This window comes from Bacteroides propionicigenes, from assembly GCF_018390535.1.
GTDB classification, from domain to species: Bacteria; Bacteroidota; Bacteroidia; order Bacteroidales; family Bacteroidaceae; genus Bacteroides; species Bacteroides propionicigenes.
The window spans coordinates 288,358-346,028 of record NZ_JAHBBW010000004.1 but is presented as its reverse complement, the minus strand read 5'-3'; the positions used below and the strand labels follow the sequence as shown (position 1 = coordinate 346,028).

Sequence of the window (57,671 nt, the reverse complement as noted above, 5' to 3'; positions counted from 1 at the left end):
TATCGTTTTTTCCGAACAGCAGTTGTGGAGTTAAACAAAATAAAGACACTAAAATAACAGTGTAATATTTCTTTGTTATGTGAATAGAACTTTTATAACTATATTTCATCATAGTAACTTTATGTCTAATTTAATAAAAATATAAAGTATTTATTAATTTGATTAATATTATCTTATTGGACTAATACTATTTAAAATTCTGTCACAAATTGGCTAACATCCTTAATCTTACAGAATTTATTTTCATAGCCAAATCTCTTATATAGTTGTTTTGCCCACTCATAACTGGAAGGATATTCGCCGACAAATTGCATGCCTATAGGATAGAGGGCTCCTGCTAATTGTGGTAAATCAATTATCTGCAAACTATTTAGTATCTCGAATGATTCTCCTAAGTTTTCCGATACTGTATCTTGAGATCTAGGCGGATTCATCATTAATAAATTTTGCACATTTCCATCCATTAGAGCGGTATACATGGCCACTACACACATTTCATTAGATGCTCCAATACTGATATTTGTATAAGCATTATTGAAATAATTGCGTATGAATGATAAACATCTCAATGTATCATATATGCGCATTGAAGCCACTGTTCTTCCTGTCCAAGCAGCCGCTCTTCTAACAAATCTGTCAAGAGATGAATTCCATCCCGTATCTCCTACTCCTCTTGTTTCAAAAATAGCTATATCATATTTCCCTTTTAATGGAGAAACACGTTTTAGAGCTTCTTTGGTTGTTTCTGTTGGATGCTTAAGTAAAACTAGCAGGTCTCTTTTAGTTTTTTGGGGGTTACGATATAAAGTAATTTTGAGTCTCCAATCTTTCTCAGTACAAAATGTATACTCATCTAACGATACATAAATTCTCCATGGTTTATCAGCATTTTCTGCTGAATAAGTATGTTTAACATTAAATGGAATTGTGTCTTCAGGAAATGCTAAAAAAGATTTTTCAAGGAGTTTCTCTTTCACATTATCTCTATATTTAGTCAATTCGGTTATGCTATTCAATGTAGGAATTGATGCTTTTTTAGTGAAAACATCTTGAATAACTCCATGAATATCATTTTTAGGAATATTGTTACCAAAAACAGATAACTCTTCTTCAGATAGAACGGGCAACTCTTCTTTATCGATATCAGCTAATTTATCATAATTCGATGCACCATTATTAAAGTGTTTATTGAAAAAATTAATGATATTTACTAATGATAGTTCATGATACGCATGTGCACCAGGAGTGACCAATAAAGATAGTTGATCAAGATTGTTATATATGTCATAGATCGTCTTGATTTTGCCATACATTTTTTTTACAGCATCAAGAGAAAAATACCAATCTTTATCTGCCTGTGCAATCAACATAGGGCGGGGAGCTATAAGTGCGCCTATATCTGAATAGTCCCATAAATAAGTATTTGTGGGAGTCATGCAATCACATGCCTGGTCTATTGTTCGTTGCCCAATATGTGACTCTAACGTTGAACCGCCGCAAACTGGTGCAACAGCTTTTATTCTATTGTCCACAGCTGCTAGATAAAAAGAGTAAGCTCCACCACCGGATATCCCAGTAGCACCAATGCGATTGGTATCAACCTGAGGCATCTGACATAAAATATCTACAGCACATATTGAGTTTATTAATTCTATGCTACCAGAAGAATATCCTCTACTATACCAATTAAAATTATTATGGAACTGCTCTCCACGATGTATTCCTTGAGTTTCACCTAATTCTAATGTCTCAAAAATGATGCAAATGTAACCACACTTTGCAAATCGATGCGCATGGCTTTGATATCCTACTTTTTGTAGGCTATTATGCCCATTCAAATAAACAATAGCAGGTGCTTTTCCAACAATATTATTTGGAATGTATACATTTGCAGGCACATGTAAGCCGGGAAAAGATTCAAACCATAATTTTTGAATATGATATCCATCCATTTGAATTTTACCTACTAATTTATAATTCACCTTTCTATTAGTCAACTTGTCGTTAAGGAACTCTTCAATTCCCATCATTTCTACAAAATTTCTATAGTATTGACTACGGACTTGTTCCCAATCATCACGAGTTTTTATTTTAGAAAGAGAATTGTTCGTAATTTCAGCTGATACACGATTCAAATGGGTAACAATATCATTTGATTGGTCACACAAATTATATTCATAAGTCTGGCCCCAGCTAGAGTTAGCAAAGCCTATAAAAAATAATAATAGGATATATCGAATATTTTTAGTTTTATTCATTGTAACTTTACTATTAATAGGATTATACATGTCCTGGATTTTGATCTGATATAGAGATGGATTCATTATTACTAATCTCATCGGCAGGGATTGGAAATAATAAATTTCTTTCGTAGAATGGCATTTCAATATCTTTAGCAGTGTTCTGAGGATGTGCATTATACGCGTCTAAATATATTTTATACTGACCTGTACGTATTAAATCATACCATAAGTGACACTCTGAATTTAGCTCTAATCGTCTTTCTTTCCATACTAACTGCCTAAATTCATCTTGTGAAGATATATTTTCATAATCGGCAGGGATTGCATTTACTGTTGACCCGGCAAGTCTAGCACGTGCTCTAACTTTATTGATGGCATCATAAGCAACATCTGATAGTGGATTAATTTCATTTTCTGCCTCTGCCAATATCAATAAAATATCTGCATATCTAAGATATATAAAATTACATTCATGATTATTAGCAGTATCAGCAAACGGATCCTGGTATTTTCCCAACAAAGGCCACTGGGTGGTACCTGTTTTACTAGCTGGATAACATTTACCAGTTTTACCATTTGGAATACCATTAGTCAATTTTTCCCAAATGCCATCAGCACCTCCAAGAAAGGTAGATTCTATGCGATAATCTCCTTTATCAAATTCATCATAAGCATACTTTGTGCTACGGTATGAAGACCAGCCATTTCCTTTTAGCCCACAACGACCTGAAGCAGATGGCATAATCAGTTGAGGGATATTCATACCATTTCCTGTTGATTGACGTATAAATTGTACTTCAAACAATGATTCTTTAGAATTCTCATGCTTTAAATCCCAAAGATAGCTATAATCCTCTAATAGGCTATATTGTTCAGACTCTACTATAGTTAAAGCGTAATCACGAGCGTAAGTATAATACTTTTGAATAGAATTTGACGCAAAAGCATAGCGCTTATTTATATTTTCTTCATATTTAGAAGTCGATGCTAATGTAAGATAGACTTTTGCTAACAAACCTGTTGCAGCACCTTTGGTAGCTCTACCTGCATCAGGACTTTTATCAGGAAGAACACTCATGGCAAATTTTAAATCATCAATAATCAAGTCATAAACCTCTTCCTCTGATGTACGCTCCATAAATGCATTGGCGAAGCCTTGAGATGGTTCTTGTCTTAAAGGTAATGCACCATAAATTCTGACCAAATTGAAATAATCCATAGCACGCAAGAATTTAGCTTCTCCAATATAAGCATTCTTAATATCATCAGAAACCTCAGTATTGTTGCTAATACCTAAAATTATATCATTGCATATATTAATATTAGCATATACGCATTTCCAAAGATTTTGTACATCTCCATAAGTGGAGGTGTAGGTTTTTGTATATCTTTCCTTACTACCGGCATTATTAGTAGTTTGTCCTGTACAGCCTTCTAAAAGACTAAAGTATACATTTCGAAAATAATTATGTTCTTGAAGCCCAGCATATGCTCCAGTTATAGCAGTAAAAAAATCTGCTTCCGTTTTATAGAAGTTAGATTCTGTACGAAAATCATATATTTTTTCATCAAGTAGACCTTCACAAGATACTAAGCAGAAGGAAACTACTAACAAGCAAACTTTATATAAATTAGTTTTCATATTATTCAAGATTAAAAATTAATATTAATACCAAATCGCCAACTCTTAGTACTAGGATATGAATTATTATCGATACCCATTCTAGAAGAATCGCCAGCAAAGCTGTCAACCTCAGGATCGAATCCACTATAATCAGTAAATGTCAGCAGGTTATTTCCAGAAATGAAGAGCTTCAAATCTTGTATATATTTGCATGTCTTAAATTTCCAGGTATATCCTAAGGTTATATTTGACAGACGAATATAGCTGCCGTCTTCAACCCAACGATCAACGACTTGATTTCTGTAGGGTATTGACATATATGCCCTTGGATAATAATTGCTTGTCCCAGGTCCAGTCCAACGTCCTTCCCAAGCACTCGAACGAATATTATAATAATCCCCACTTAAAGTGGTTTCACGATTCAGATTAGCATTTAAAATATCGCGTCCTTGTACACCATTAAATAAGAAAGACAAATTAAAATTCTTAAAACTAATATCTCCATTAATTCCCCATACAAAATCCGGGTTAGGGTTACCAATAATTTGCTTATCTAATTGGTTAATTTCACCGTCATTATTGTGATCTACAAAAATAATATCGCCAGGTTTGGGTTTAACGCCAAAAAGAAAATTCTCATTTCTAGAACCTTGTGCTTTCTCCATTTGATCAATCCAGGCATTGATTTCATCTTCACTTTGATATACGCCGGCAGTTTTATATCCCCAGAACAGACCTATAGGTTTGCCTTCAATAAAGGTATTAGCCGGAGACTGTATATCACCATCATTGTGAATATTTGTTCCAAAATACTGGACGTAACCATAAGGTGATTCAGGGAGACCTAATTTTGAAATTTTATTTCTATTTAAAGAGAAACTTCCACCCAAATTAACATTCCATGATTTGGTATTCACTAAAGCGGCATCAACAGATAATTCAAATCCTTTATTTGATACCTCACCAAAGTTCACCCAAGTTTTAGTGAAACCTGTTGAGGGAGGTAGATTTTTATATATGAGCATATCTTTGCTTCTTTTTTTATATATGTCAGCTACAATGTTTAATCGGTTATTAAAGAAGCCTACATCTATACCTAGATTTGTCTGTTGAGAATTCTCCCATTTGAGCTGTAAATTTTTCAAGTTAGATATATATAACCCGCTAGAAATCGTGCTACCATAAGTATATTGAGTACTTGAATAAACAGGTAAAGTTGCGTACGGATTAATACCTTGATTACCAGTTTGTCCCCATCCTAAGCGTAATTTTAAGTTTGATATCATCGTGAAATCTTTCATAAATTCTTCTTCATTGATACGCCAAGCGAATGCTGCAGAAGGGAAGTAACTAAACTTATTACCTGGAGCAAATTTTGAAGATCCATCAGCTCTGAAAGATAAGGTTAAGCTATAACGTGAATTATATTGATAATTAACTCTAGCTAAATAGGATAGTAAACGTGACTGATATCTGTCGTTATGCGATGGACTATACACTTCTGCCAAAGATAGATCATTTGCTCTTAATATATCATCTGGAAATTTAGAAGCTTTTACAGAATACGTTTTATTATCAGTCTGACTAAAAGTTGCTCCTAAAATTCCATCTAATGAGTGCTTTCCCCAATTTAGGTTCTTAAAATGAATAAGATTTTCTACTACAATACCTACATTTTTGATATTCGAATACCCGGCCAAACCATCATTACTTTTTCCTGGATATATGGTACGTCCATAGTAACGACTGCGTTCTTTTTGTCGATAATTATATCCAGTACGAATTTGATAATCAAGCCATTTTGTGATTTCATATTGTAAATCCAGCTTCATATTCAAGGTGTTTTCATTACCTTCATCAGTATAATCAGTAACCCAATTCTTAGGATTGTTTTCCAACATATCTTCTTCGTCATAATCAGAAATTACATCTGTTATGGGACTTTTACTGATCATTGATCTTATGGCACTACGGTTCATACTTCCTCCATTACCATTAGTTTCACTCATATTAGCGTCAATATTAGCAAAAGATATAGCTGTAGTGACTTTAAGCCTATCATTGAACTTCTTGTTATAGTTTATACGGAAATCAGCCTTTTTGTACTCTGTATTATCAATTATACCTTGATTATCAGAGAATCCTCCTGAAATAAAAATAGATGAATTTTTATCTCCGCTACTTATAGAAATACGATGGTCTTGTGAGATAGCTTGGCGCAATACCTCATCTTGCCAATTTATCCAATTCACTTCATCTGGTGAAGGGTTGTTAACGCCATCGTAGATAATGTCAGACCCACTATTTGTCAGAGCTTCATTGCGATACCGAGCGAATTCTGGTCCAGTAAGAACATCAATTTTGTTTATTACATTGCTAATTGATAAAGATGAAGATATATTAATGTTTAGCTTTCCTTCTTTACCATTCTTAGTTGTAATAAGAACAACACCATTTGCTCCTCTCGAGCCATATATTGCTGTAGCTGAAGCATCTTTCAATACTTCCATACTTTCAATGTCCTGAGGATTAAGCATAGATAATGCATTTGTAGGAGCTTGATAATTATCACCAAATGGATTGGGTACATCAGTTACGGCGTCAACAGGAATTCCGTCAATTACATAAAGCGGCTGATTATTCCCGCTTAAAGAACTAGCACCGCGTATAACAACATTAGTAGTTCCACCAGGTTCTGAACTCATAGTACTAGCATAGACGCCTGCACTACGACCTTTCAATAATTGATCAACGCTAGCTACTGGATTGTCTGATACATTTCCGATATCAACAGAAGATATAGACCCTGTTACATCACTTTTTTTCATTGTACCATATCCAACAACTACTACTTCTTCTAATAACTTGGCATCTTCAAATAAGGTAATATAATAAGTTCCTTCTTTATTAGCAGATAATTCTTTGGTGTTATATCCAAGATATGAGAATGTTAATTTAGCTGGTTTATCTAGTTCTAAGGTATAATTGCCATCAATATCAGTGATTGTTCCGTTAGAAGTTCCTTTCTCGATAACATTCACTCCAATAATTGGTTCATCATTTTGATCAACAACTTTACCCTTAATGATTAGTCTTTTATTTGAGCCATTGCCAGAGGGCCTACCTTTTACTTGAAGGATTATATTTTTACCTACTATTTGATAGCCAATATTTGTTCCATCAAATATTTTATTTAATGTTACAGTAACACTTTCATCTTTTACCGATAAAGAAATCTTGCGTTTGGTATCAATCTCATTTTTATCATACACAAATAGTAACTCTGTCTGTCTCTCTATTTCTTCTATGGCTTTAGCAACTGTTATATTTTTATCATTGATTGTGACTTTTAACTTATGCGATTCCGATTCAAAGGCGTAAGCAGAAGATATACTGGTTAAAAATAAAATAAAAAAGATTTTTATTACCGGTAAATGGTATTTTTGTCTACATATAAACTGATTAAACAAATTATTATTCATATTTTTGCATTGATTAGATTTTAGTACTTCAATTAAATTATAAGCTTCTTTGGGGTGCTAAGTCCCGAATCAGTAAGTGTTGCAGCACTTACTGATTTTTTTATTTACTCATTTCTTCATAGGCATTATTTTTTATTTATTATTTGATGAATATTGTATTACTTTCGTCGTCTAATTCATACGCAAATGAATACATCACTTGCAATACACTAAGTATATGTTGAAGTCCGTCGCGCATTCTAAACTTACCGACGAAGCGTTGTGGTGTAGTTATAACAGATGATTCCTTAGCTACTTCTATTGTTACATCAAAATAAGTTTCTAATTTATTGAAAACTGACATTAATGGTTCATCAAAATATAGAATACCGTTGCACCATAAGAAATAATTCTTATTTTGAATGGGACATACTTTTAGTTGGTTATCAGATAAGACTACTCGTTGATCAGGCTTTAGATAAATAGCTTCTTCCAAATTACAATTCTCAACTTTAATACTACCGGATAAAAGTGAAGCCTCAAATTGTTTACTGTTAGGATATGCATAAACATTGAAAGTTGTACCTAAGGCTGTTATATTGTATTGTGAAGTAGATACAACAAACGGTTTGTCTTTGTCAGATTTAACTTCAAAATAGGCTTCACCACTCAAATGAACCTTGCGCTCGCTAGTATTAAAATTATTAGGGAAACTCAGTGTACTACCTGCATTGATAAAAACGCGTGTACCATCCGCCAACGTCAATTGAGCATTTTGTCCAATGGGGACATAAAGTTCTTGCAAGATTTCTTCTTTATCAGTATAATAATCAATTAAATTATTCAGAAAAAAACCAATTAAAAATATGGCAGCAATACGTGCAATATTTTTAATAATATATAATTTATTGGTAGTTGCAGCCTTTTCAATATTTTGTTCAGACCTCTCTTCAGACCAAAATGAGATGGTAAATATTTGGCATAGCTTCTGATAATATTTTAGATTTTCTTTATCAGAAGCTAACCACTCTGTAATTAAACGAGACTGTTCATTAGTTGTTTTTCCTTGAAAAAACAAGAGTAAAAGTTCATCCTTCATAGTTTAATTGCCATTTATTGTCAACTATATAATAGACGACTATAAATGACAATACCCTAATATATAAGTCAGATTGGTGTGTTAATAAATCATAAAGCATATAATTGGCAGGTAGTCAGCCAAAGATATACGGAGCTTTTTTAATGCATTAGTTATGTGATATTCAACAGATTTTACGCTTATTCCTAGTGTTTCTGCTATCTGTCTATTTAACATACACTCATATCGACTCATTTCAAAAATTTGTTTGCAAATAGGAGAAAGCTCAGACAATGTCTTTGAAACTATTGCTTGAATTTCACATGAGAAGATATTATCAATGTTGCATGATTCAATTGTAGAAATACGTATAGACAATTCTTGTTGCTGCCAATCCATTAGCTCTTTTACACTTTCATCGTAACGTTGTTTTGCTTTCAGATAATCCAGTGCTTTATTCTTGATAATTGTCATTAATAAGCATGGTATATTTTCAACAGATTCTTTTGTCATTACTTGCCATAATTTAACAAGCGAATCTGAAGCTATATCTTCAGCAATACAATTGTCACGTACATAATAAAAAGCAAACATAATAGATTTATTATAGTATTTATCATATATTTCTTTAAAATCACTCATGTTTAATAATAATATTTCTACCCGTTGGCGGAGGTGATTTATTGCGTATTTAACTCTGTTAATGGGTACGTTATTTTGTTTGTTAATTTATTGAAGAATGGTAATAACCCATTCCGTAGTTTTCGCTGACTAAGTTTCCCGCAAGATGTTTGCATATGTCGAAAAAATTTGCGAATATGTATATGTTGATTCAATATTAATAGTTTGAGTACTACTAATGTGTTAATAGTCGGTGATATGTGTAACTTTTTAAGCATCAGATATTTAATTTCGCCAACGGGTTATTTTTATTTAAGGCAACTGTTATGTCGATTTTACTGGAGTATGCATAAATTAGTATGTCTATTCAGAGAATAGTGAAGTAACATATAGCAATTATCAACATCAAGACAAATGTAGTAATTATAATCTATAAATCATTATTTTTAGTTTTTTTTCAGATAGATGTCTAATGGTGTCGATATGATTATCGGCATTTTACTTTGGTATCTTAGTGCTATGTAGATTGAAGTTACTAACTTTTCTTGTAGTAATTGAAAGTAAACGAGTTAGATAGTCTCTTTGTGAGTTACAAACCTTAAAAGGTTACGATTTAGTTAGATACAGAATGCTTCGGTATTCCATGTTTTGCAAGACTTCAATCAACTCTACTGATTACAAAAATAATACTTTTCTGCAGATATTCGAGTGATTTCTTTGCGTTTTTTTGGAATTGTTTTGGCAGAATACTGTCCTTGCTTATGATGTATGGACTTCCTTATCAATCGGTTCATCCGTTTCTCTCTGTTTATCCTCCACGGAATACGTTTTCTGCCCATCGCATCAGACAGTCATTTCCGTTTGGGGTGCAAAGGTAATTCCGGGATTTTACGAAGAAGCAAGGTCAAGCCTTCTGTTTTCGGAAGAAATCTCCACGCCTCAATCCTTTCGGGTAGTATTTCTTCCGAAAAACCTTGCATCTTCTAATCCCGACCTTTTTAGAGCACCCGAAACGAAAACGACCGATGCGAAAAGAAAACGCATAAAAAAATGTCGGATAAACAAGAAACGGAAGTTTGGAAACTCGACTCCCTCCGCTCTTAGAGCCGCATTAAGAATCCTACTACGACCATCGGGGCATTTTAAGCTGACTGCACTTTTGGTTGATATTGTCTATCATAATGATGCTGTCCTACTATGTAATCAGTATATGGATATGTTGGCTATATTTTCAATTTCTTGATAGGAACAACAATCGTGCGGTTGGTCACTTGGTAACATTTTCAATAGAATGGTAATTTTTGCAATTCACAATACGATATACTTATCAATCAGTAAATTAATAAAGTAGGCAATGTTATATATCTATCACATTTTCCATCAATTACAAAAGCAATATGTCAATTACAGTTGTTACAGATTACACTGTCTGAAATGACGGCTACTCTCAATCCGTTTCAGACGGATTTTTATGTTCGTCAAAGAACACAGCAAGGTATGTTTTGAGTTACCCGAAACGATTCGGGTAACTCAAAACGCCTTGCCCTTGCAGGGAACTGAATTATCCTCCGAAGTTGGATAATTCCAAAGCCAACGATATCTTGTGTTGAATGGATTTGAAGAGTTCACCAATCGCTTCCCTTACTAAACTTATTTCCTAAAGAGCAAGGGAAAACCGATAAGAATCGCTACCTTTGCACTCATTATCGGACTGCTAATGACCTGAGAAAACAATTGAAACAACATACGAATCTCCTTCGCTCATCTCATAGGCTTTGGTCAGCCTCGCAGGGATAGCGAAGGAGTTTTTGCTTTATTCCATAAATATGGCAACAAAAAATATAGAACCCAAGCTACGGCTCATCAGCGAATACACCCTATTGGAGCGTGATGACATTTTCGAGATTCCTCAATACCAACGTGCCTACTCATGGACTACGTTGCATTGTGCAAAACTTTGGCAAGACATCGAAACATTCATTGATTCAGACGCTGAAGACCCTTATTTCTTCGGTACTGTAATCATTGATTGTTCTACACCCAATCATTTAAGCCTTATTGACGGACAACAGAGAACCACTACTTTTCTCCTGCTTCTTAAGGCTTTGCAACTTTGTCTGAAAGACCTTTTAGACAATTTCAATTTCAGTCCTGACACAGCGGCTTTGTTTATGGGTTTGAATAGAAGCTATGACACCATTTGCCGAATACTTTATAAGGCTGATGATGACAAGCAGGTGGATATGAAAGCCAATTGGGATAACGCACGCGGCATTACCATTCTTGAAAACAATTCTATCAACGAATTGTACAAAGATGATTTTCGCCTAATCATTGAAGCGGAAAATTTCAAAGAAGCAGAGCGATCTGTTCACAAGTTTCCTCGCAAACAGAAAGATAATAAATATACCAACTTCTTCCGCAACTTCAAGTACTTCTTCGATTGCCTCTCGAAGTATAAAGAATCCAATCTAAACAATTTTGCCAAGATATTCTTGTCAAAGTGCCAGATTATCGAAATCAAGAGTTGGCAGATAGAACAAGCGATAACGATGTTCAACTCGTTGAACTCTACAGGTATGCCGCTTTCAGATGCCGACATTATCTCGGCACAACTTTACTCTCGTGCCGGTGATGACGGCAAAGATGCTTTCATTGCCGAGTGGCAGAAAATCAATGCCGCAGCCAACCAACTTGCGCAGAAGAAGATTGTGGATATTGACGGTGTGCTCCAACAATTCATGTACATAAACCGTGCGGCAAAAGCCCACTACAAGCAAAACGAGGTTACAACACCCGGTTTGCGCAAATATTATCTGACCGAACACCCCGAGTTGTTGACTGAACCACTTCCTCTTTGCGCCTCATTCAAGAAAATCCTTGATATTTGGGAAGCAATAAAAGATTTCCCTGTAATCAAGTTGCTATTGAAATTCAATGAAAACTTCAAACTGTTCCTTGTTTCCTATCTATTTAGATATGACGTGTCAATGCTGACAAAAGAAACAGTTACTCCATTTGCAGAGTGCTTGCTCCGTCTATTCGCTATTATTGAAGTAGGCGATGCAGGTTATTCCGCATCCAAATTCAAGACTTTCCTCTTTAACGAGAACTTTAATTTGGTGAAGCCTTCATATTCATTGGCTGAAATTATCGAAAATTTCAACCGACATATCAATAACACATGGAAGCCCAAAGACGTAGAAGATGATTTGCGCGAGTACCAAAAGAACATACTTGTCTATCTGAATGAATATCTCTATGCCAAGGAACAACACAGATATTACGACATAGATGAGAGAACCAATGTAGAACACATTATGCCCGCAAGCGGTCATAACATCGAGATTATCCGCATTGATGCAGGTATAGAAGACCCCGAAGAATTTGCAGTCCTCGTCAATCAACTTGGCAACAAAATTCTTTTGGAGGAAATAATCAACAAGACTATCGGCAATGATTGGTTCAAGACAAAGAAAGGAAGCACATTGTCGAGCAAGTCGGGTTATGTAGGTAGCAGCTTCGGCTTTGCCCTTGACCTTGCCAAATACCCAAAAGACCGATGGGAGAAAGATGATATAGAAAAGGCAACCGAAGAAGCGGTAAAACGTATCAGTAAGTTTATCTTTGACGCTTAATCTTATGGAATATATACAGATTAACCCCAACGACCATATCGTATGTGTCAATATCAGCAAGACCTACGATAATAGTGAACGTGCCGACAACTATGACCGCGCACGTCATTACTGGGTGCTTAGTAAAGAACGGGCGGAAAAATCCAACCTCGTTTTTGCCATTGTGCATGGAATAGTGGTGGCTGTTTTCCAACCAATACGTTGGTATAAATCAGAAAATCCTAAATGGTCAAATCGGTATGAATTTGAGGGTACTGAATTATCCGAATCACCATACATTGGTAAATGCGTATGGAACGTAATCAACCCCAAAAGTCAAAACCCGGTCGCTTACATAAATTGCTAACAAATTATGTGTTTGAATCAGAAAAATAATCTTGCCTTAATTTCTCGATAATATGAACCACGTTGATTTTCTTCTCCAAGAAGTTAATATTTTGCGATTGAAACTACTCGAACGACAAAGCAAAGAGGAAACATTTAATCTGTTTCCCATTTTGCTGAATGAGCGAGATGAGAAGAACCTACACTCCCGGTTTATCTCTGTTCTGCTTGACCCGAGAGCACCACACAAAATGGGAAACACATTTCTTTCCTTATTTCTTGGAGTGGTAGAAAGTAATATGCAAGTGGACGATGCCGAAATATCTATATCGCCCAACTACTTAAATCCCTCAGAATTTAAGCATATAGACATCTTTATTCGCAAGGGAAATGAGTCTGCGGTGATTATTGAAAACAAGATAGACGCAACGGATAGCAACCACGAAGGAGAAGGGCAACTTGAAAAATATTATCGGGAAGCTTTGGAAGAAGGGTATTCAAAGGATAATATCGACATCTATTATCTTACGCTCGACCAACACGAACCGACAGAAGAAAGTGTTTCCACAAGCGGAAAATATCCCGAATTGGTGGAAAAAGTACAGTGTATTTCTTACGGTTCTGAAATCATTGAGTGGCTGAAGGAGTGTGCCAAAGAAAGCTATGCTAAACCGATACTTCGGGAGTCTATAAACCAATATATAAACCTACTGCAAAAAATGACAAATAACGAATCTTCCGTTTCTGAAAGAATAGAACTTATGAACATTGTCGGTAAAAATGCCGACAACTTGGAAAGCGCGATGTTCTTGATAAAGAATTTCAAACATATTCAGTGGCATACCATTCACGACTTTTGGAAAGAGTTGTCTGATGCATTGGTTCTGGCAGGGTACACTATAACTGAAGAAATTGAAAACGAGTTGATAGATGATGCAGTTCATGGTGGACCACGGAAAAGGCAAGTTTATTTCAACTTGTATTTTACTTCACAGTCTGGTATTCCATTAGGGATAAATTGTGATTATGATGACTTTATTTGTTATGGGATAAGCAATTCTAATGGCAAATTCTCTAAAGTCATAAAAGATAAAGTCAAAGCATTAAATTCGGTAGAGCAATCTGATGGCGATTCAAATGAATATTGGCTTTATTACAAATATTTTAATTCAGAATCTGGTGAACTTGCATTTTGCTTCAGTGATTTAGATGGAACAACGCCAACATACAAGTTAATTTCTCCTCAAAAGCGTAAAGAATATATTCAACATATGGTATCCATCGTTAATGGGTTCGTTCAAAAGTTTGATGAATTGTAAGTAATCATACACCCCTCACACTAGCAAGTTCCGACATAATAGAGACCTGCAGTGTGTTTTGTCGGGCATCCTCATTACGAGTTACAAAAGGGAACTCGTAATGAGGATGATATTGTTGTATTAGAATCATTGACATATTTTCTTCAACAGAATTCCTCTCTGTCCGATTGTGCGGAGGATAGGAACATGGGGATGATTTCTTTCCTTGACTCAAACATACGTTTCATCATCCATTTGCGGAAAAGGTTGGTGTAAAACGTGTTCCATTTGTAGGACAACACGATGATGAGTTCCAGCGAATAGAACTCCATCAGCAATCCGTTATCCAAACGGACGAACTTCACCACCTCGTAATCGTTCAATACGTCCGCTTTCAACACCTGCTTCACGGCACGGTTCACACTTGCCGCCGTAATGTTGAAAAGGTCGGCTATCTCCCCGGCATTCATCCACCCATTGCCACCCGTGGCGACAATACGGTTATCTTCTTCTACCATTATCGTGTCGCGCCACATACATTGTCCTCCTTTCCGTTTTTGAGTGAATCCGGCAGGAAGCTTTCAATATTCCCCAATCGTTTTTCCAGATTCTCCATGTCTTGGTTGAGCTTTTCCTTGGTGATTTTCGCGTAAATTTGAGTCGTGGAAATATTCTTGTGACCGAGTATGGAACTGACCGTTTCAATCGGTACTCCGTTGGATAACAGCACGGTGGTCGCGGCGGTATGTCTCGAGACATGCCAGCCGAATGACTTCGTGATACCGCATCTTTTGGCTACGGAACGAATGCCGTGAAGACACGTCATATAATGCGGAACGGGAAATATTCTGCCGTCTTCGCTTAATCCCCTGTACTTTTCCAAAATGCGGAGGGGAACATCAAGCAGACGGATATTTGATTCCACTCCCGTCTTTTGGCGGTTGATTTTTATCCATTGGTGCTCATCGAAATAAGTCACGATGTTCTCCTCTCTCAGATTGCGCATATCCGAAAAGCTTAATCCCGTGAAGATGCAGAACAGGAACATATCGCGGTAGAGTTCCTGCTTGGCGTTTTTCAGCTTTCCGTCCATCAAGAGTTGGATTTCCTCTTTAGTGAGAAATGTGCGAACCGTATCCTCCTTCTTGATTTCGTAATCGTGGAAAGGATCACGCACTAACCACTCGTTGCTGATGGCTACCGAAACCATCGTGCGGAGCGGACAGACGTAAATCCACACGGTATTGTTGCAACAATGCTTTTCCGTGCGCAGGAACATGTCGAAGTCCATGATGAACGACTGGGTCAGTTCCTTCAAGGCGATGTCCTGCACATGGTAGCGTTGCATCAGAAACTTTTTCAAGTGTTTGTACACCACAAGGTATTTCTCGTATGACTTCTTGGACTTCATCCCGGCTTCCACCATCTTGGCATAGTCGGCGGTGAATTGCTCATAGACTTTCATCAACGTGTGGCATCGGTGCTCCAACCCCAAGAAAGCGTTCTTTACCTTTTCAGCCGTGACAAAGTTGTCCCTGTCCATGATTTCCTGATAGTGGGTGTTTATCTTCACCCGGATTTTGTCCAGCATACGGTTGGTTTCTAACGCAACGGTGCTCCTGCCCGTTGCCCGTCCCGTCTTGGTTTCCCAAATCTTAGGGTCGATAGTCAGCTTGCAACTGAATTGCGTCTGTGTCCCGTCCACCGTGATACGCCCCATGATGGGCACCGTACCGTCCTTTTTCACTACCTGTCGTTTGAGGTAGAAGATTGTCGAAAATGTACTTCTCATTACTCTACTCGTTTTTTTTGATTACAAAATTAATTCGGGTAGAGCTGATGGAATGTATGCAAAACGCGGCAGACCGGAGAGGATAAATCCAAAGGCGAAAATTCTTCGACAATTATTAGGTATTCAGCCACTTATTACCTGATATTGTGCCATAAAGCGCCTGAATTCCGTTGGTCACGAATAGGTAACGCAGTTCAGGCTTCAATTGGCGTTTTCATGGTTTCTCGTGGCGTTTACACATCATTTAAAAATCCTTTAATCATCTGTATCTCAAATCATCTTCCCCGTTCTTCCGTATATCAAGAAAAAATAGTACTTTTGTTTAATCAATTTATTACTATACTTGAGAACAGGATTCAAGTATAAAACCTGAATCCTGAAGCTTTTCTATCTACGCAAAATGCAGGACAATATCAGTAACAAAAAATAGGGTGATATTGTGGTTCCCCACTTTATCACCCTATTGCTTTTATCATGTTTTTATTTATTCCAGTCTACGTGCACCGTCACTGATTACAACATCATAAATCTTCGGGCTTCTGTTGAATTTAGCCTTAAATTCTTCTTTGGCCTTTTCAATGAATGTACTGTATAATTCTTCTTTTACAAGGTTGATTGTACAACCGCCGAATCCGCCACCCATTACGCGTGAACCGGTTACACCGCAATCAAAGGCAAGGTCATTCAGGAAGTCAAGCTCTTCGCAGCTTACTTCATACAGCTTGCTCATGCCATGATGTGTTTCGTACATCTTCTGGCCTACTGTTTCATAGTCGCCTTTTTCCAATGCATCACAAACATCAAGCACGCGTTGGATTTCTTCGATTACATATTCTGCACGCATAAAGTCTTCCGCACTGATTTCAGCCTTAACTTCCTCGAGCATTTCCATATTGCAGTCGCGCAGGAATTCTACGTGCGGGTGTTTCTTCTGGATGGCTGCAACAGCGGCTTCGCAACTTTGGCGACGCTTGTTGTATGCAGAAGAAGCGAGCTCGTGTTTTACAACGGAGTCTACCAACACCAAGCGGTAACCTTTCGGTTCGAACGGGAAGTATTGGTATTCCAGTGAACGGCAATCCAAACGGATGAGGCTGCCCTTTTTACCGAATACGGAAGCAAACTGGTCCATGATACCGCAATTTACACCACAGTAATTGTGTTCTGTTGCCTGTCCTACCTTAGCCAGCTCAAACTTATCGATTTTATTGTCGCCGAACAGGTCGTTCAGTGCATATGCATAAGTACTTTCCAATGCGGCGGAAGAGGACATACCTGCACCCAGGGGTACATCACCTGCAAAGGCGGTATTGAATCCTTTCACTTCTACGCCACGCTTAATCATTTCACGGCATACACCGAAAATATATCTTGCCCAGCTGGCGCGGGGAGCATCTTCTTCGTTCAGACCAAATTCCACGTAATCCTTCAAGTCGATGGAATAAGCTTTCACTGTATTTGTGCCATTCGGTTTTATTTCTGCAATCATACCTTTGTCGATTGCTCCGGGGAATACAAAACCACCGTTATAGTCGGTATGTTCACCGATTAGGTTGATGCGACCCGGAGAAGCATATACAGCTCCTGTTGTTCCGTCAAAATGCTTGATGAAACGGTTTCTTACGTATTCTATATCCATGATATTGTTTTTTAAGGTGAATAAATCTATTACCTGTATTATCTATCAATCAACTTTAATGTCTTTGTTTACGTTCTTGCAACCTATCAGTCCGTAGAACAACAGATATGCAAGGGCTGCGATGATTACCCAGTAGCTTGCCATGAAGCCTGCCATGTCGGCAACTAAACCTTGGATAACGGGAAGAATACCGCCACCGCATACCAAAACCATGAACAAGCCGGAAGCGGCTGCCAGATATTTACCCAAACCTTCTACTGCAAGGTTGAAGATACCGCCCCACATGATGGAAGTACACAGTCCGACTAATACCAGATACATGGCATTGATGGGTACTTCTGCAAGTCCGAATGACAAGCCGCCGGTAGCGCTCTGTTGGAGTACCGGTAGGTTTACGAGAGAATCAGTAGATGAGAAGATGGCGAGGAATACCAAAACCAGACCCAAAGCCGAGGTGAACGTAAGCATTGCTTTACTGGAAATCTTAGCGCCCAATGATGCACCTGCCAGACGGCCTATCAGCATCAGGAACCAGTAAGTACCTACTACGAATCCGGAGATGGTAGATGCGATGCCTGCGCCGCCCTTTTCTACAGGGTCGGTCAAGAAGAGGTTCAGTGTACCCGGCACACCCACTTCAATACCTACATATACGAAGATTGCGATAGCTCCCAAGATGAAGTGACGGAACTTTAAAGCGCCGGACATCAACTTGCCGATAGGCTCTGTGGTTGTAGCGGCGTTGGGCTCCGGTATCGGAACGAACAACAGTACAAGGAATGCCAGTGCAAATACCGCCATTGCCGTGTACATCACAGGGAATATCTGAGAAATGGTGGCTTTCTCAATAGAACCTGCAATGAGGATACCCACGAACATCGGAGTGATAGTTGCCATTACAGAGTTGAAAGAGCCGCCGATTTGGATGAGCTGGTTACCTTTATTACCTTCACCGCCTAATTTGTTCAGCATCGGGTTTACAACCGTATTCAGCAAGCACATGGAGAAACCTGCGATGAATGCGCCAATCAAATATACGGCGAATGCCATTTCCGGGCTGGAGTGTCCGGACAAAAACTGGATGCCCACACCTATAAAGCCGATGGCTACCGCGATGAGCGCTGTCTTTTTATATCCTACTTTCTGCAATAAGATACCGCTTGGTATTCCCATTACTGCGTATGCGATGAAGTTACCGAAGTTACCCAGCATACCCAATGCGTTGGATACGGAGAATTGGTTTTTAAGTACAATTCCCATCGGTGCAGCAAGATTAGTAACAAATGAGATCATACCAAAAAGGAAAATCATCGTTATGATTGCGATGAGTTTACCATTCTGTTTTTGTTGTGTCATGGTTTTGAAAAATTTATAAGTTTATAATTAGGTTAGTTAGTTCATTTATTTACTCTTGTACACCGAACTTGTAAATCGTGATTTGTTGGTATTCATCTCCGGGGAGTAATACGGCTGACGGGAAATGAGCTTTGTTGGGGGTATCCGGGAAGCATTGCGCTTCAAAGCATACCGCACTTCTTGCCGGGAAAGTGGCACCATGAGCACCTGCGAATCCGTTCAGCCAGTTTCCTGTATAAAGTTGTACGCCATTTTCAGTAGTATATACTTCCATTGTACGTCCGCTGACGGGATCGGTACAGGTTGCGGCAAGGCTTAACTCTCCGCTTTCCGTCTTGTTCAATACGTAGCAATGGTCATATCCGGAACCGTTTATCAATTGTTGGAATTTGTCATTAATGCGTTCACCGATGCTGTGAGGGGTACGGAAATCCATTGGAGTACCTTCTACTTTCTGAACTTCTCCGGTGGGAATGGACACTTCATCAATAGGAGTATAGAAATCGGCATTGATGGTGATGATGTTATTCAGAACATCGGGGGTAGGATTGGCAATACCCGCAAGATTAAAGAAACCATGATTGGTTAAATTGACGACGGTCGCTTTATCGGTTGTTGCCCTGTATTCTATAACCAGAGCGTTTGTCTCGTCTTCCAGACGATAAGTCATTTCCACTTCCAGAGTACCGGGGAATCCTTCTTCGCCGTCGGCAGATGTGTAGTTGAAAATAACAGTTGATTCGTTGGGCTGAACCGCATCCCATATACGGGTATGGAAACCGGTTGGCCCGCCATGCAATGAGTTAGGCCCGTTGTTAATGGTTAATTGGTGTTCCTCTCCATATAGAGTGAATTTTCCATTGGCAATCCGGTTGCCGTAACGTCCTATCGTTGTACTTAAGAAAGGTTCGGGACTGTTGATTACATGATCTATGCTGTCGTGTCCTAAAACTACATTGGCATATTTCCCGTTTTTATCGGGAACCATAATCGAAAGAAGCGCGCAGCCGTAATTGGTTACGGCAACTTCCATGCCCTGAGCATTTTTGAGGATAAATAGATCTGTTTTTTGATTGTTGATATTCTTCTGAAAGTCTTTTTTGTCCAGACCGGACAAATTACTTTCTGTTGGGGTAGTGTCTATCATAATTCAATGGTATTATTTAATTTTCTTGCAAATAAAGAGAAATTCTTTTGTTCCCCCAAGTAATTGAGAAGAAATGTGGAGAACATTTTATGAAAGTTTAGCGTTTAACAATTGGAATACAAATTGATATTTTTTGTATGTTTGTCGCGTTAATCTAAAAAAGAATTGTAACAATATTGAATTGTACTAATTAGAAACAACGAATGTATCCTCTAAAATTTGAGCCTATCCTGAAACAAACACTTTGGGGTGGCGACAAGATTATCCCATTCAAGCACTTGAATGAAACTCTGCCGAATGTAGGTGAGAGTTGGGAAGTTTCAGCAGTAGAAGATAGTGAATCGGTAGTTGCCAATGGTGTGGACAAAGGGTATACCTTGCCCGAAATGGTTCGTAAATACAAAGACGAATTGGTGGGCGAAGCGAATTACGCACGATTTGGAAACAAATTTCCATTGCTGATAAAGTTTATTGATGCCAAGTTGGATTTGTCTATTCAGGTACATCCGGGTGATGAACTTGCCAAGAAGCGTCATAACAGTTTTGGTAAAAACGAAATGTGGTATGTTATTGCTGCGGACAAAGGCGCGAAATTAATTTCCGGTTTTTCCGAAGAAATAACTCCGAAAGAATATAAAGACAGAGTACATAACGGAACATTTGCCGAAGTCCTCCAGACTTGTGCCATCGAGCCGGGAGATGTATTTTATGTTCCTGCCGGTCGTGTGCATGGCATCGGTGCCGGAGCGTTTGTTGCCGAAATTCAGCAAACATCCGATATAACTTATCGTATCTTCGATTATAATCGTAAGGATAAAGACGGCAAATCCCGCGAACTGCATACCGGCCAAGCCATGGATGCCATTAACTTTGCCGATGTGCAGGATGATTTCCGTACAGAATACGATCGCATACAGAATGAGCCGGTTGAAATGGTAGCAAGCCCTTACTTCACTACGTCCGTGTACGACATGACGGAGGAAATAACTTGCGACTATTCGGAACTGGATTCTTTCGTAATCTTTATTTGTGTGGAAGGTACTTGCCGTCTGACAGATGACAATCGGAACGAAATAACTCTGTGCGCCGGTGAGACTGTGCTGTTGCCTGCAGCTATTCAGGAAGTGACAATCGTTCCGGAAGGTGGCAGCGTGAAGTTGCTTGAGACTTACGTATAAGTTAATATCATCGCAGCAATCAAGTAAACTGAATAGAGCGCATTTAGTTAATATCGTTATATCAATGCAGTTAACATCATGTATCCAATGATGTTAACTGCATATTTTTCTTTTTCTCTTTCACCAGCGCCGCAATGAGATATTTTCCTTTGGCGACAATATCGCTCCATCGTGTGCTGTGTATCACTTGCCATACATACCCCTTCAGCCTTCCGTAGTCTGACAGGCGCAGAATCGCGTTGACTTCCTCCGGATTTATGATTCTCATCTGTTGCAGGGTGAACATCAGCCCGTCGTAATTGTGCGTTTGCTTGTTGTAGGCATACCCCGGTACAGGCAGAAGAAAATCCTCTCCGGGACTTCCTTCTTCTGTTTTTGCTTTTATTTGCTTTACTTTACTTTGTTCTGAATTGCTTGCATTTTCGGGTAAAATGTCTGCAAGTTGCGTGCAATTCTCATTGTTCTGCGTACAAACCTCTTCATTTCCCATACAGCTATCCAATAGATAGGGCAGTGCTTTCAAGTCCCTTTTTCTTCGTTTGGTGGCTTCCAGCCATACCTTCTGAAAGGAGGCGGAAGTGAGTACACGCTGTTCTTCATAGGATTTCTTGTCGAAGAATCCCTTATCCAGTAGGATTTGTATAATCTTCTCCATAGATTCCTCTTCAATCCCTGTCTTGTGGGCAAACAGCGTGCATTGCTCTTTGTCCCACAACAGATAATATCCTTTCTCTTTGTACATCTTGCAGAGTAGTTTCATTACTGCGGTAATTCCCGCCAGCCCGCATTTGGCTTCCACGAGTTCTATCGGTGCGTCATCAAAGAAATTCACGTTTAGCGGGAAATACATGATTCCCCCATAATTCATTGCCATAACCTTTTTCTCTTAACTTTCATCTTTCAATTATCAATTTTCAACCGACCACCGCTCTCCATTCCAGGAAATTTTCCATCCGGAAGGTTCTCCACGCTTGCAGTTCTATGTCCCAGTATGCAACGGCGCCTGTAATTTTAGCCATGTCGTATTCTTTCTTGAACGCGTTTTTGTAGGGTAACAGTGTTGCCCTGACAAGTTTGAATGTTCCGTCCTGTTTGTGGTAGGCGATGAGTGCGCATCCGTATTGCATATGGTCTATGAGGCTCTCGATACGTTCTACCATCCATCCGGCGCAGTTTTCCGTGTAGTCTTTTTCCTGCATGATATGGATTTTCCATCGTTTTCTTACCGCTTCCTGTTGTGAAGTGTGCTTTCTTTTTTTCATAATCTTGTTTGATTAATGGATTGATAAATAAGTTATAATACTCTTTAGCTGTCGTTTAAGTTGCATAAAAAAAGATGCCGTCTTTTTCAGAAAAGCGGCATCTTTATTATTAGTGTGGCTCAATCTTTGCTAAAGCGGTTGCAAAGATATGGCCTTTTCATGACAGATTGTCCATTGTTATTTATCGGCTGTGTTTTGTTATTTTATATTACTGTTTTTCTTTTGCTTTTTATCAGTTGTTTGGTATAGTTTTTCTTTCTTTATTTCACTGATGTCTCCTTTTATTGTATTGATTGATAATGGCTTCCCATTCCTTGAATACAGTATGTCCAAATCGGCTATAAATCGGCATAGCGTCGCTGTTCCATACTGTGGGTCGACTCCCATATCCCCTTCAAGAAACATTTCCAATAATACTGTTTCAAGCTTTCTGCGCTCCTTGAAAATCATTATGATTTTCTCTCCTGTTTTTGGCCCTTGATTTCCTTTAACTTTTTGTTTAATAGTTGTTTCACTCTTGTTATAACTGTTGCAGGCAGTTTTTTTTATCTGTCTTTTTACTTGTTTTTTTACTCATATCTAATGTCTTTTTGCCAATACCTAATGAGTGGACACCATGTCATGAAATACGAAGTTAGTGCTAATGATGGAAATATACAAATATCGGAATGTTGTTTTGAGAATTGTCGTTGTAAGTTTCAGAAAATTAAAGGCTTATGGAGTAGGGGGAAAGTGTTTTTTAAACGTTCGTTTAATGTGCACAAAGATACGTGTTGTTTTTGATATGTGCAAAATGTTTGATAAAAATATATTTCATCGCTATTTTATTTCACCTATAAGTACTTGTATAATAGATGTTTAATTCTATCTAATAGGGCTGATTATTTTCTTTGTTTCATTTAAAATCTTCCGGTTTATGTATTGAACAATTTTGACGTTTTTTAAACGAACGTCTAAAAAACACTTTTTGTTTTTAGCCCTTTCGTTTTCAGCTTTTTATAAGCGAATGACTAACATAACTGTTTTTCTACTTCTTTTTCCGTGATGGTAGGAAGTTTTAAAACAAGATGTATGCTAACTAAACTATTGAAAATAACTGCATTACATAAATTGACCGGTAGGTGCTTCGCTACTCCGGTGTCCCTAAAGAATACCCTTTTCACAAGGTTTTAATCACTTTACACTCTACAATTATTATTATAATGTCTCGTTCCTCAGTAAAGACATCTTCTGCTGTACAGTGCAATTCTGGTACTCAACCGTCGACTGTTAATCCTCAATCGGACATGAATTGGTTTGCAATTCGGGTTTCTTACAGTCGTGAGTTGGCTTTGAAAGCGATCCTGGATGCTGAGAAAATTGAGAATTTCATTCCGATGCGTTATGAATATGTCATAAAGTCTGGTAAGCGTGTTCGTAGATTACTTCCGGCTATTCATAACCTTGTTTTTGTTCACTCTACTCGTAAACGTATAGATGCTTTGAAAGATGAATTGGAATCTTCTATGCCTATACGTTTTATCATGAATCGTGAGTTTTGCCGACCTGTAGTTATCCCCGATGCGCAGATGCGTAGTTTTATTCTTGTGGCAGGTAGCCACGAGGAAGCTATTCTTTATGTGGAACCTGCCGAATTACATTTGGCAAAAGGGCAAAAAGTACGTATTACGGGTGGTGTATTCGAGGGGGTAATAGGTGAATTTGTCCGTATTCGCCACGATCGTCGTGTAGTGGTCAATATTGAAGGTGTCATGGCTGTTGCTACTACTTTTATTTCGCCATCACTCGTTGAACCTATTGAATAATTTTCTATTTGTAATTCATAATTTATCAATCATAAACCATACTTAGTCAATGGATTCATTATTTTCCTTAGCCCATAATCTTCTTGTTTATGGGTTGGACGGAAGTCCCATCTACGTTGACCAGTTCACACGTTTGAATCGTGATGTTTACGAGCAGGCTCTTGATCTTTACGGTACTCGAGGCAAGACTGTAGAAGCGGAAGCCGAACTCTGTCTTGGTCTTTTAGTGGCTTTTGCCACTACAATTTACGATAACGGTCATAAGCAAGAATACATTCAGAATGTATTGGACCGTAGTTGGGAAGTTCTTCCTAAACTACCGACATCATTGCTCAAAGTTCGACTTTTGACTTATTGTTATAGCGAAGTTTATGATAAGGAATTAGCTCAAGAAGCACATGCTATTATCAATACGTGGGATCAGTCACAGTTGACGTTGGAGCAGGTGGAGATTATTGAGGAATTAGGGAGGTTTGAGGAGAATGAGTGTCCTTGGGAAGTGGTAGAATAGAGTAAGAATTATACTGCTATTTACTGTGAAATTTGAGACGATGAAAGAGGGAATTAATGGCAAGGAATTAATAAACAAGCGCAGGGAATTTTGGGATGAGATGGAAAGACGCTTTTAGGGAAGCAAAACTCCTGAAGACGATGTTTTTTATTGCCATCCCAATGAAGACTGTACTACCCATCTTTGTCTTGGGTGATGAGTAAATCATTGGAACAAGCATTATGCGTAACTGTCAGATTAAGCCTTGACTAATTCACATTATGTCATAATAAGAGTTTTCTTCTACTGCGGCAATAATTAAGCCGAAATTCTTACCGCTTATCTGACTGAATATGAAATATATTCCGAATGATTGCACTATTGCAATCTTATATTTAATGTCTTGCCCTATGTGTTGAATTCATCTGGTAAGCGCTCAAATTAGGGCTCAAAAATGCTATCTATATCTTTGTTGGAAATTAAATCCAACAATTATGTATAGTAGCGAAGATGTTGAAAAAAAATATTTTTAGTGCTAAACAGGGGGCGTTCTTCATGGAGTATCTCTTCAGTCATTTTGTTCAAAGAATAACGTTCCTTACAACATTTTTTCATAAATGGTACAAGGATACCCGCAGAAAGAGCGGAGATTGCCGCTGTATATCATAGCATAATCAGCATGGTGAAGCTGCAAGCCAGGTCCGCATGGGATTATTATGGCAAATTTTTTACTGGAATTTTTGACAGTTGCAGGGATTTTTTGAGCCTGGCACCGCAAAATATAGACTTGGCTGTATGCCAATAGTTGAAAATTAATCGAATTTAATAACATTTTTTTGTGAGGCACCCCATTCTGGAAAGTCAACTTAAAGTTGATAAGGCTCGAATCCTTGCTGAGTGACAAATAAACCCAAAAGAAACTATTTCTTCACTATTGCAACTTTTTCGAGAAAACAAGTCTGGAGGGTATTTATGTAGTGATAAATTTAATAATATAAACAAATACATTATGAGCATTTTCGCAGGTAAAACGCTGATGATTACCGGTGGTACCGGATCATTTGGCAACGCAGCTCTCAATCGTTTTCTTCGTACTGATATTGGCGAAATCCGTATTTTTTCCCGTGATGAGAAGAAGCAGGATGATATGCGTCACGAGTATCAAGTGAAGTATCCTGATGTGGCCCACAAGATTAAATTCTTCATTGGAGATGTTCGCAATCTTCAGTCTTGCAAGAACGCAATGCCTGGTGTAGATTACATCTTCCATGCTGCAGCCCTCAAGCAGGTTCCTTCTTGTGAATTCTTCCCAATGGAAGCTGTCAAGACAAATGTCATTGGTACAGATAACGTGCTTACTGCTGCTATCGAGGCAGGTGTAGGTGCTGTTATCTGTTTGAGTACAGACAAGGCTGCTTACCCCATTAACGCAATGGGGATTACCAAAGCTATCGAGGAGAAGATCGCTGTTGCCAAGAGTCGTTATTCGGGCAATACAAAAATCTGTTGCACTCGTTACGGAAATGTTATGTGTTCACGTGGCTCCGTTATTCCTCTTTGGATTGACCAGATTCGTAACGGTAATCCTATCACGCTTACTGAACCTAATATGACTCGCTTCATTATGTCTCTCGAGGAGGCTGTTAATCTGGTACTCTTCGCCTTTGAGCATGGCCAAAATGGTGATATTCTTGTCCAGAAAGCACCTGCTTGTACCATTCAGACTCAAGCTGAAGCTGTTTGTGAACTCTTCGGTGGCAAAAAGGAAAACATCAAAGTTATTGGTATTCGACATGGTGAGAAGATGTATGAGACGCTCCTGACCAACGAGGAATGTGCTAAGGCTGAAGATATGGGAGATTTCTATCGAGTGCCTGCTGACAATCGTTCTCTCAATTATGATAAATACTTTACAGAGGGTAACGAAAAACGGGATGTTTTTACAGAGTTCAACTCAGATAATACTCGTCGGTTGAACCTCGAAGAAACTAAGTTAAAGATTTCGGCTCTTGAGTATATTCAAAAAGAACTCTCTGGTGAAGGAAACTCCGTACAATAAGCATTTAAGGAAAGAGATTATGAAGTTTTTTATATGTGGATGTAATGGTATGGCAGGTCATACCGTATCCCTCTATCTCAAAGAACAAGGTCATGATGTCTATGGCTTCGACCTTCGCGAATCGCAATACGTTCCATCCTTTGCTTGTAATGCATTTGATACCGAAACCCTTCGAAAGGTAATCACCGAGGGCAATTATGATACAGTCATTAACTGTATTGGCGTGCTCAATCAGTTTGCAGAACAGAATCACGCATTTGCTTCGTTCCTCAACTCATATTTCCCTCACTTCCTTGCTGACGTAACCAAGGACACAAACACTCAGGTTATCCACATGTCTACCGACTGTGTGTTCTCTGGCCGCAGAGGCTCCTATACAGAAAGCGATTTTCAGGATGGCGAGACTTTCTACGATCGATCAAAGGCTCTTGGCGAACTAAATGACGACAAGAATATCACTCTTCGTAACTCTATCGTAGGTCCTGACATAAATCCTATGGGTATCGGTCTTCTCAACTGGTTCCTCCATCAGGAAGGTGAGATTAACGGTTTCACAAAGGCTATGTGGACAGGTCAGACTACCCTACAGCTAGCTAAGACTATGGAGCAGGCAGCACTCACTCGTGCTCACGGACTTGTCAATACCGTACCGAATCACTCCATCAGCAAGTACGAGCTTTGCGGACTCTTCAACAAATACTTCCGCAACAGTAGCATCAAGATTAATCCTATTGAAGGCGTAAATGCCGATAAGTCTCTCAAGCGCACCAATTTCGAGTTTCCTTACCTCATCCCTGATTATGAGACTATGGTTCGAGAACTTGCAGAATGGGTTTACGCACACAAAGACATATATCCACATTATAATCTTTAATTCTAGATGAAAAAACTGAAGTTAATGACAATAGTAGGTACTCGTCCTGAAATCATCAAGATGAGCGCCATTATTAAGAAAGCAGATAAGTATTTCGACCATGTTTTAGTACATACTGGTCAGAACTACGACTACAACCTCAACGAGGTGTTTTTCAAGGACCTCGGACTTCGTGAGCCTGATCACTACTTGGGTGCGGTAGGCAAAAATATAGGTGAGACCATGGGTAATGTAATTTCTAAGGCCTACGACCTCATGGTAGAGGTGAAGCCAGATGCTATCATTGTTCTTGGTGATACAAACTCATGCCTCTCTATCATTGCAGCTAAACGTCTCAAGATACCTATCTTCCATATGGAGGCTGGCAATCGTTGTAAGGATGAGAACCTGCCTGAGGAGGTTATTCGCCGAATTGTAGATGTTACATCAGATGTCAACATGTGCTATTCTGAACATGCTCGTCGCTACATCCTTCAGAGTGGCGTCAAGCCTGAATATACCTATGTTGTAGGTTCACCTATGGCAGAGGTGCTTCGTGAGATGCTCCCTCAGATTGAGGCATCTACTATTCTTGATGAACTCCACCTTGAATCTAAGAAGTATATCCTTCTTTCTGCACATCGTGAGGAGAATATTGATATTGAGGAAAATTTCATGTCGCTAATGAATGCTGTCAACGAGATGGCTTGTGCTTACGATATGCCAGTTCTATATAGCTGCCACCCACGTTCAGAGAAGATGATCGCGAAGCGTGGATTCAAGTTTGATAATCGTGTCATCCAGCACAAACCTCTTGGATTCTTCGACTATAACAAACTCCAGCAGAATGCGTTTTGTGTTGTATCTGATTCTGGTACTATGCCAGAGGAGGGGGCATTCTTTCACTTCCCAGCTGTATCTGTTCGTACCTCTACAGAGCGTCCTGAGGCAATGGATAAAGGTGTCTTCACAATTGGTTCTATCACTTCTGAGGCTGTATGCCAGGCGGTTGAACTTGCAACCTCTATGCACGAGAATGGTGATGATCCATATCCCGTTCCAGCATATACTGATGAAAACGTATCAACAAAAGTTGTTAAGCTCATTCAAAGCTATGTAGGTGTCATCAATAAAATGATTTGGAGAAAGTCTTTTTAAGACATATTTTTTACCCAAGAGGGGATATTCAATTTGTTGGAGAATCAAAGTGACGAGAAAAGTGCGAATTGACGCTAAGGACATACGTGCAGCTCTAAGGAGAAAAAATAAAAAAAGTGCAACTCTGTGCTTGGTGTCTTTCTGATTTTAGATATGTTGATGGAAAGACTGCTGACATGAAACCTTTGGGACATCAGCTGAATGTTGTTGCAGAAACTATTATGATAGCTCCTGCAGCAGGTTTCTACTCCAATCCTGCACTTGGTAAAAAACAAGTGCGTCTCGCGTATGTGCTTTGCAAGGAGGACTTGCAGCGGGCGCTTTTGATTCTGCAAAAGGCTATTGAAGATTATAATCATGCGAATTGAAACAATACATAATTCGTTAATGCAATCGTGTACATATATTATAGAAGATGAAGGTAATAATTGTGTATATTTAGTAGATTGTGGGGATATTCAGCAAATTTTGTCATATATTCGAAAAAGGAACATTGCGGGTGTGTTTTTAACACACTGCCATTACGATCATGTATATGGGCTAATTGAACTGATTGATAAATTTCCCAATGCGAGAGTATATTGTCATGAGGAAACATTTAAAGGGCTGAAAGATAGTCGAGCAAATGTGTCTTACATGTATGTGGATGATTTTAGCGTGCAAAATGACAAAATGTTTCAATTCATAAATAATAGAGAAAACGTCTATGTTTTTAATCAGAAGTTAACAGCAATCCACACACCATGTCATGATATAGACTGCATATGTTATCTCATAAATGATTCAATTTTTATTGGCGATAGTTTTAATCCGGATTTCCCGGTTTTTACTGAATGGTATCGTAGCAATAAAGACTTGGCAGAGAAAAACGAATTAGTGATTAGACATATCATTAGTCAGTTTAACTTAAAGGTATTTTCTGGGCATTATAAAAAATAATATAAAACTATGTTTAAAGAACAAATAATTGACCCTATTATGCGAAACCTCTTTGAGGGTAAAGACCGCAATGCTTTTTGTATCAAAGATGAGTTCTTCACTTATGGACAATTGGCTAATAAAATCACAAATATCCGCTCATTACTTCAGGCAAGGAAACCACAAAACAAAAATGTAGGTCTTGTAACAAATAACGACATAGAAACTTATGCATCAATAATTGCGCTTTGGTTGGATGGTTATTGTTACGTCCCTTTACATATTAAGCAACCAATAGACCGATGTCTTGATATTGTAAAGCAAGTAGGTATAGATACGATCTTGGATTCTAGTAGCAAGAGTAGATACGATTTGTCACTTGTTGTCACTTCAACAGAAAGAGCTGAATTAACAGCAAACTTAGAGCCGAAAAAGGATATTAGTGACAACGATTTGGCTTATATCCTCTTTACTTCAGGAAGTACTGGAAAGCCAAAAGGCGTTTCTCTTTCACGTCTCAATATCGGTTCATTCATGGATTCATTTTGGGCAACAGGAATAAAACTAAGTTCAGAAGATAAATGCCTTCAGACATTTGACCTAACATTTGATGTGTCAGTACAATGTTACTTGGCTGGATTGATTAGTGGAGCTTGTATTTATACAGTGCCATATGGGGAGGGAAAGTATCTTCATGTTGCAGGTTTGGTGGATGAATACCATCTTACTTTTGCTGTTATGGCACCGTCTATGTTACGTTTTATGCAACCTTTTTTTGAGCAAGTGGATATGAGTTCACTAAAAACTTGTATTCTTACTGCTGAGGCTTGTCCAAAGGTATTACTTGAGACTGTTTATAAGTATTGTCCAGATGTAGAACTATATGATTTTTATGGCCCAACCGAAGCAACAATTTACTGCACATATTACAAACTGTCTAGAGAAAGTGAAAATAAAGAATTAAACGGAATAATTTCTATAGGGAAGCCTCTTAAACATTGTGTTAGTATAATATTAGATGAAAATGGTAATGAAGTCCCTATTGGAGAGAAAGGTGAACTTTGTATTGCCGGTCCACAGGTAACTCCAGGTTATTGGAACAATCCGGAGAAAAATGAATCATCTTTTTTTATCCGTAAATACAAAGATGAGGATCTTCGTTTCTATCATACTGGAGATTTGACCTTCCAAGATAGAGATGGTGATATAATGTATTCTTGCCGAATGGATAATCAAGTAAAAATCCAAGGATTTCGCATCGAATTGGGGGAAATAGAGTATCATGCACGTGTTGCAATAGGAAAAAACTTAGTTTGTATTGCTTGTGAATCAAATGGAATAAATGAACTATACCTTGTAATTGAAGGCGAGCAATTTGACACAAAAGAGATGGTTAATTATATGAAAAGTAAAATGCCTTCATATATGATACCTACTCATATCAAGTTTATGGAAAAATTTCCACTCAATAATAGCGATAAAATTGATCGTCCAAAAATCAAAATTGAAATTTGTAGATAATGATAGATAAATTAGCTAAAAATGAATGCTGCGGTTGTAATGCTTGCGGCGATATTTGTCCAAATGAATCTATATCTTTTAACAAGGATGAGGAGGGTTTTCTTTATCCTCATATTAATTATGAAACATGCATTCAATGTAATTTATGTGAGAAGGTATGCCCCATAATAAACATAGACGACTTAAAAAAGAATGATTTTGAAAAGCCAAAGTGTTATGCAGCTGTCCATAAGAATCTTCACGTTAGATTTGATAGCACTTCAGGTGGGGTCTTCTCCGCGTTTGCAAAAAAAGCTTATCAAGAAAAGGCTTTTGTAGGAGGTGCTGTATGGAATGAGGATTGGAGTGTATCACAGTATATCTCCAATAATAAAAAGGACATTGAAAGATTACGTAGTTCAAAATATATACAAAGTAATGCTATCGGTTTTTACGCGAAGGTAAAAAAACTTCTTAAGTCCGGTGAAAAAGTTGTGGTATGTGGAACTCCGTGTCAAATGGCAGCATTACGAAGTTTTCTGGAAAAACCTTATGAAAAACTTTTAATTATTGATTTAGTATGTATGTATGTAAATTCACCTAAGATATGGGATGCATATATCAAACATCTTGAAAACAAGCATCATTCAAAGGTTATTTATATTAAGGACAAGAATAAAGAAATAGGCTGGAGAACATTATGTACAAAGATCGTATTTGAGAATGGAGATGTAATCTATGAAACTAAAGAAAAAAATGCATTTCGTAGATGTTACATGGGGATGGGAATAGCTGCACGTCCATCATGTCACAACTGTAAATTTAAAGGTTTTCCTAGAATTGCAGATATTACACTTGCAGATTTCTGGGGAGTAGAAAAGTACTTGTCTAAAGATTATGATAATAATCTAGGCACATCTATGGTCTTACTTAATTCGGAAAAAGGAAGAGTATTTTATGAAGAGAAAGTCGCTTCTCAACTATTGACAGAGGAAATTGCTTTTGATTCAATATTGGGCGGAAATTTAGGATTATTACAATCTCATAAACCTAATGCATCTATAGATAGACCTGCATTTTATAAAGAGCTGAATTATTCTGATTTTGGGAATCTGGTAGATAAATATCTATCTCAGAAGCTACAAACTAAGACAAAGCTAAAGAACATTGCAAGATTTCTAAAGCAGGCGATATGTGCTTCCGAAGGGAATTGGTTTACATTCTTTAAAACTATTAATTACAATTTGTTTAACAAGCATATTGATGCTAGTATTGTAAATAGACATTATCTTATACTTCATCCGCATACATTGTTCAGATTAGGCAAAGGTAGTAAAATAAAGATAAATGGTGTATTTTGCATTGGGCGTAGTAATTGTACAAAGGATGTGTTATACTCCAAAATTATTTTAAGGGAAAATGCATCGCTTATTGTTGGTGGTAATTATACATTTAGTGCTGGATGCGATATTCAAGTTTTTAAAAATGCGGTTTTTGAAATAAAGGGTGGAGGGGACTCAAATGTAAATATAGAAATTGTATGTGCAAAATCTATTACTTTTGAACCATACGTTTATTTAGGTAGAAATGTAATAATACGTGACACAAATGGAGATCATTATATGTCACGTCAAGGATATAAAACATCAAAGCCAGTAACGATCGGAACACATGCTTGGATTTGTGATCGCGCTTCAATTATGTCTGGAGTACATGTGTGGCCAGGTGGGATAGTTGGTGCTAGCGCATGTGTAACCTTTGATGTTCCTGCATTTAGTATGGTAAGTGGAAATCCTGCTCAAATAGTTGATGAGGAGGTTTATTGGAAAGCATAAAATATTTATATTCAAAGTTATATAATTATGGAAAGTAAAATTTTAGAGATTTTTAGAAGTGTTTTCAACGAAGAAGATCCTTCATCTATTACTCTTGAAACAGAGTTTCGCGACTTGGCGCAGTTTACATCTCTTACTCAAGTCGTATTAATTGATGCTATTCAAAATCAACTCAACATTAAACTTAAACTGTTACCACTAATTAAAGCAGAAACAATTGGAGATGTACTTGAGTTAGTTGAGAACAATGGATAAACTATTATATGTATGGTAGAATCGACAGGTTCTACCATCTCAACCGACTATGGATACGTCAGGTAAAACAATCGCAAAAAATACAGCATTCCTTTATATAAGGATGCTCGTTGTGATGGGTGTAACTATTTTTACATCTAGAATAATATTACAGAGACTTGGTGCTACTGACTATGGAATTTATAATGTGGTCGGTGGTGTAGTATCAATGATGGTTTTCTTAAATAGTGCTCTTAACGCATCTACAAGTCGTTTCCTAACTTATGAACTTGGACTCGGAAATACTAATCAATTAAAAAGGGTGTTTTCTGCATCTCTGAACCTACATATTGGTATTTCATTTATTGTTTTTCTCATATTGGAAACAGCTGGTTTATTCTTTTTTTATGATAAATTAGTTATTCCTCAGAATCGTATAACTGCAGCATTTTGGGTGTATCAGTTTGCCATTGTAACAATGGCTATAAATTACACTCAAGTTCCCTATAATGCGAGTTTAGTTAGTCATGAAAATATGGCTGTGTATGCTTTCGTGGGACTTTACGAAGCTTTTTCAAAATTATTAATTGCATATTTCATTCAAATTTCTCCTATTGACAAATTGGTATTCTACGGACTGTTACTCATGCTTAACACTATAGTAATTCAGCTATTTTATAGGTTTTATACAAAAAGTAAATATGAAGAATGCCGTTTTAGGCTAATAAAGGATAAGTCCTTATATAAAAAACTGTTGTCCTACTCCGTTTGGGATTTGTTCGGGGGGATGGCTGGTGTTAGTCAAAATCAAGGTGTAAATGTACTATTGAATGTATTCTTCGGACCAATTGTTAATGCAGCAAGTGGTATATCATTTCAAATACAATCAGCAGTTAAATTGTTTATTAACAATTTCCTCACAGCTGTACGTCCACAGGTTGTGAAAAGCTTTGCTGAGGAAAACTTTGATCGAATGTATGGCTTAACTTTTAAGGCTATAAAATATTCGCTCCTTTTAATGATGGCTTTGGTTGTCCCTCTAATTTTCGAATCAGAATTTATCCTAAAAATTTGGCTAGGTGATACATATCCACCAGAGACAGTATTATTTACAAGGATAATTCTAGTATCAGCATTGTTTGATGTGATAGAAGGTGGGCAGAATATGGCATTTCATGCAATTGGAAGAATTAAAACTGGAAACATTGTATGTGGTTCAATTATGATATCATCATTGCCTATAAGTTATGTTTTATTAAAATTCGGATGTCCTTCATACATACCATTTATAATTGTAATCATAACGAATGTAATTAATCAAATATTGACTTTACTAATTATGAAGTCTTATGTTGATTTTTCACTTCAAAAATTGATTGTTCATACATATCTACCGGTGATGGCTGTTGTTGTATTTGTGTTTGCTGCCCCATTTTTGATTATTAATATGATAGAAGGTAGTTTGTTACGTTTTATCGTTAATTTTCTTACGATAGAACTGATTATATTATTTATGGGATGGGTCTTTGTCCTAAAAAAAGAAGATAAGACACAAATATTTAATTTAATTAACCAAAAGATCGATAGAGTTTGAATTAACCAGGAATAGCAAGCAAATAGTTGTTTAGGTTCTTTGGTATGCTTACAGTGCTATAGTTAATTTAGACAATAGAAATAAATATTGTTTATATGAACACTTCAAAATCTCTTATTAATGTCCAAGAATGCAAGAAATAAGTTTAAACTAATTATGAAAGAACTAAAAACATTATCCGGTTTGCCTGTACCTCCTATTGGACTAGGTACTTTCCCATTGCAAGGTAGAGAGATGGCAGACACAGTTTTGGCCGCAGCTCAAATTGGATATAGATTAATTGATACATCAGATGATTATCGAGGCGAAACAGGAATTGGTATCGCATGTTCTGAACTTTATCAAAAAACAGGATTAGAAAGAGAAGATTTATTCTTTCAAACAAAAATATCTCAGGATAACTCTTATTGGGATGATCCACTAGATGGCGTTTGGTTTAACCCGAATTCTATTCATCAGAAACTTCATACTGTAAGGGATGTCGTAAGAGAAAAAATCTCTATATCATTGAGAGAGATGAAAACACAATATATTGACTCGGTACTTATTCATTATCCATTTCCTGGCTATTATTATGAAATTTGGGAAGAACTAATTAGTCTAAAAAATGAAGGTATTATCAGATATATAGGAGTCTCCAACTTTTTTCAAAAGCATATTGAAGTCATCAAAAAGTCAGGTGAGATTCCTGCTATTAATGAAGTCTTTTTCAGCCCCCTTTGCACTAGAGAAAACTTGCTTTCCTTCTTAAATAATAATAACATTATGCCATTGTGCTATTCTCCATTACTTGGTGTAAAAGGTAAAATTGCAGAAGAAGCTTTATCGCAAATTATGAATAAATATAATAAATCATTGAGCCAGATAATTTTGAGATGGCATGTTGACAGAGGCTGTATACCTATACCCAAAAGTAAGAATAAAAATAGATTAAAAGAGAATTTTTCTATTTTAGATTTCTCCCTTACTAAAGAAGAAGTTCAATATATAAATTCGTTTAACCAAGATTTTGTAGTCGCTGCAGAATCATTATATTGTCCTGGTATATGAACATGTCAACAAAAGTAAAAAGAAGGATCAATGCACTAATTAAACGTACTTTTTGGTATAGAGAAGTAGTATTTGCAGATTGTGAAAAGTTTTGGAAACAAAAAAACTTAAATCTTGAAATTGTAAATTTGGGTAGCAGTGTATCCAAATATGCATTTGATTATTCTAATTGTAATAATAAGGCCGCTAACTGGGCTATGGCTCCTCAGACTTTTGTTGGAGATTATGCTATCCTTTCTAATTATTTAAGTTTTTTAAGTGACAATGCAATAGTTATTATTACACTATGTCCTTTTTCTTGCTTGGATGATGGAAAACAATATCTCCCAGACAAAATGTATTCTATTGTTGATGCTATGAGCATCCCTAACTTTTCTATGGAGCGGAAGAGCTTAGTATACGACATAAAAGAGAATCCATATAAATATTTTCCACTTGTTTCTTTATTTAGTGAATTAGGTATAAGAATAAAACAAACTAACCATATTCTTACCAAGGAGGAAATAGACAAGGATGCTATTGTTTGGATAGATAGTTGGAAAAAACAGTTCTCTCTTTACAGCTTGAATGATAGATTTAGTCTAGTAAACCAAGATCGATTTAAGATGGCAGTTATTGCATTGGAGAAGCTTATTGAATTATGTATATCTCATAACTTTAAGCCAGTTATAGTTCTACCTCCTACATCCAACTCACTGCTTGAATATTTTGATAGTGCTTTTATTAAACAATACATCGAGGATTATGTGCAGGCTTCAACAAATAATAAAGTTCTGTTTCTAAATTATTTCTCAGATAAAGAATTTCGAGATATAACTCTTTATAAGAATGCAGGAATCCTAAATAAGACTGGTGCAAAGAGGTTTACAAATAGAGTACTATCCGATTTAAAGATATTGAAATAGATTGTTATGAAAATAGGAATCTTAACATTCCACTGGGCAGTAAACTACGGAGCTATTTTACAGGCTTATGCTCTTCAAGAATATTTGAAATTAGAAGGACATGACGTCTGTATTGTTAATTATAAACCAAAGAATTATGATGATACAATCTTGAATTTTATAAGAAAATATAAATTCTTGAAAATTTCCGAATATTTGTTAGAACGAAAAAAAGAACTAAGATTAAGTAATTTCCGGAAAAAATATTTAAATCAGACAGAACGTGTTTGTTCCTGTAAAAAAATATCAAATTTGGTTACTGGATTTGATGTTCTAATTTCAGGTAGTGACCAAGTTCTGAATCCATATTTTCTTGCTACTGGTGAAGGAAATAAGAATGGGTCTTCGGCATATTATCTTGGTTTCAATTTTGATGGAACCAAGATTGCTTATGCAGTTAGTTTTGGATGTATCACTTATCCAGAAGAGCAGTTTTCGATTGCAGCAAAGTATCTGAAATCTTTTTCAATGATTAGTGTTAGAGAGAATACAGGAAAAAATATTGTTTCATCTATGGGAATAAAAAATGTAAGTGTTGCTCCAGACCCTACACTTTTGATGCCCTATTCTTTCTTTGATAATTTGGCTGATCAGTATGAGGGCAAAGTTTCTAGGGATTATACTTATTGTTTTTTTATTAGAAATATGAAAGAAAGAAAATCTTTGATAAAGGATAGAACTCGAGATCTTATTTGGAATAATGATTTAGGTGATTCTTCTGTTGAATCTTGGCTATATTTAATAAAACACGCGAATTCAGTCATTACAGACTCATTTCATTGTGTAGTTATGTGCCTAAAATTCCATATTCCTTTTGTTGTTATTACTGAATTGAATGGTAATGTCGGAATGAACGATCGTTTTTACACTCTCTTAACACCAATTAAAATGGTTAATAGGATACTCTATAAAAATAGCCTTAATGAAATAGAGATTATTTTGTCTACAAAAATTGATTGGAATTCTGTTGATATGTACCTCAATGCACTAAGAAATATTGGAAAGAAATTCTTGAATTTTTAATTTTCATGCAGAGAATATTATTTTTACATCAATCTTCAAGTGTCGGTGGTGGAAGTTATTGCCTATTAAATATTATAAAGACGTTAGATACAAATTGTTATAAACCTATTGTTGCACTAAAGTCATATGGTCCGTTAGTTGAAGAATTATCGAATTTAGGTGTGGAGGTAGTTTTATTTACAAAAATGTCATTCTTTCCATATAATCGTCCAATTTATAAGGTGGGTAGTATTTTGGCATATATTAGACTATTGTCTTCTCAACGGGCATTCAATACTATTTTGAACACATCTAAACCAGATATCGTATATTTTAACAATATGATGCTTGCAGGTTATTTGAAGGTCGCAAAAAAATTTGGAGCAAAAACAATTTGTCATGTTCGAGAGCACTGGCCATCTAATGAACATATTCTTCAACTTGGTTTTATTCGGAAATTTGTAAATATATATTCTGATAGAATAATTGCAATTAATGGTTATAGTAGTTCCATATTTCCTAAGAAAAAGGCTACTATTGTATACGATTGGATTAATATGGAGAAACGCTTTGAATATATGCCACTTGAACAAATTTTTAATGAAAATATGACCGGGAAACGAGTGTTTTTGTTTACTGGTGGCACTCAGATTATCAAAGGAGCGTTAGAAGTAATTAAGGCTTTTTCTACTTATCGTACTTCTGCAGAAGATAGGCTTCTTCTAGTTGGTGTACCTCCATTATCCTCTCAAAATAAACTAATTAATTATTTAAATCGTGGGAAGCACTATATAGATGATATTTATTTGGCAATATCAAAAGATGATAGAATTAAGTGTATGCCCTCCGTTTTTAATCTCAGTCATATTATTAAGCAGTCTTATTGCAATCTTAGTTACTTTACAATTCCTCATGCGAATTTAGCAATGGCTGAATGTATAACTTTGGGAATTCCTTCTATTGCAGCTCAAACTGATGAATCATTGGAGTATTCATGCAATGGAAAGCTTGCTATGCTATATCCAATAAATAATTTCTCTGCATTTTGTGAAAAGTTAGTGCATTTAGACAATGAATATTCTGAATTAAAAGCTTGTATTGATAAAGAATCAAATAAAGTAACAGAATTGTTCGATGAAAACGCTAATATTCTGCGATTACAATCTGTTATTAAATCCTTTCCCTAATCTATTTTTATATGTATGTAGCTTTAGCTGTTTGTTGCTTAGCTGTTTTCTTTTCGTGGCTTGCTTCTATTAGAAGGTTTCGATATGGGTTGTTTGTGTCTTTTTTTATATTGGGTATTTTTTCCGCGCTACGTTATGATTTTGGTACTGATTATTTGACTTATGTTGCTGATTTTAAATATAATGAATCTATAACGTTTAGTACGATTATTTTTGACTTAGAATTTACAAAAGAACAAGGCTGGGCATTTTTTATGAAGTGCTTTTCCCCTTTAGGATATATCGTTTTTTTTGGTTTATTATCTGTTTTTATTTGTAATACATATTATCGCTTAATTAAGCGATATGTTCCAAGAGAATATTATTGGTTTGCCACGTCAATCTATGTCTTTAATTTTAATTTATTTATATTACAGCAGTCAATGATTGGCCAATCATTTGTTATGGCAATTTGTGTAAACATATTTATGAAAATAGATAAACTCTGCACCAAAAATGAGTCTGTAAGTACATGTAGTATTTCAAAACAATCTCAAATTGTTGTTTATGGTCAGAGTAAAAAACTACAGAATACCCTCCCACAACGAAATATAAATCTTGATCAAATTTTACCCATTATTGGTTTATTGTTTGTTATTACAACTTTGCATATGAGTTCTGTTGTGATGATACCTTTTTTACTTTTGTGTTTTTTGCCAATGCAAAATGATAAATTGTTAGGTATTACAATGGGCATATTGGTAATTATAGCATGGGTTTCTAGTTCATTTACTCAATCATTATTCCAACAGTTTATGGTAATAAATGTCGTATCAGAATATAGTGATAAATATTTGATGGAAGATGGCATGAAATTTGGTATCAGGCGTGTTTTTGAATATTTTCCTTTTATTCTTTCTATTTTTTATTTATGTAATGATAAGATTATAGAAAAAAGAAGACAGTTAGTATTTATGTCTATGGTCAGTTTCGTTATCCTTCCTTTTGCCTCAATAATGTTGCTTATTGCTAGATTGGCTTATTATTTCGATATTTTTTCAATAGCGGCATTTCCTTTAGTATATCAAAATATAAAAATAGGATTTATTAGAAAATGCCTCATCGGATTAATGTTAGCCATTAATATTTATATGTGGTTTTATTTGATTACAAATGACGAATGGGATGGTAAATTTCTGGAATATCGAACATTTTTTTCAATACTATGAAGCAAAAGAAAAATGTGGTGGTAATGAGTACTATGTACTATCCTGATATGGGTGCACCATCTGCGGTTATTGATAAGTATATCAAAGCTTTGAGTTGTGTGTGTAATTTTTACTATATAACAAAGACGTATAAAGAACATACTGAATTTGTTAATAAAGAAAACATTTTATATATTTCTAGTATATGGCATAAGTTATTAATGTTTTGTAATAAGAATCAAAACAAGGTTGTTGTTACAATTATTCTAGCATTTATTAATGCTCATAAATTATTAATGACACAAATATGCAATCCAAATGCAAATTCATGGGAGAGTAGTTCGTATTACAATGTGCTTGAGAATCTTCATTCTAAAAAGAAAATTGATTGTGTAATCAGCGTTTCTAATACAGTATTCACACAGTTTGCAGCAATGAGATTTAAGAAGAAGCATCCTAATATTAGGTGGGTGAATTTTGTGACTGATCCATATACTACAAACTATGTATATTACAGGTATAAATTATTTAAGGGATTATGGAATAAATTATTCAAAAAAACGGAAAAGAGTTTCTATCTTCATGCAGATGTTAATCTAATGTGCCCCGAGATGTATGAATATGCAAAGAGTGCACTTTCAATTCCTCTTTCAAAATTAGTATGCATGAATTTCACCTTGAATGAAGAGTATAAAGATTTTTCATCAAATGTACATATTAATGAAAAGGTAAAATTTGTATATGCTGGGGCTGTATACAGGGATATCCGTAACCCTCAATTCATGTTGAATACTATATCACAAATTACAAACAGCGTTACAGATTTATTTATTAAAAAAGGAGAGTGTGAAGATATGCTCATTAATCTGCCTAAAAATATCAATAGATATGAATTCGTTTCGTCTGAGGAGTATGGTCGAATGATATGCGAAAAGTACGATATTCTTTTGAGTATTGGAAATAGAAATACAATACAATTTCCAAGTAAAACACTTGATTTGATTTCCACAGGAAAACCAATTATTAATTTTTATTTTGAAAAAAATTCTCAATACGAGATGATTGAGCAATATCCACTTGGGATAAATATTGCTGAAGGGGATTTGAATGCAAAATCAGTTATAACTAATTTCTGTCAAAAATTTAAAGGAAAACGTCTGAGTTTTGAAACAATCAAGTGTATATTTCCTCAAAATATCTTTGAAAATCAATTGAAAACTTTCAAAAATAATATTGATATAATATGATTGCAATTCTATTATCTACATATAATGGAGAGAAATTTGTTGGTGAACAGATAGAGTCAATTATATCTCAAACTAATAAGGATTGGCATTTGTATATTCGCGACGATGGCTCAAAAGATAGTACTATAAAAGTTTTAGATGAATATGCCTCAAAGTTCCCCAAACAAATTTCAATAGACATCTCATGTCCATCAAACATGGGAGCTGGAGAATCCTTTATGTATCTTCTTTCTGTTGTAGATGCAGATTATTACATGTTTTGTGATCAGGATGACGTTTGGAATAACGATAAAGTGGAAAAGACTTTTCAACGTATAAGAGAGATAGAATCTGTCCATGATGAAACTATCGGAATTGGTGTCTTTACTGACCTGACCCTTGTTGATTCGAATTTAAATATTTTGTCTGCATCTCTTTGGAAAGCAGATAATCGTCATCCTGAATACACAAAAAGTTTCTATAAACAATGGACCAATAGACATGCTTCTTATGGTTGCACACAAATGTTTAATAAGGCAGCGAAGGAATTAGTACTTCCTTATAGACAATTTAAAAATATTATGGGTGGTCATGATAATTGGGTTGAGTATATCCTTATTAAAAAGGGAGTTTATGAGTACATTGATGAACCAACTATTCTCTATAGGCAACATGGAGCAAATGTTGTAGGAGCAAATTTTGGACATGGATATCGTCAGGAATTGAAAAAGATAATTCATAATCCTTCAATATTGTTAAAGAATTTAAGAAAGGACTATGATAGAATGAAATTAATGCCATTCCATGTTTCTTTATTCCTTGTTTTATGGTATAGATTTAAACAGAGTATAACTTCATTTTTTAACATTAATGGATAATATTGATAAATATCGCAATTATGTTTTGGCAAACGATGTCACAATACGTCAGTTACAAGATAAACTTCTTGAAATTTTCATGTACTTTAAGAAGATATGTGAAGATAATGGCTTAAATTATTGGTGTGGTGGCGGAACAATGCTGGGGGCTGTAAGGCATGGCGGTTTCATTCCATGGGATGATGATTTAGATGTTTTCATGCCCCGAAAGGATTATGAGAGTTTGTATAAAATTTGGAACACGATAGCTGATACGGATCATTATGCACTTGTGAGAACTGATCGTTCTCATAATTATCATCATACAGCTATGAACCTTGTTGATTTAAAAACAACTTTTATACAGTTTCATTCCGAAAATGAGGATATATACCATGGTTGTTATATTGATGTTATTCCTTTTGAAGGGTGTCCTGACGGAAGATTGTCAAGGGCATTTCAGATTTATCATTCTATTATGTATTCTGTATTCAACTGCCAGAGGTTACCGAATAATCAAGGAAGAATGCTTAGGTATCCAGTTATGTTACTCTTGGGAATGATAAAGTCTCAAAAATTACGATATAAACTCTGGACTTATCATCAGAAGCAAATGACCAGATATGATTTTTATACTGCTAATATTGTCAAGGAAACAGTATCATCTTTCAAGGGGTTATTTCGTGAATATGACAGGCATGTGTTTGATACCACAGAGATTCTGTTTGAAGGGGTGTCTGTGAAAATCCCTGTAGGATATGATCATTACATGAAAAAAATATACGGAGATTATATGAAGGTTCCTGATGATGTCTATGAAAATATGTCTGGAAGGTATAGCAGAATAAAATTTATTGATTTGAAAAATTCTTTTAAAGTATATAAAGGTCTTTGGTATTTAAAAATAGACAAAAAATGAAAAATATTGCAATTATTTTTGCGGGTGGTTCTGGATTGAGAATGAAGACAGTGTCTAAACCTAAACAGTTCTTAGAACTTAATGGAAAACCTGTTATCATTTACACTCTTGAACTATTCGACAACCATCCAGAAATAGATGGCATTGTTGTTGTTTGTATTGAGCCTTGGATTTCATTCTTGATGAAACAATTAAAAAAATTTGAGATAAGTAAGGTTGGTGCCGTCGTGCCTGGGGGGAAAACTGGTCAAGACTCAATTTATAATGGTCTTACTATAGCAAAGAATACTTATGGGGAGAACTGTAATGTTTTAATTCATGATGGAGTACGCCCTCTAATTAAAGAGCAGACAATTTCGGAATGTATTATTACTACCATAGAAAAAGGAAATTGCATCACTTGTATTCCTGCAACAGAAACATTTGTAATAAAACAAGATGATGACTCTCTAGAAATACCAATGAGGGCAAATTCTTTAATTGCAAGAGCCCCACAATGCTTTAGACTTAAAGATATTTTAGATGCGCACCAAAAAGCACAGAATGCTGGGTGTCATGACTATGTTGATTCTTGCTCTTTAATGAGCCACTATGGGCATAAGATGAATACTATCATCGGTCCTATGGAAAATATTAAGATTACAACACCGACGGATTTCTTTATTTTTAGAGCGATGGTAGAGGTGCATGAAAATCAACAAATTTTTGGATTATAAAGATGAAGAAAAAAATGATATTTTCTTTATTTTTATTTCTCTCTGTTATCCCAATTAGAACTGTTTTATTTCCTTCAGATATTGTCATTGTAGATTATATGGAGCAATCCAAAAGTTTCTCTCAGCAAGGTGCAGCAGCTTTTGGTGACTATCTCTTTCAGTTTACTGCAGAGATGATTTGCGATATATATGATTTAAAAAACAAGAAGTATATAGGTAAAGTGGTAGGAGATTCTTCTCCTATTAAGCATTGTGACACAGTTTGCTTTGGAATAGAGAAATATGATTCGGATGATTCTTTTCCTGTAATTTATATTAGTGGAGCATTAATTGGTCTCGATGAAAAGGAAAGCTATATTTGGGTATACCGAATTTTGAATGATAATAATGTATGGAGTTTGAACCTCGTTCAAACCATAGTACTCCCTACTACTAATGAAATTGGGTGTTGTCCGGATGCATTGATCTCAAAAAAAGATGGTTATTTGTGGATAGTTGGTTGGGATTATGCAATTCCTTATAATCAGGAAAATGGTGCCGGAGCAAGACTCAAGTTGACAAAATTTGATATTCCATCTTTACAGGAAGAATTAGTTTCTCTTTGCATTGAAGACTCTATATCTCGATTAATTGTTGATAATGCCCATGCAATTCAACAAGGTATGTGCATTAATGACGACAGTATCTTTGTCCCATATGGGGATTCAGCATTAGGTTATCAAGGTATTGATGTGATTGATATAAATAAAGAAAAGGTTGTCAAGAATATAGATTTAAACAATACAAGTGTCAGTGAACCTGAAGCTGTTTTTTTTATCAAGGAGAAATTTTCATAGCAGACCAGGCTACAACAATAAAGCATATTATAAAATACTGATTATATGAATCTACACAACTTTACTTCGCAACTGAAGCAGACAAAATTTCTCATAACTGGAGCTTCAGGATTGATTGGATCTTCATTAATTCACACCTTACTATCATTGAATTTGGGAATTAGGATTACTGCTCCTGTTAGAAATTGCGCTAAAGCAAAACTAAAATTTACAGATGAAGAGATTCCATATATTGATTTTATTGAAGGTAATCTAATTGAATTTGACTATTCTGAAATTTTGGGCGTTGATTATATTATTCACTGTGCGGCACCTACTGCCAGTATTTTTTTTATAAAGCATCCTGTTGAAACTTCAGAATTCATTTACGACACAACAAAAGTGTTACTTAAATATGCTGCTAGTTCAGATATCAAAGGGTTTGTTTTTCTTTCTTCTTTGGAAATTTATGGCACAATTATTGATGATAACGAGCCTGTGACAGAAGATGTACAAGGATATTTAGATCCAATGTCTGTGAGAAGTAGTTATCCAATGGCAAAACGCGCTGCAGAAAATCTTTGTTGCCTTTATGCCGATGAATATAATGTGCCAGTTAAAGTCGCTCGACTTACTCAAACAACGGGTGCTGGTTTTGCGATAGACGATAATCGAATAATAGCACAATTTGCACGACTTACTGCACAAGGAAAGGATATTGTATTACATACTACAGGTGAATCTGCACGTCCTTATTGTTACACAGAAGATTGTGTTTCTGCCATCATTTATATTCTTATAAAAGGCAATTCAGGAGAAGCTTATAATGTGGCAAATGAAGAGACATATATCTCTGCATGTAAAATGGCAGAATATCTACGTGATAATTTCAATCCAAATATAAATGTCCGTTTCGAGTTAAATGATAATATGGGATATGCTCCAGCTTCTAAGTTACGCTTATCGACTCGGAAATTAAGAAACCTAGGTTGGGAGTCAAAATTTGGATTGCATGAAATCTTTGAAAAGGTAATTAATTATATATCTTAGATATCTTTCATTAGTAATATGACACTTTCTATAATTTAGTATGCTATTTAATTTGTCGAAAATCAGTTTGTTAAGAAGTTCTTTAATGGGAGTGGGGACACTTCTTATAATAATATGTCATGCATATGGAAATAACGTAAAGATGCCCGGCATTCTTAGCAAAATTGTAAATAATGGACAAATAGGTGTAGACATTTTCTTATTACTTTCTGGTATAGGAATTGCTTGCTCGTTATCGAATATAAATATATTTGACAGTGGTAAATCTCTTAAGGAGTGGTACATAAAACGAGTATTAAGAATATACAAACCATTTACAATATTGTCTGTATGTTATTACATTTATAAGTTTTTCTTTGAGGACATGTCCTTGTATGAGTCATTATTACATTTTTCAAACTTATCATGGTGGATTAATGGAAGAGGTGCATGGTATGTTTCATTAATTATATTACTCTATTTACTTTCTCCTCTTTTATATATTATGTTATATAATGCGAGATTCAAATGGCTTTATCTTGCAATTATAAGTTTCGCCCTAATGATACTATGTCAGGATGATAATTATACCTGGTTTTGGTATGGTAGCAATGCATTGAAAAGGTCGCCATCATTTCTGATAGGAATGGCAATAGCAAAATATGTTCAAGAAGGGAAAGAAATAAACTTTGGGCTTCTTACTGTTGTAAGCATGATTGTTTTTGGCCTATCTTCTTTTTTGTTCCCAAATTCTTTTTGTAAATGGATTGTTGTATTACCATTTGTAATAGTGTTGGTTTATCTAATAGAAAATCTTTCAAATATACAATTTCCATTGAATTTTCTTGGGATGATTTCTTTGGAGTCCTATCTAACAAACATATACATTGGAGATATATTAAACCATAAAAAATGGATTATTTGTGGATGGGATTTAAGTTATGGTCACTATTTAGAGTATTCGTTTGTCATAATCTTAGGTTTAATAATTGCTTATTACGCGAATATTGTATCAAAGAAGATATTAATTCAGATAGGCAACACTAAATACTAAAAATTATCTTATGGACAATCTAGTAAGTAGTCAAAAACTGGCTATTAATTGAAAGTTCTATCTTCGTTGCCAACCCAATTTATAGAATTATGTATAGCAGTGAAGATCTTGAAAGGTTTTACTTTCAGTACCAGACGGAGTCTTTTCCTCATGGAGAATCTCTCCAATCGTTTAGTGTTAAGCACAATGTTACTTATAACATCTTTCAGAAATGGTTCAAGGATACTCGCAAAAAAGTAGTTGAAGTCCGGATTGATGGCGTTCCTGTGATTAACCATGAGGAAAAATCCAAGCCTATTGATCAGCCTCAGACAGTATCAAAAAGCGATAATGACAATCCTGTCCGTAACATTCGCATAAACAATGGATTGCATTTATCTCAAAAGAATTTAAGCTACCGGGATTTAGTTCGGATGGTAGAGAAACTGGAGGGTTTATGCTGAGTGTTACCGGTCTCAATCATTTTTATTATGTTCGTGACTTTACCGATATGCGTTGTAAGCACAGTCGTGTGTTGTCTATCATTCGCGAGTGACTTCACCGGGAGTCAAGTGATGGAGATGTCTTTATTATCTGAATCGGTTCTGGAAAGAGATATTTGCTTACTTGGATGATGGTGGACTGCCGATAGACAATAATCTTGCTGAGCGAACTATTCGAAAGCTGACTACCCAGCGTAATAATTCATTTCATTATGGCAGTGATGCCGGCGCTGAGATGGCTGCAACTTATCACAATGTAATAGGAACGGTAAAGCTTCATGGCAGTTCTATTTGGAACTTCATCGGAACTCTTTTCAAAAATATCTTTAACGGATGCAGGGATTATGTTAATAGGGTTTCTGACAAAATCACTTTGGCTACCAGCTAATGTTAAATTCAAAACTAATTAATTAACAAAAAACGGTTTAGGGCACTGAAAAGTGCCCTAACAAAGGGGGGGATGCCCTAAATTGAGTGCTTACAATAGTGAGTTATTTAGTTGAAAAAGTTATAAATTTATGAGGCTTTTATTTACAGGTTCTTCTGGTTTTTTGGGAAATAGTATATATTCTCTTTTAAAGAATATGTATGATGTCACAACAGTAGGGCTGATGCCTGGTGATAATTATACCATAAATATTGCTAAGGAGATCCCTGCTTTTAATGAAGTATATGATATCGTACTACATGCTGCCGGAAAAGCTCATTCGATACCCAAAACGGAAAAGGAGAAACAACTGTTTTTCGATGTGAATCTACAAGGAACTAAAAATCTTTGTACAGCATTGGAAAGAACAGGAATACCCAAAGCATTTGTCTTTGTTTCTACAGTTGCTGTCTATGGGTGTGATTTTGGTGAGAATATTACAGAAGAACATCCTTTAAATGGAAAAACTCCTTATGCTATGAGTAAGCGTCTTGCAGAAGAGTTTCTGCAAGAGTGGTGTAGTAAAAATGAGGTGGTGTTAGGCATTATTCGTCCTTCTTTAATTGCAGGTCCTAATCCACCGGGTAATTTGGGAGCAATGATAAATGGAATTCGTAGTGGGAAATATATGAGCATTGCTGGAGGAAAAGCCCGTAAGAGCGTGCTTCTGGTACAGGATATTGCCACATTAGTCCCTTTGTTAACAGAAAAAGGAGGCGTTTATAATGTTTGTGACAGTTACCAACCTACATTTAGAGAACTGGAAATAGTTATTTGTAAGCAGTTGAGAAAGTCTTTGCCGATATCAGTTCCGTATTGGATAGCTAAGTGTATGGCATTGTTAGGTAATGTTCTTGGGAAAAGGGCTCCAATCAATACTTCTAAATTGAAAAAAATAACAGAGTCCTTAACTTTTAGTAATAAAAAGGCAATACGAGAATTAGGTTGGAAGCCGACAAATGTATTGGAAAACTTTAGAATCGAATAAACTTTTGATGTTTTTCTAACAAAGAGATAATAAAATGATGTATTATTTAATTATTTTAGTTCTGCTATTTTTAGCAGAACTTTTTTATTTTAAAGTCGCGGATAAGTATAATATCATTGATAAACCTAATGAGCGTAGCAGTCATACACGAATAACCCTGCGTGGTGGGGGAGTTATCTTTTATTTCGGGGCATTGGTATATTTTCTGACGAGTGGATTTGAGTATCCATGGTTTATGTTAGCATTGACTTTTGTGGCTATTATTAGTTTCATAGATGATATTCGTTCCACATCTCAGAAATTAAGATTGGTGTTCCATTTTTCGGCTATGGCTTTGATGTTCTACCAATGGGGATTATTCTCTTTATCTTGGTGGTGGATAATTATAGCTTTGATAATATGTATAGGTATTATTAATGCTTATAACTTTATGGATGGTATTAACGGGATAACTGGAGGTTATTCATTGGTAGTTTTGCTGTCTTTGGCTTATATCAATGAGGAAGTTACTCCGTTTGTGGAACAAGAACTGATTTATACAGTAATAATGTCAGTACTGGTTTTTTGTTTCTTCAACTTCAGAAAGAAAGCACGATGTTTTGCAGGTGATGTGGGGTCGGTAAGTATTGCTTTTATTTTATTATTCTTGCTAGGAAAGCTGATTATCCAAACAGGGGATTTTAGTTGGATTATATTGCTGTCAGTATATGGAGTGGATAGCGTATTGACAATTTTTCACAGGTTGATGTTGCATGAGAACATAGGCTTACCGCATCGTAAGCATTTATATCAGTTAATGGCTAATGAACTAAGGATACCTCATGTGGTGGTGTCTGTTATCTATATGGTATTGCAATTTTTGATAGTAGCAGGATTATTGTGGTTACCGGTAGATCATTGGGTGTATTTTTTTACGGTTATTGGTGGTTTAGCCGTAATTTACATTATTTGTATGTATAGATATTATCCTTTGCACGAGACTTACTTGAAACAACAAAATATAATAAAGTGATATTTGGGATATAGTTACTTTATTCAATATGAATAAAAAGTTAGCGTCCAAAAATGACGTATAGGATAAACGAAATAGCAGGCAGAACTTTGCTTTCGTTAAATCAAAAGCAAAGTTTATGTATAGTTACAATGATTTTGAGCGTCTGTTTGTGCGCTATAAATTGGAAAACCTCCCCTCTGGTGTTTCGATTGAGAAATTCTGTATGTCCAACAAAGTTCCTTATAACCTGTTTGCAAAATGGTACAAGGATACCCGAAAGAAGATAATTCCTGTTCAGGTTTTGGGTGTTCCCTCACCGGAATCGGAAATGCATGAAATTCCTTCCCCAATCTCGGAACAAAATCGGGAAGTGGATACCTGGCTTTCTTCGCCTACCGAACTTCGAATCCATGTTGATATCCGCATGAGCAATGGTGTTCATATCAGTTAGAAAAATTTAAGCTACGCAGGTTTGAAAAGCCTGTTAGAGAAACTGGAGGGCTTATGTTGAATATAACAGGACTAAACCGCTTTTTCTTTGTTTGTGATTTCCACGATATGCGCTGTAAATATGACAAGGTTTTATCCATCATCCATCAGCGGTTGAACCGTGAACCGGAAGACGGCGATGTTTTTATCGTGATGTCCAAAGATTTACGTCTGGTTCGTTTGTTCAGTTATGACCAAATGTCTTACAGCATGTTTGAGAGACGTTTCAGGCCCGGATACAAGTTTCTGTATGTAACCTATGATGGTGATGAGAAGATTTATTCAATCAACTGGCAGGATGTCATTCTCTTGCTGGAATGAAACTGTTTTCTTCCGCAAGGAAGCTTAAGGGACGGGAGGAGACTCCGGCACCTTTTGCAGACCCATATTCAGATATGACCCCTGATGAAAAATCAAAAATGATAATAGCGCTGATGGCTGCCCGTGAGCAGGACGCTGAACATATCCGCCGTGACGAGGCCCGGATAGATGAACTGCTGTCCAAGGTTGACGAACTGTTGTCTTTGCAGAAGGCTGCCATGGCCGCAGAAAAAGAGCGTGACGATTATAAACGGCTGGCCGGTAATCTGGGGTCCTCCCTGCCGCAGTCCGGTGAGGCTTCTGCTCGGGGAGAGGACGTTGAGACAAAATCAAAAGATGCCCGTCTTTATCGTCAGGGACTTTCTTACCGTACCATGAGTGCCGACAATATGGTTTGTCACAACAGTGATATTATCTATTGCTACGAGGACGGTTCCAGAGGACGTGATGCCTTGAAGTATATTCTGGGAGACAGTCAGGTGAAAGCCCTTCAGTCAGACGGCTACAATGCCTATATGTATCTGGATGACCATGTGGTCGATATGGAGCATCTCTGTTGCATGGCTCATGCCCGTGCTAAGTTCAAGTATGCATTGGAGCAGGGCGATGATAAGGATGCCGCTTTCATATTGGAGCTGATAGGTGAGCTTTACAAACTGGAGCGGGAGTATGATGAAGGTAGGTTGTCCCCCGGACAGATAAGGCTTTGCCGGAATAGTTTGAAGACCAAAGAAATAATCATAAAGTTACGCAGTAAGCTTGACGTCTTGCTCAGTGACGGTCATCCGCCCCGTGGAGAGTTGATGGAGAAGGCCATAAATTATATGGATACTTTTTGGACTCAGCTGTTCGCCTACTTGAATGACGGCTCTTATTCAATCGACAATTCCATTGCCGAACGTTTTATCCGTCCCTTGGTGGGTGAGCGGAAGAACTCTTTATTCTTCGGAAGTGACAGGATGGCCCGCGTCTCAGCGGTATATCATACCATCATCTCCACATGTAAGATTCAGGGTGTGTCTGTGCTGGCTTATTTCAAGAAATTTTTCAGCGAAATTGTTAAAGGACGTAGGGATTATGAACATTTATTACTCTTGACTATCGGATTGAACTAACAATAAATCTTAAAAATCAATATCCTTTTTTGACGTTATTTATTAGGAAACCGCCTTGTGGCGGCTTTCCTTGGGGGACACGTCAAAATTGGACGCTAACTTAATAGAATAATAAAACTGATATTTTGCTCTATTAGTAGGAAACATTGTTCTTTTTGTTAACTTTAAGTTTTAAATATTAGCTATTATGTTGTTTTATTCCTACTTTCGTGCCCCGAATTTTAAAGAATAAACAGACATGAGAAAAATTATTGTAAGTATTGCATTATGTATGGCTGTTGTAGCCGCTAATGCGCAGAAAGCTGTAGTAGGGAACAAGTTTACAGACAATTGGTCAGTAGGTTTTAATGCAGGTGGAACTACTCCTCTTACTCACAGTGCTTTTTTCAAAGATATGAGAGCTGTATTAGGAGTGGGCTTGAATAAACAAGTTACTCCGGTATTAGGATTGGGGTTTGAAGCGATGACAAGCATAAACACTACTTCAAGCCAAACAGCATTTGATAACACTAATCTGAGCTTACTGAGCACATTGAATCTGAATAACCTGTTCTGTGGTTATACAGGTGCTCCAAGATTCTTTGAAGTAGAAACTGTTGCCGGTATCGGTTGGTTGCATTATGCCGTAAACGGTGCAAGTGATCTTAACAGTATGTCAAGCAAATTGGGTCTTAACTTTAACTTTAATCTGGGTGAAGAAAAGGCGTGGACCTTGGCTTTCAAACCTGCTTTAGTGTATGACATGAGTGCGGATGGAACAGATAATGTATGTTTCAACGCCAATCGTGCAGCTTGGGAGTTTACAGCCGGACTGAAGTATCACTTCAATTGTAGTAACGGTAAGCGTTACTTTACTTTCGTGAAGCCGTATAATCAATCGGAAATAGATGCTCTGAATGAGCAGATTAACAACTTGCGTCAGGAGGCTAACAACAATGCGGCAGCACTGAAAGATGCCAACCAAAAAGCTGCAGAGCTGGAAACCGCTCTGAATGATTGCAAGAACCAGGCTCCGAAAGTAATTACGGAAACTGTTACCAATAACAAGAAAACTTTGGAATCAGTTGTAACATTCCGTCAGGGCGGAACTTCTGTAGAGTCTTCACAAACTCCTAACGTAGAACGTATCGCTACTTATCTGAAGAATCATAAAAATGCAACCGTATCTATCAAAGGTTACGCTTCGCCGGAAGGAAATGCCGATGTGAACGCCCGTATTGCCAAGCAACGTGCAGAATCTGTTAAGAATTTGCTTATCAATAGATACAAGATTGCTGCAAATCGCATCACTGCGGAAGGTCAGGGTGTAGGTAATATGTTTGAAGAAGCTGACTGGAATCGTGTCAGCATCTGTACAATCAATGAGGACTAATCTGTTGGATTGAACTAATAACAAATTTAAGAATCAATATCCTTTTGATGTGTAACCAGCCGGAATTACTTTTTTTAAAGTGATTCCGGCTGGTTTTATTAATTGTTTCAGAGCTTGTAAATGAAAAACTGTATATTTACATATAGCTTCTAAAAAAATAGAATGGAACAAATGCGTAAATTGCCTATAGGCATACAGACTTTACACATTGAAGTTTCCCAATGATGAAGTTCGTTATGGCTTCTTGAATTTTTTGGTTCCCTTTAGTAAGGAGACGCGCAATATAGAACGTTATGTGGTAGATGAACTGTAAAACCGGAAGTATATAACAGATAGTAAATAAGCATATTATAAATCATTTTCAGAAAACAGCTCCAGCGGGGCTGTTTTCTTTGTTTATGCCTGTATATATTCTCACCTTTGCATCGTTGATCAACGAAATGAGATTTTAAAAAAGATGTTTAATTTAAAATGTAAAGGAGAGATAATATGCCTCTATTTTATTATGCGAGACAGTCGCAAATTGCAACAAAAGAAGGTGTGAAGACATGGCACTTGAGCCTGAAAAAAGTGGGAAAAACGGTAGATACGCAGTTATTGGCAGAGAATATTGCCGAGAAATCTTCATTGACGCCGGGTGATGTGCAGAATGTAATCCGAAACTTGATGTCGACAATGCGGATGTATCTGCTAAATAGCCGTACGGTGCGGTTGAATGGTTTGGGTACATTTACCATGAAGGCTCGTACACGAGGTAAGGGTACGGAGAAAGCGGAAGATGTAAATCCGAGTCAGGTGACAGCGTTACGTTGCCAGTTTACTCCGGAATATACGCGTCCCGCTGCTATGGGTACTACCCGTGCTTTATTGCAAGGAGTAGAATTTGAGAAATGTATGGAAACGGCAACTGATGGCAGTTCCTCCGGTGGCAGTGATGGATTACCTGATGACGGAGAGAAAGATAATCCGCTGGGATAAGTCGTGTAAAGTATGATAGTAATGAGTTATTAGTGTTTAATGATTAAAAAATGAAAATTATGAGTATCAAAGTATCGGTTTGGGATAAGATTCTGAAAGTGATTATTGCAGTGGCAAGCGCTATTGCAGGTGTGATTGGCGGACAAGTGATAGGGATTTAACCTCTTGGTCTGAATATTTTTCTGACTTTTCTCATCAACTTTATTCCAAGCATTACTCCGTCGAATATTGCCATGCCGGTATTAAATGCCCGCATGACAGCTGTTCCTTTGTCTGCTGCAGGAGCAATAGGGGCGAATAAATTACGGGCGGTATCGGACATGACCTGCTTTTGGGCACGCAACTCTTCTAAGGCTTCGGCTCTTTGGCGTTGAAGGTCTTCTAATGTGAGAATCTCTGTCTTGGAAGTTTCATTCATATCCATGATATTTTAGTTCTTGTCGTTATCTATGAATAATCCTGCAATGAATTTGGTCATTGGATTAATAATGAATTTCTTGCGGAATATGACGATTAGTGCAATCAATAGGATGTGGAAACAACTTATCATGGCAAAACTCACCATTAATCCGCCTACTATGGGGTCTAATATATAGGCCAGGGTAAAGGATAGATAGAACAAAGCCACCATGCCGAGGATGACGACCAGTAACACGAGTATAAGTGTGGAAAGCAATATGGTCAGCTTTTCCGCTACTTCCAGCTGGGTGTATTTTTTTTGTAGTTCCAGATATTTCTTGAAATCGAAAAATAGCTGCTGGATATTCTCAATACTGTTGTCATCTGCAAACATAGTGGCTTTGTTTTGAAATGTGGTTTGATTTATTCGTTTGCTTCGCCTTTAATTTCTGCGGCAATCTCATCAACGAGGTTTTCCATTTCATTACGGTTCAACCGGATACCTTTTTTGCGAAGGATTTCTGCAATCTTATGACGCGTATCTTCACCTTTTTCCGGGGCAAACAAAACACCGATGGCTGCGCCCACTGCTGCACCACCTAAAAACGCTGCTAAAACATTTAATCCTTTCATAATAATACTCCTTTCTTTTTATTAGGTCTAATATGACAAAGCTAACAAAATATTTTGAATGATTGTTCAATAATTCTTGTTTTTTAGAAATATGTGCCATGAAAAACGACAAAATGTAGATTTTAATTATATTTAACGGCATTGGAGGGGGGAAGATAAGCGGTTCGGCGTACTTTTGTTCCCTAAATAAAAAAGTGGTATATGAAAAAATTGCTGAACGGGACAATACTATTACTTTTGATGTGTATAGCACCGGGACTGACGTCTTGCATGAATGACGGAGGTTCTGACTGGGTAGGAAAATGGCAGTTGCGCGAATATCAGTATTCCGACGGTAAAGTACAGAAAGTAGACAGTATTTTCTATGGTTTTCAAAAAGGTAGTTTTCTGGCATATTGTATGAATGAAAATGGAAACTATGAAGGTTTTTATGGTTATTATAAGTTGAAAGATGATGAAATTTCTATAACTTTGTGGCCGGATAACAGTTCCGGAAACGAGGCTGCGCATGAGGAGTTGGTGAATTCGGAAAGCTATAAGAAATTCTTTGGCTGGGGAGATACCGGCGAAAGGACGTTTAAGGTGGAAGAACTGACAGGCAAGAAGATGCGATTGAACTATGAAGGAACTAAATATGTTTTTCGTAAGTATTGAGTGTAATTTGAGAATAGACATAGTTACTAACAAAAAATAAAAGAAAAAGATGAAAAAACTGGCAGTGTTAGGAATGGGAGTATGTATTGTACTGGCATTCTCTTCTTGTAAGTCAAGTGAAAGCGCTTATAAGAAAGCATATGAAAAAGCTAAACAACAGGAACTGGCAGAGCCGCAGACTGCCGCACCGGTAGAGGAGGTTGCTCCTGTAGTTAGCGCTCCTGTAGAGGCTAAGGTGGTGGAAAGTGCACCGGTAGGCACAATTCGTCAGGAAAAGGTGACGGTAGTATCGGGCGTTGACGGGCTGAAGGATTATAGCGTTGTATGCGGTAGCTTCGGCGTAAAAGCGAATGCGGAAAACCTGAAGAACTTCTTGGATAAGGAAGGCTACAATGCGGTTATTGCATTTAATGCAGAAGCAGCGATGTATCGTGTGATTGTAAGCACATATGCAGACAGAAACTCGGCTGCCAATGCTCGTGACGCTTTCAAAGCTAAATACCCTAACCGTCAGGATTTCCAGGGCGCTTGGCTGCTGTATCGCATTAATTAATTTGAATTCTTTTTGGTAATTCATAAGAAAGGGGTATTTTCCTCCTTTCAAGATAGGGCAGTAACTGGGAAGTTACTGCCTTTTTTTATAATCCGCTGGAAATGATTATGAAACATCGGTTTCTAAGATTGTGAAAAGTACTTATAAATTTCTCTTTTTCGTTTAAAAGAAGTTATAAAACAAAATTAAAAACTTTTGGCGGTAGAAAAGTTTTTAATTTTGCACCTTGTATATTTTTAGAATACAATATGGAACGACGATATATACTTGACGCGATTGATGCAGCACTGTGTGCGGGTAAAGATATTCTTTCTATTTACAACGATCCGGCGTCAGACTTTCAGGTAGAAAGGAAAGCGGATAATTCTCCTTTGACGATTGCTGATAAAAAGGCGCATGAAACGATTGCCGGTTATCTGCGTAATACTCCTTATCCGTTATTGAGCGAAGAAGGAAAGCATTTGCCCTACACGGAAAGGCGTATGTGGACTACTTTATGGATTGTGGACCCGCTGGACGGTACGAAAGAGTTCATAAAACGAAATGGAGAGTTTACGGTTAATATTGCTTTAGTGCACAATTCCATTCCGGTAATGGGGGTTATCTATCTTCCGGTAAAGAAGGAACTCTATTTTGCAGAAGAATGTTTAGGAGCGTATAAACTGGCTGATATTACAACTCGCGGTGGTATGTCGTTGGAGGAGTTAATGGCAAAGGCTGTTTGTTTGCCGGTTCAGGAGAAACATGATAAGTTTGTGATTGTGGCGTCCCGTTCACATCTTTCTTCCGAGACCGAAGACTACATTGAAAAGATGAAGCGTTGTCATACGGATGTAGAATTGGTTTCCAGCGGGAGTTCTATCAAAATATGTTTGGTTGCGGAAGGTAAAGCGGATGTATATCCCCGTTTTGCTCCGACAATGGAGTGGGATACAGCCGCCGGGCACGCCATTGCACGGGCTGCCGGTATGGAAGTGTATCAAGCCGGAAAGGAAGAGCCTTTACGGTATAATAAAGAAGATTTGTTGAATCCCTGGTTTATAGTAGAGCCCAGGCGTAATTAAATAACGACTCGTAGATATATGACGTTTGAAATCATATTTGTGCTTTTAGCGCTGTTGGGCATGGTGATGGCCTTGATTCTGGACAAGATGCGTCCGGGAATGGTGCTTT

General features: G+C 36.7%; 55 protein-coding genes and 2 pseudogenes (2 of these 57 only partly in view). 41 read left to right on the top strand and 16 right to left on the bottom strand.

Features of this window, described 5'->3' with window-relative positions; all coding sequences use genetic code 11:
• The 6 genes from KG118_RS08330 to KG118_RS08305 all read right to left on the bottom strand — a co-directional run.
• Positions 1 to 109 carry the 5' portion of a glycoside hydrolase family 3 N-terminal domain-containing protein gene (locus KG118_RS08330; RefSeq protein WP_117712711.1) on the bottom strand. The gene continues 2,333 nt to the left of window position 1, outside the view, so 109 of the gene's 2,442 nt are visible here — the first part of the coding sequence; it begins with the start codon at positions 107 to 109; its stop codon lies off the left edge, out of view.
• Between the two features lie 82 nt (positions 110 to 191).
• Complete coding sequence (locus tag KG118_RS08325; RefSeq protein WP_213388403.1) at positions 192 to 2,258, bottom strand: alpha/beta hydrolase; 2,067 nt, start codon at positions 2,256 to 2,258, stop codon at positions 192 to 194.
• Between the two features lie 22 nt (positions 2,259 to 2,280).
• The gene (locus tag KG118_RS08320) at positions 2,281 to 3,885 is read right to left on the bottom strand and encodes a RagB/SusD family nutrient uptake outer membrane protein (RefSeq protein ID WP_117712698.1); all 1,605 of its coding nucleotides are present in this window, start codon (positions 3,883 to 3,885) and stop codon (positions 2,281 to 2,283) included.
• Positions 3,886 to 3,896: 11 nt separating this feature from the next.
• Complete coding sequence (locus KG118_RS08315; RefSeq protein WP_117712697.1) at positions 3,897 to 7,349, bottom strand: TonB-dependent receptor; 3,453 nt, start codon at positions 7,347 to 7,349, stop codon at positions 3,897 to 3,899.
• 139 nt (positions 7,350 to 7,488) lie between these two features.
• On the bottom strand, positions 7,489 to 8,427 hold the full coding sequence (locus KG118_RS08310; protein WP_117712696.1) for a FecR family protein: 939 nt from the start codon (positions 8,425 to 8,427) through the stop codon (positions 7,489 to 7,491).
• Between the two features lie 81 nt (positions 8,428 to 8,508).
• Positions 8,509 to 9,048 carry an RNA polymerase sigma-70 factor gene (locus KG118_RS08305; protein WP_117712695.1) on the bottom strand — a complete coding sequence of 180 codons (540 nt, stop codon included), beginning with the start codon at positions 9,046 to 9,048 and terminating at the stop codon, positions 8,509 to 8,511.
• A gap of 1,805 nt (positions 9,049 to 10,853) precedes the next feature.
• On the opposite strand from KG118_RS08305, the gene KG118_RS08300 reads away from it, so the two are divergent.
• The 3 genes from KG118_RS08300 to KG118_RS08290 are packed head-to-tail and all read left to right on the top strand — an operon-like array spanning position 10,854 to position 14,308.
• Positions 10,854 to 12,665 carry a DUF262 domain-containing protein gene (locus KG118_RS08300; RefSeq protein WP_117712694.1) on the top strand — a complete coding sequence of 604 codons (1,812 nt, stop codon included), beginning with the start codon at positions 10,854 to 10,856 and terminating at the stop codon, positions 12,663 to 12,665.
• Positions 12,666 to 12,669: 4 nt separating this feature from the next.
• Positions 12,670 to 13,011: a hypothetical protein gene (locus tag KG118_RS08295; RefSeq protein WP_117712693.1), complete on the top strand. Its 342-nt coding sequence runs from the start codon at positions 12,670 to 12,672 to the stop codon at positions 13,009 to 13,011.
• A 52-nt stretch (positions 13,012 to 13,063) separates the two neighbouring features.
• Positions 13,064 to 14,308 (top strand): PDDEXK-like family protein, encoded by a 1,245-nt coding sequence (locus tag KG118_RS08290; protein ID WP_117712692.1) that lies wholly within the window; start codon positions 13,064 to 13,066, stop codon positions 14,306 to 14,308.
• Positions 14,309 to 14,451: 143 nt separating this feature from the next.
• Here KG118_RS08290 and KG118_RS08285 read toward each other — a convergent pair whose 3' ends face one another.
• The 5 genes from KG118_RS08285 to KG118_RS08265 form a co-directional block, all read right to left on the bottom strand.
• On the bottom strand, positions 14,452 to 14,823 hold the full coding sequence (locus KG118_RS08285) for a hypothetical protein (RefSeq protein ID WP_147331375.1): 372 nt from the start codon (positions 14,821 to 14,823) through the stop codon (positions 14,452 to 14,454).
• Entirely contained in the window at positions 14,805 to 16,079 is a 1,275-nt protein-coding gene (locus KG118_RS08280; protein ID WP_117712690.1) for a site-specific integrase, read from the bottom strand. Before KG118_RS08280 ends, KG118_RS08285 begins: the two co-directional genes overlap by 19 nt.
• A gap of 484 nt (positions 16,080 to 16,563) precedes the next feature.
• The gene (galK, locus tag KG118_RS08275; RefSeq protein ID WP_117712689.1) at positions 16,564 to 17,718 is read right to left on the bottom strand and encodes a galactokinase; all 1,155 of its coding nucleotides are present in this window, start codon (positions 17,716 to 17,718) and stop codon (positions 16,564 to 16,566) included.
• A 45-nt stretch (positions 17,719 to 17,763) separates the two neighbouring features.
• Positions 17,764 to 19,074, bottom strand: coding sequence for a sugar MFS transporter (locus KG118_RS08270; RefSeq protein ID WP_117712688.1), 1,311 nt, complete (start codon positions 19,072 to 19,074; stop codon positions 17,764 to 17,766).
• 49 nt (positions 19,075 to 19,123) lie between these two features.
• Complete coding sequence (locus KG118_RS08265) at positions 19,124 to 20,221, bottom strand: aldose epimerase family protein (protein WP_117712687.1); 1,098 nt, start codon at positions 20,219 to 20,221, stop codon at positions 19,124 to 19,126.
• A gap of 203 nt (positions 20,222 to 20,424) precedes the next feature.
• On the opposite strand from KG118_RS08265, the gene KG118_RS08260 reads away from it, so the two are divergent.
• Positions 20,425 to 21,399, top strand: a complete 975-nt coding sequence (locus tag KG118_RS08260) for a type I phosphomannose isomerase catalytic subunit (RefSeq protein ID WP_117712686.1) — start codon at positions 20,425 to 20,427, stop codon at positions 21,397 to 21,399.
• A gap of 76 nt (positions 21,400 to 21,475) precedes the next feature.
• Here the strand turns inward: KG118_RS08260 and KG118_RS08255 are convergent, their stop codons facing one another.
• Both KG118_RS08255 and KG118_RS08250 read right to left on the bottom strand, forming a co-directional pair.
• On the bottom strand, positions 21,476 to 22,273 hold the full coding sequence (locus KG118_RS08255; protein ID WP_117712685.1) for a DUF4373 domain-containing protein: 798 nt from the start codon (positions 22,271 to 22,273) through the stop codon (positions 21,476 to 21,478).
• Between the two features lie 40 nt (positions 22,274 to 22,313).
• Complete coding sequence (locus KG118_RS08250; protein ID WP_117712684.1) at positions 22,314 to 22,661, bottom strand: SH3 beta-barrel fold-containing protein; 348 nt, start codon at positions 22,659 to 22,661, stop codon at positions 22,314 to 22,316.
• 1,286 nt (positions 22,662 to 23,947) lie between these two features.
• Between KG118_RS08250 and KG118_RS08245 the strand changes: the two genes are divergently transcribed.
• From KG118_RS08245 to KG118_RS08090, 33 genes and pseudogenes are all read left to right on the top strand, one after another.
• Entirely contained in the window at positions 23,948 to 24,466 is a 519-nt protein-coding gene (locus tag KG118_RS08245; protein WP_117712710.1) for a UpxY family transcription antiterminator, read from the top strand.
• 49 nt (positions 24,467 to 24,515) lie between these two features.
• The gene (locus tag KG118_RS08240) at positions 24,516 to 24,977 is read left to right on the top strand and encodes a UpxZ family transcription anti-terminator antagonist (protein ID WP_117712682.1); all 462 of its coding nucleotides are present in this window, start codon (positions 24,516 to 24,518) and stop codon (positions 24,975 to 24,977) included.
• 988 nt (positions 24,978 to 25,965) lie between these two features.
• Entirely contained in the window at positions 25,966 to 27,015 is a 1,050-nt protein-coding gene (locus tag KG118_RS08235) for a polysaccharide biosynthesis protein (protein ID WP_117712680.1), read from the top strand.
• A 19-nt stretch (positions 27,016 to 27,034) separates the two neighbouring features.
• Positions 27,035 to 27,889, top strand: a complete 855-nt coding sequence (locus tag KG118_RS08230) for a sugar nucleotide-binding protein (protein ID WP_117712678.1) — start codon at positions 27,035 to 27,037, stop codon at positions 27,887 to 27,889.
• Positions 27,890 to 27,895: 6 nt separating this feature from the next.
• The gene (gene wecB / locus KG118_RS08225; RefSeq protein ID WP_117712676.1) at positions 27,896 to 29,026 is read left to right on the top strand and encodes a non-hydrolyzing UDP-N-acetylglucosamine 2-epimerase; all 1,131 of its coding nucleotides are present in this window, start codon (positions 27,896 to 27,898) and stop codon (positions 29,024 to 29,026) included.
• A 119-nt stretch (positions 29,027 to 29,145) separates the two neighbouring features.
• A pseudogene (locus KG118_RS17650) lies at positions 29,146 to 29,394 on the top strand (hypothetical protein); the annotation flags it as partial.
• The gene (locus KG118_RS08215; protein ID WP_117712672.1) at positions 29,384 to 29,965 is read left to right on the top strand and encodes an MBL fold metallo-hydrolase; all 582 of its coding nucleotides are present in this window, start codon (positions 29,384 to 29,386) and stop codon (positions 29,963 to 29,965) included. The pseudogene KG118_RS17650 and the gene KG118_RS08215, both read left to right, overlap by 11 nt.
• A gap of 9 nt (positions 29,966 to 29,974) precedes the next feature.
• Positions 29,975 to 31,465 (top strand): AMP-binding protein, encoded by a 1,491-nt coding sequence (locus KG118_RS08210; protein WP_117712670.1) that lies wholly within the window; start codon positions 29,975 to 29,977, stop codon positions 31,463 to 31,465.
• Entirely contained in the window at positions 31,465 to 33,279 is a 1,815-nt protein-coding gene (locus KG118_RS08205; RefSeq protein WP_117712668.1) for a Coenzyme F420 hydrogenase/dehydrogenase, beta subunit C-terminal domain, read from the top strand. Before KG118_RS08210 ends, KG118_RS08205 begins: the two co-directional genes overlap by 1 nt.
• A gap of 27 nt (positions 33,280 to 33,306) precedes the next feature.
• Positions 33,307 to 33,534, top strand: coding sequence for an acyl carrier protein (locus KG118_RS08200; protein WP_117712666.1), 228 nt, complete (start codon positions 33,307 to 33,309; stop codon positions 33,532 to 33,534).
• 49 nt (positions 33,535 to 33,583) lie between these two features.
• Positions 33,584 to 35,107: a lipopolysaccharide biosynthesis protein gene (locus KG118_RS08195; protein ID WP_117712664.1), complete on the top strand. Its 1,524-nt coding sequence runs from the start codon at positions 33,584 to 33,586 to the stop codon at positions 35,105 to 35,107.
• Between the two features lie 156 nt (positions 35,108 to 35,263).
• Positions 35,264 to 36,157: an aldo/keto reductase family protein gene (locus tag KG118_RS08190; RefSeq protein ID WP_117712709.1), complete on the top strand. Its 894-nt coding sequence runs from the start codon at positions 35,264 to 35,266 to the stop codon at positions 36,155 to 36,157.
• Positions 36,158 to 36,159: 2 nt separating this feature from the next.
• Positions 36,160 to 37,062, top strand: coding sequence for a hypothetical protein (locus KG118_RS08185; protein ID WP_213388402.1), 903 nt, complete (start codon positions 36,160 to 36,162; stop codon positions 37,060 to 37,062).
• 6 nt (positions 37,063 to 37,068) lie between these two features.
• The gene (locus tag KG118_RS08180) at positions 37,069 to 38,124 is read left to right on the top strand and encodes a polysaccharide pyruvyl transferase family protein (RefSeq protein WP_117712660.1); all 1,056 of its coding nucleotides are present in this window, start codon (positions 37,069 to 37,071) and stop codon (positions 38,122 to 38,124) included.
• 5 nt (positions 38,125 to 38,129) lie between these two features.
• Positions 38,130 to 39,290 carry a glycosyltransferase family protein gene (locus KG118_RS08175; protein WP_117712659.1) on the top strand — a complete coding sequence of 387 codons (1,161 nt, stop codon included), beginning with the start codon at positions 38,130 to 38,132 and terminating at the stop codon, positions 39,288 to 39,290.
• A gap of 11 nt (positions 39,291 to 39,301) precedes the next feature.
• On the top strand, positions 39,302 to 40,498 hold the full coding sequence (locus tag KG118_RS08170) for an EpsG family protein (protein WP_117712657.1): 1,197 nt from the start codon (positions 39,302 to 39,304) through the stop codon (positions 40,496 to 40,498).
• A complete protein-coding gene (locus tag KG118_RS08165; RefSeq protein ID WP_117712655.1) occupies positions 40,495 to 41,724 on the top strand; it encodes a glycosyltransferase family protein in 1,230 nt (409 codons plus the stop codon). Before KG118_RS08170 ends, KG118_RS08165 begins: the two co-directional genes overlap by 4 nt.
• Positions 41,721 to 42,581: a glycosyltransferase family 2 protein gene (locus KG118_RS08160; protein WP_117712652.1), complete on the top strand. Its 861-nt coding sequence runs from the start codon at positions 41,721 to 41,723 to the stop codon at positions 42,579 to 42,581. The genes KG118_RS08165 and KG118_RS08160 overlap by 4 nt, the downstream gene beginning before the upstream one ends.
• Positions 42,574 to 43,479: a LicD family protein gene (locus KG118_RS08155; protein WP_117712650.1), complete on the top strand. Its 906-nt coding sequence runs from the start codon at positions 42,574 to 42,576 to the stop codon at positions 43,477 to 43,479. The genes KG118_RS08160 and KG118_RS08155 overlap by 8 nt, the downstream gene beginning before the upstream one ends.
• Complete coding sequence (locus KG118_RS08150) at positions 43,476 to 44,195, top strand: IspD/TarI family cytidylyltransferase (RefSeq protein WP_117712648.1); 720 nt, start codon at positions 43,476 to 43,478, stop codon at positions 44,193 to 44,195. Before KG118_RS08155 ends, KG118_RS08150 begins: the two co-directional genes overlap by 4 nt.
• Before the next feature lie 2 nt (positions 44,196 to 44,197).
• Positions 44,198 to 45,031, top strand: a complete 834-nt coding sequence (locus KG118_RS08145; protein ID WP_117712647.1) for a hypothetical protein — start codon at positions 44,198 to 44,200, stop codon at positions 45,029 to 45,031.
• Positions 45,032 to 45,076: 45 nt separating this feature from the next.
• Positions 45,077 to 46,060, top strand: a complete 984-nt coding sequence (locus KG118_RS08140; protein ID WP_117712645.1) for an NAD-dependent epimerase/dehydratase family protein — start codon at positions 45,077 to 45,079, stop codon at positions 46,058 to 46,060.
• Positions 46,061 to 46,145: 85 nt separating this feature from the next.
• Complete coding sequence (locus KG118_RS08135; RefSeq protein WP_158561005.1) at positions 46,146 to 47,093, top strand: acyltransferase family protein; 948 nt, start codon at positions 46,146 to 46,148, stop codon at positions 47,091 to 47,093.
• A gap of 89 nt (positions 47,094 to 47,182) precedes the next feature.
• Positions 47,183 to 47,536, top strand: a complete 354-nt coding sequence (locus tag KG118_RS17460) for a hypothetical protein (protein WP_117712641.1) — start codon at positions 47,183 to 47,185, stop codon at positions 47,534 to 47,536.
• A gap of 121 nt (positions 47,537 to 47,657) precedes the next feature.
• Positions 47,658 to 47,963 (top strand): annotated as a pseudogene (locus KG118_RS08130) (IS66 family transposase); the annotation flags it as partial.
• A 130-nt stretch (positions 47,964 to 48,093) separates the two neighbouring features.
• Entirely contained in the window at positions 48,094 to 48,990 is an 897-nt protein-coding gene (locus KG118_RS08125; RefSeq protein WP_117712640.1) for an NAD-dependent epimerase/dehydratase family protein, read from the top strand.
• Positions 48,991 to 49,027: 37 nt separating this feature from the next.
• Positions 49,028 to 50,002, top strand: a complete 975-nt coding sequence (locus KG118_RS08120) for an MraY family glycosyltransferase (RefSeq protein ID WP_117712708.1) — start codon at positions 49,028 to 49,030, stop codon at positions 50,000 to 50,002.
• A 118-nt stretch (positions 50,003 to 50,120) separates the two neighbouring features.
• On the top strand, positions 50,121 to 50,435 hold the full coding sequence (locus KG118_RS08115) for a hypothetical protein (RefSeq protein WP_117712638.1): 315 nt from the start codon (positions 50,121 to 50,123) through the stop codon (positions 50,433 to 50,435).
• A 53-nt stretch (positions 50,436 to 50,488) separates the two neighbouring features.
• Positions 50,489 to 50,794 carry an IS66 family insertion sequence element accessory protein TnpB gene (gene tnpB, locus KG118_RS08110; RefSeq protein ID WP_117712636.1) on the top strand — a complete coding sequence of 102 codons (306 nt, stop codon included), beginning with the start codon at positions 50,489 to 50,491 and terminating at the stop codon, positions 50,792 to 50,794.
• A 98-nt stretch (positions 50,795 to 50,892) separates the two neighbouring features.
• On the top strand, positions 50,893 to 51,909 hold the full coding sequence (locus KG118_RS08105) for an IS66 family transposase (RefSeq protein WP_233514911.1): 1,017 nt from the start codon (positions 50,893 to 50,895) through the stop codon (positions 51,907 to 51,909).
• A gap of 238 nt (positions 51,910 to 52,147) precedes the next feature.
• Complete coding sequence (locus KG118_RS08100; protein WP_117712632.1) at positions 52,148 to 53,281, top strand: OmpA family protein; 1,134 nt, start codon at positions 52,148 to 52,150, stop codon at positions 53,279 to 53,281.
• Between the two features lie 489 nt (positions 53,282 to 53,770).
• Positions 53,771 to 54,259 carry an HU family DNA-binding protein gene (locus KG118_RS08095; protein WP_117712631.1) on the top strand — a complete coding sequence of 163 codons (489 nt, stop codon included), beginning with the start codon at positions 53,771 to 53,773 and terminating at the stop codon, positions 54,257 to 54,259.
• Positions 54,260 to 54,324: 65 nt separating this feature from the next.
• A complete protein-coding gene (locus KG118_RS08090; protein WP_158561007.1) occupies positions 54,325 to 54,420 on the top strand; it encodes a smalltalk protein in 96 nt (31 codons plus the stop codon).
• Here KG118_RS08090 and KG118_RS08085 read toward each other — a convergent pair.
• The 3 genes from KG118_RS08085 to KG118_RS08075 are packed head-to-tail and all read right to left on the bottom strand — an operon-like array spanning position 54,417 to position 55,291.
• Positions 54,417 to 54,683 carry a hypothetical protein gene (locus tag KG118_RS08085; protein ID WP_117712629.1) on the bottom strand — a complete coding sequence of 89 codons (267 nt, stop codon included), beginning with the start codon at positions 54,681 to 54,683 and terminating at the stop codon, positions 54,417 to 54,419. The two genes, KG118_RS08090 and KG118_RS08085, sit on opposite strands and share 4 nt — an antisense overlap.
• Before the next feature lie 6 nt (positions 54,684 to 54,689).
• On the bottom strand, positions 54,690 to 55,052 hold the full coding sequence (locus tag KG118_RS08080) for a phage holin family protein (protein WP_117712627.1): 363 nt from the start codon (positions 55,050 to 55,052) through the stop codon (positions 54,690 to 54,692).
• A 29-nt stretch (positions 55,053 to 55,081) separates the two neighbouring features.
• Complete coding sequence (locus KG118_RS08075; RefSeq protein ID WP_117712625.1) at positions 55,082 to 55,291, bottom strand: YtxH domain-containing protein; 210 nt, start codon at positions 55,289 to 55,291, stop codon at positions 55,082 to 55,084.
• Positions 55,292 to 55,492: 201 nt separating this feature from the next.
• Here KG118_RS08075 and KG118_RS08070 point away from each other — a divergent pair, with 201 nt between their 5' ends.
• The 4 genes from KG118_RS08070 to KG118_RS08055 form a co-directional block, all read left to right on the top strand.
• Positions 55,493 to 55,945 carry a lipocalin-like domain-containing protein gene (locus KG118_RS08070; protein ID WP_117712623.1) on the top strand — a complete coding sequence of 151 codons (453 nt, stop codon included), beginning with the start codon at positions 55,493 to 55,495 and terminating at the stop codon, positions 55,943 to 55,945.
• A 49-nt stretch (positions 55,946 to 55,994) separates the two neighbouring features.
• Positions 55,995 to 56,498, top strand: a complete 504-nt coding sequence (locus tag KG118_RS08065) for an SPOR domain-containing protein (protein ID WP_117712621.1) — start codon at positions 55,995 to 55,997, stop codon at positions 56,496 to 56,498.
• A gap of 248 nt (positions 56,499 to 56,746) precedes the next feature.
• Entirely contained in the window at positions 56,747 to 57,562 is an 816-nt protein-coding gene (cysQ, locus tag KG118_RS08060; protein WP_117712612.1) for a 3'(2'),5'-bisphosphate nucleotidase CysQ, read from the top strand.
• Between the two features lie 18 nt (positions 57,563 to 57,580).
• On the top strand, positions 57,581 to 57,671 hold the 5' end (the start) of the coding sequence (locus KG118_RS08055; protein WP_117712610.1) for an SLC13 family permease. 1,463 nt of this gene lie beyond the right edge of the window; the window shows 91 of its 1,554 coding nt (coding positions 1–91); it begins with the start codon at positions 57,581 to 57,583; its stop codon lies off the right edge, out of view.

Excerpts from the sequence above, each read along its gene's own strand:
- KG118_RS08080 (WP_117712627.1), bottom strand. The coding sequence starts at position 55,052 with ATGTTTGCAGATGACAACAGTATTGAGAATATCCAGCAGCTATTTTTC.
- KG118_RS08315 (WP_117712697.1), bottom strand. The coding sequence starts at position 7,349 with ATGAATAATAATTTGTTTAATCAGTTTATATGTAGACAAAAATACCAT.
- KG118_RS08280 (WP_117712690.1), bottom strand. The coding sequence starts at position 16,079 with ATGAGAAGTACATTTTCGACAATCTTCTACCTCAAACGACAGGTAGTG.
- KG118_RS08125 (WP_117712640.1), top strand. The coding sequence starts at position 48,094 with ATGAGGCTTTTATTTACAGGTTCTTCTGGTTTTTTGGGAAATAGTATA.
- KG118_RS08170 (WP_117712657.1), top strand. The coding sequence starts at position 39,302 with ATGTATGTAGCTTTAGCTGTTTGTTGCTTAGCTGTTTTCTTTTCGTGG.
- KG118_RS08240 (WP_117712682.1), top strand. The coding sequence starts at position 24,516 with ATGGATTCATTATTTTCCTTAGCCCATAATCTTCTTGTTTATGGGTTG.
- cysQ (WP_117712612.1), top strand. The coding sequence starts at position 56,747 with ATGGAACGACGATATATACTTGACGCGATTGATGCAGCACTGTGTGCG.
- tnpB (WP_117712636.1), top strand. The coding sequence starts at position 50,489 with ATGTTGAATATAACAGGACTAAACCGCTTTTTCTTTGTTTGTGATTTC.
- galK (WP_117712689.1), bottom strand. The coding sequence starts at position 17,718 with ATGGATATAGAATACGTAAGAAACCGTTTCATCAAGCATTTTGACGGA.
- KG118_RS08155 (WP_117712650.1), top strand. The coding sequence starts at position 42,574 with ATGGATAATATTGATAAATATCGCAATTATGTTTTGGCAAACGATGTC.
- KG118_RS08285 (WP_147331375.1), bottom strand. The coding sequence starts at position 14,823 with ATGTGGCGCGACACGATAATGGTAGAAGAAGATAACCGTATTGTCGCC.
- KG118_RS08115 (WP_117712638.1), top strand. The coding sequence starts at position 50,121 with ATGTATAGTTACAATGATTTTGAGCGTCTGTTTGTGCGCTATAAATTG.
- KG118_RS08200 (WP_117712666.1), top strand. The coding sequence starts at position 33,307 with ATGGAAAGTAAAATTTTAGAGATTTTTAGAAGTGTTTTCAACGAAGAA.
- KG118_RS08190 (WP_117712709.1), top strand. The coding sequence starts at position 35,264 with ATGAAAGAACTAAAAACATTATCCGGTTTGCCTGTACCTCCTATTGGA.
- KG118_RS08105 (WP_233514911.1), top strand. The coding sequence starts at position 50,893 with ATGATAATAGCGCTGATGGCTGCCCGTGAGCAGGACGCTGAACATATC.
- KG118_RS08235 (WP_117712680.1), top strand. The coding sequence starts at position 25,966 with ATGAGCATTTTCGCAGGTAAAACGCTGATGATTACCGGTGGTACCGGA.
- KG118_RS08150 (WP_117712648.1), top strand. The coding sequence starts at position 43,476 with ATGAAAAATATTGCAATTATTTTTGCGGGTGGTTCTGGATTGAGAATG.
- KG118_RS08135 (WP_158561005.1), top strand. The coding sequence starts at position 46,146 with ATGGGAGTGGGGACACTTCTTATAATAATATGTCATGCATATGGAAAT.
- KG118_RS08165 (WP_117712655.1), top strand. The coding sequence starts at position 40,495 with ATGAAGCAAAAGAAAAATGTGGTGGTAATGAGTACTATGTACTATCCT.
- KG118_RS08255 (WP_117712685.1), bottom strand. The coding sequence starts at position 22,273 with ATGGCAATGAATTATGGGGGAATCATGTATTTCCCGCTAAACGTGAAT.
- KG118_RS08195 (WP_117712664.1), top strand. The coding sequence starts at position 33,584 with ATGGATACGTCAGGTAAAACAATCGCAAAAAATACAGCATTCCTTTAT.
- KG118_RS08305 (WP_117712695.1), bottom strand. The coding sequence starts at position 9,048 with ATGAGTGATTTTAAAGAAATATATGATAAATACTATAATAAATCTATT.
- KG118_RS08210 (WP_117712670.1), top strand. The coding sequence starts at position 29,975 with ATGTTTAAAGAACAAATAATTGACCCTATTATGCGAAACCTCTTTGAG.
- KG118_RS17460 (WP_117712641.1), top strand. The coding sequence starts at position 47,183 with ATGTATAGCAGTGAAGATCTTGAAAGGTTTTACTTTCAGTACCAGACG.
- KG118_RS08260 (WP_117712686.1), top strand. The coding sequence starts at position 20,425 with ATGTATCCTCTAAAATTTGAGCCTATCCTGAAACAAACACTTTGGGGT.
- KG118_RS08325 (WP_213388403.1), bottom strand. The coding sequence starts at position 2,258 with ATGAATAAAACTAAAAATATTCGATATATCCTATTATTATTTTTTATA.
- KG118_RS08215 (WP_117712672.1), top strand. The coding sequence starts at position 29,384 with ATGCGAATTGAAACAATACATAATTCGTTAATGCAATCGTGTACATAT.
- KG118_RS08145 (WP_117712647.1), top strand. The coding sequence starts at position 44,198 with ATGAAGAAAAAAATGATATTTTCTTTATTTTTATTTCTCTCTGTTATC.
- KG118_RS08310 (WP_117712696.1), bottom strand. The coding sequence starts at position 8,427 with ATGAAGGATGAACTTTTACTCTTGTTTTTTCAAGGAAAAACAACTAAT.
- KG118_RS08095 (WP_117712631.1), top strand. The coding sequence starts at position 53,771 with ATGCCTCTATTTTATTATGCGAGACAGTCGCAAATTGCAACAAAAGAA.
- KG118_RS08230 (WP_117712678.1), top strand. The coding sequence starts at position 27,035 with ATGAAGTTTTTTATATGTGGATGTAATGGTATGGCAGGTCATACCGTA.
- KG118_RS08075 (WP_117712625.1), bottom strand. The coding sequence starts at position 55,291 with ATGAAAGGATTAAATGTTTTAGCAGCGTTTTTAGGTGGTGCAGCAGTG.
- KG118_RS08185 (WP_213388402.1), top strand. The coding sequence starts at position 36,160 with ATGTCAACAAAAGTAAAAAGAAGGATCAATGCACTAATTAAACGTACT.
- KG118_RS08300 (WP_117712694.1), top strand. The coding sequence starts at position 10,854 with ATGGCAACAAAAAATATAGAACCCAAGCTACGGCTCATCAGCGAATAC.
- KG118_RS08245 (WP_117712710.1), top strand. The coding sequence starts at position 23,948 with ATGAATTGGTTTGCAATTCGGGTTTCTTACAGTCGTGAGTTGGCTTTG.
- KG118_RS08070 (WP_117712623.1), top strand. The coding sequence starts at position 55,493 with ATGAAAAAATTGCTGAACGGGACAATACTATTACTTTTGATGTGTATA.
- KG118_RS08065 (WP_117712621.1), top strand. The coding sequence starts at position 55,995 with ATGAAAAAACTGGCAGTGTTAGGAATGGGAGTATGTATTGTACTGGCA.
- wecB (WP_117712676.1), top strand. The coding sequence starts at position 27,896 with ATGAAAAAACTGAAGTTAATGACAATAGTAGGTACTCGTCCTGAAATC.
- KG118_RS08250 (WP_117712684.1), bottom strand. The coding sequence starts at position 22,661 with ATGAAAAAAAGAAAGCACACTTCACAACAGGAAGCGGTAAGAAAACGA.
- KG118_RS08265 (WP_117712687.1), bottom strand. The coding sequence starts at position 20,221 with ATGATAGACACTACCCCAACAGAAAGTAATTTGTCCGGTCTGGACAAA.
- KG118_RS08320 (WP_117712698.1), bottom strand. The coding sequence starts at position 3,885 with ATGAAAACTAATTTATATAAAGTTTGCTTGTTAGTAGTTTCCTTCTGC.
- KG118_RS08120 (WP_117712708.1), top strand. The coding sequence starts at position 49,028 with ATGTATTATTTAATTATTTTAGTTCTGCTATTTTTAGCAGAACTTTTT.
- KG118_RS08175 (WP_117712659.1), top strand. The coding sequence starts at position 38,130 with ATGCAGAGAATATTATTTTTACATCAATCTTCAAGTGTCGGTGGTGGA.
- KG118_RS08290 (WP_117712692.1), top strand. The coding sequence starts at position 13,064 with ATGAACCACGTTGATTTTCTTCTCCAAGAAGTTAATATTTTGCGATTG.
- KG118_RS08100 (WP_117712632.1), top strand. The coding sequence starts at position 52,148 with ATGAGAAAAATTATTGTAAGTATTGCATTATGTATGGCTGTTGTAGCC.
- KG118_RS08295 (WP_117712693.1), top strand. The coding sequence starts at position 12,670 with ATGGAATATATACAGATTAACCCCAACGACCATATCGTATGTGTCAAT.
- KG118_RS08140 (WP_117712645.1), top strand. The coding sequence starts at position 45,077 with ATGAATCTACACAACTTTACTTCGCAACTGAAGCAGACAAAATTTCTC.
- KG118_RS08180 (WP_117712660.1), top strand. The coding sequence starts at position 37,069 with ATGAAAATAGGAATCTTAACATTCCACTGGGCAGTAAACTACGGAGCT.
- KG118_RS08160 (WP_117712652.1), top strand. The coding sequence starts at position 41,721 with ATGATTGCAATTCTATTATCTACATATAATGGAGAGAAATTTGTTGGT.
- KG118_RS08205 (WP_117712668.1), top strand. The coding sequence starts at position 31,465 with ATGATAGATAAATTAGCTAAAAATGAATGCTGCGGTTGTAATGCTTGC.
- KG118_RS08085 (WP_117712629.1), bottom strand. The coding sequence starts at position 54,683 with ATGGATATGAATGAAACTTCCAAGACAGAGATTCTCACATTAGAAGAC.
- KG118_RS08270 (WP_117712688.1), bottom strand. The coding sequence starts at position 19,074 with ATGACACAACAAAAACAGAATGGTAAACTCATCGCAATCATAACGATG.